This is a genomic window from Streptomyces sp. NPDC090442, assembly GCF_044769405.1.
Taxonomy (GTDB): Bacteria; Actinomycetota; Actinomycetes; order Streptomycetales; family Streptomycetaceae; genus Streptomyces.
Map to the genome: position 1 here is coordinate 1 of NZ_JBIVXW010000028.1, position 56,319 is coordinate 56,319.

General features: G+C 69.0%; 51 protein-coding genes and 4 pseudogenes. 26 read left to right on the forward strand and 29 right to left on the reverse strand.

The genetic code is table 11. The features are described from left to right. The 4 genes from ACIQU6_RS20470 to ACIQU6_RS20485 form a co-directional block, all read right to left on the reverse strand. Positions 1–359: FBP domain-containing protein (locus ACIQU6_RS20470; RefSeq protein ID WP_403483064.1), on the reverse strand; the 359-nt coding region annotated here is incomplete at its 3' end. A 290-nt stretch (positions 360–649) separates the two neighbouring features. Then, on the reverse strand, positions 650–1,384 hold the full coding sequence (locus ACIQU6_RS20475) for a YoaK family protein (RefSeq protein ID WP_403483065.1): 735 nt from the start codon (positions 1,382–1,384) through the stop codon (positions 650–652). Between the two features lie 905 nt (positions 1,385–2,289). After that, complete coding sequence (locus ACIQU6_RS20480; protein ID WP_403483066.1) at positions 2,290–3,543, reverse strand: Ig-like domain-containing protein; 1,254 nt, start codon at positions 3,541–3,543, stop codon at positions 2,290–2,292. A gap of 1,114 nt (positions 3,544–4,657) precedes the next feature. Next, a complete protein-coding gene (locus ACIQU6_RS20485) occupies positions 4,658–5,149 on the reverse strand; it encodes an FBP domain-containing protein (protein WP_403483067.1) in 492 nt (163 codons plus the stop codon). A 171-nt stretch (positions 5,150–5,320) separates the two neighbouring features. Between ACIQU6_RS20485 and ACIQU6_RS20490 the strand changes: the two are divergent. The 3 genes and pseudogenes from ACIQU6_RS20490 to ACIQU6_RS20500 all read left to right on the forward strand — a co-directional run. Then, positions 5,321–5,431, forward strand: a pseudogene (locus ACIQU6_RS20490) (carbamoyltransferase N-terminal domain-containing protein); the annotation flags it as partial. A 43-nt stretch (positions 5,432–5,474) separates the two neighbouring features. Continuing rightward, positions 5,475–5,978 (forward strand): carbamoyltransferase N-terminal domain-containing protein, encoded by a 504-nt coding sequence (locus ACIQU6_RS20495; protein WP_403483068.1) that lies wholly within the window; start codon positions 5,475–5,477, stop codon positions 5,976–5,978. Further along, positions 5,923–6,675 carry a carbamoyltransferase C-terminal domain-containing protein gene (locus tag ACIQU6_RS20500; RefSeq protein ID WP_403483069.1) on the forward strand — a complete coding sequence of 251 codons (753 nt, stop codon included), beginning with the start codon at positions 5,923–5,925 and terminating at the stop codon, positions 6,673–6,675. The genes ACIQU6_RS20495 and ACIQU6_RS20500 overlap by 56 nt, the downstream gene beginning before the upstream one ends. A gap of 119 nt (positions 6,676–6,794) precedes the next feature. Here ACIQU6_RS20500 and ACIQU6_RS20505 read toward each other — a convergent pair whose 3' ends face one another. The 7 genes from ACIQU6_RS20505 to ACIQU6_RS20535 all read right to left on the reverse strand — a co-directional run bounded on the left by ACIQU6_RS20505 (position 6,795) and on the right by ACIQU6_RS20535 (position 13,488). After that, positions 6,795–8,156: an MFS transporter gene (locus ACIQU6_RS20505; RefSeq protein ID WP_403483070.1), complete on the reverse strand. Its 1,362-nt coding sequence runs from the start codon at positions 8,154–8,156 to the stop codon at positions 6,795–6,797. Beyond that, positions 8,153–9,220, reverse strand: a complete 1,068-nt coding sequence (locus ACIQU6_RS20510) for a PLP-dependent cysteine synthase family protein (protein WP_403483071.1) — start codon at positions 9,218–9,220, stop codon at positions 8,153–8,155. The genes ACIQU6_RS20505 and ACIQU6_RS20510 overlap by 4 nt, the downstream gene beginning before the upstream one ends. Positions 9,221–10,223: 1,003 nt before the next feature. Beyond that, positions 10,224–10,700, reverse strand: a complete 477-nt coding sequence (locus ACIQU6_RS20515) for a hypothetical protein (protein ID WP_403483072.1) — start codon at positions 10,698–10,700, stop codon at positions 10,224–10,226. A 208-nt stretch (positions 10,701–10,908) separates the two neighbouring features. Continuing rightward, complete coding sequence (locus ACIQU6_RS20520; protein ID WP_403483073.1) at positions 10,909–12,255, reverse strand: NAD(P)/FAD-dependent oxidoreductase; 1,347 nt, start codon at positions 12,253–12,255, stop codon at positions 10,909–10,911. A 219-nt stretch (positions 12,256–12,474) separates the two neighbouring features. Then, entirely contained in the window at positions 12,475–12,660 is a 186-nt protein-coding gene (locus tag ACIQU6_RS20525; RefSeq protein ID WP_403483074.1) for an antitoxin, read from the reverse strand. Positions 12,661–12,920: 260 nt separating this feature from the next. Then, positions 12,921–13,088: a hypothetical protein gene (locus ACIQU6_RS20530; RefSeq protein WP_403483075.1), complete on the reverse strand. Its 168-nt coding sequence runs from the start codon at positions 13,086–13,088 to the stop codon at positions 12,921–12,923. Between the two features lie 235 nt (positions 13,089–13,323). Continuing rightward, on the reverse strand, positions 13,324–13,488 hold the full coding sequence (locus tag ACIQU6_RS20535; RefSeq protein ID WP_403483076.1) for a hypothetical protein: 165 nt from the start codon (positions 13,486–13,488) through the stop codon (positions 13,324–13,326). A gap of 458 nt (positions 13,489–13,946) precedes the next feature. Here ACIQU6_RS20535 and ACIQU6_RS20540 point away from each other — a divergent pair, with 458 nt between their 5' ends. Together ACIQU6_RS20540 and ACIQU6_RS20545 are read left to right on the forward strand one after the other, a co-directional pair. Then, positions 13,947–14,405, forward strand: a complete 459-nt coding sequence (locus ACIQU6_RS20540; RefSeq protein ID WP_403483077.1) for a hypothetical protein — start codon at positions 13,947–13,949, stop codon at positions 14,403–14,405. Next, the gene (locus ACIQU6_RS20545) at positions 14,402–15,091 is read left to right on the forward strand and encodes an alpha/beta hydrolase (RefSeq protein WP_403483078.1); all 690 of its coding nucleotides are present in this window, start codon (positions 14,402–14,404) and stop codon (positions 15,089–15,091) included. The genes ACIQU6_RS20540 and ACIQU6_RS20545 overlap by 4 nt, the downstream gene beginning before the upstream one ends. 61 nt (positions 15,092–15,152) lie before the next feature. On the opposite strand, the gene ACIQU6_RS20550 is transcribed toward ACIQU6_RS20545, so the two are convergent. Then, positions 15,153–15,701: a GNAT family N-acetyltransferase gene (locus tag ACIQU6_RS20550; protein ID WP_403483079.1), complete on the reverse strand. Its 549-nt coding sequence runs from the start codon at positions 15,699–15,701 to the stop codon at positions 15,153–15,155. Between the two features lie 286 nt (positions 15,702–15,987). Then, positions 15,988–16,365: an ArsR/SmtB family transcription factor gene (locus ACIQU6_RS20555; RefSeq protein WP_403483080.1), complete on the reverse strand. Its 378-nt coding sequence runs from the start codon at positions 16,363–16,365 to the stop codon at positions 15,988–15,990. Between the two features lie 132 nt (positions 16,366–16,497). On the opposite strand from ACIQU6_RS20555, the pseudogene ACIQU6_RS20560 reads away from it, so the two are divergent. From ACIQU6_RS20560 to ACIQU6_RS20580, 5 genes and pseudogenes are all read left to right on the forward strand, one after another. Beyond that, a pseudogene (locus ACIQU6_RS20560) lies at positions 16,498–16,968 on the forward strand (MFS transporter); the annotation flags it as partial. A gap of 136 nt (positions 16,969–17,104) precedes the next feature. Next, positions 17,105–17,710, forward strand: a complete 606-nt coding sequence (locus tag ACIQU6_RS20565; protein ID WP_403483081.1) for an MFS transporter — start codon at positions 17,105–17,107, stop codon at positions 17,708–17,710. 316 nt (positions 17,711–18,026) lie between these two features. Beyond that, positions 18,027–18,584 (forward strand): TetR/AcrR family transcriptional regulator, encoded by a 558-nt coding sequence (locus ACIQU6_RS20570; protein WP_403483082.1) that lies wholly within the window; start codon positions 18,027–18,029, stop codon positions 18,582–18,584. A gap of 667 nt (positions 18,585–19,251) precedes the next feature. Beyond that, entirely contained in the window at positions 19,252–20,346 is a 1,095-nt protein-coding gene (locus tag ACIQU6_RS20575; protein ID WP_403483083.1) for an agmatine/peptidylarginine deiminase, read from the forward strand. A gap of 124 nt (positions 20,347–20,470) precedes the next feature. Further along, positions 20,471–21,622, forward strand: a complete 1,152-nt coding sequence (locus tag ACIQU6_RS20580) for an agmatine deiminase family protein (RefSeq protein WP_403483084.1) — start codon at positions 20,471–20,473, stop codon at positions 21,620–21,622. 109 nt (positions 21,623–21,731) lie between these two features. Here ACIQU6_RS20580 and ACIQU6_RS20585 read toward each other — a convergent pair whose 3' ends face one another. Beyond that, positions 21,732–23,180: an ABC transporter permease gene (locus ACIQU6_RS20585; protein WP_403483085.1), complete on the reverse strand. Its 1,449-nt coding sequence runs from the start codon at positions 23,178–23,180 to the stop codon at positions 21,732–21,734. A gap of 273 nt (positions 23,181–23,453) precedes the next feature. Between ACIQU6_RS20585 and ACIQU6_RS20590 the strand changes: the two genes are divergently transcribed. Then, positions 23,454–24,635: a hypothetical protein gene (locus ACIQU6_RS20590; RefSeq protein WP_403483086.1), complete on the forward strand. Its 1,182-nt coding sequence runs from the start codon at positions 23,454–23,456 to the stop codon at positions 24,633–24,635. Here the strand turns inward: ACIQU6_RS20590 and ACIQU6_RS20595 are convergent. Beyond that, the gene (locus tag ACIQU6_RS20595; protein WP_403483087.1) at positions 24,622–25,746 is read right to left on the reverse strand and encodes a hypothetical protein; all 1,125 of its coding nucleotides are present in this window, start codon (positions 25,744–25,746) and stop codon (positions 24,622–24,624) included. The two genes, ACIQU6_RS20590 and ACIQU6_RS20595, sit on opposite strands and share 14 nt — an antisense overlap. Positions 25,747–26,613: 867 nt before the next feature. On the opposite strand from ACIQU6_RS20595, the gene ACIQU6_RS20600 reads away from it, so the two are divergent. Next, entirely contained in the window at positions 26,614–27,186 is a 573-nt protein-coding gene (locus ACIQU6_RS20600; protein ID WP_403483088.1) for a hypothetical protein, read from the forward strand. Between the two features lie 125 nt (positions 27,187–27,311). On the opposite strand, the gene ACIQU6_RS20605 is transcribed toward ACIQU6_RS20600, so the two are convergent. Further along, positions 27,312–27,884: a TetR/AcrR family transcriptional regulator gene (locus ACIQU6_RS20605; RefSeq protein WP_403483089.1), complete on the reverse strand. Its 573-nt coding sequence runs from the start codon at positions 27,882–27,884 to the stop codon at positions 27,312–27,314. 139 nt (positions 27,885–28,023) lie between these two features. On the opposite strand from ACIQU6_RS20605, the gene ACIQU6_RS20610 reads away from it, so the two are divergent. After that, positions 28,024–28,761 carry an SDR family oxidoreductase gene (locus tag ACIQU6_RS20610; protein ID WP_403483090.1) on the forward strand — a complete coding sequence of 246 codons (738 nt, stop codon included), beginning with the start codon at positions 28,024–28,026 and terminating at the stop codon, positions 28,759–28,761. Positions 28,762–28,973: 212 nt separating this feature from the next. On the opposite strand, the gene ACIQU6_RS20615 is transcribed toward ACIQU6_RS20610, so the two are convergent. Beyond that, a complete protein-coding gene (locus ACIQU6_RS20615; protein WP_403483091.1) occupies positions 28,974–29,228 on the reverse strand; it encodes a hypothetical protein in 255 nt (84 codons plus the stop codon). 515 nt (positions 29,229–29,743) lie between these two features. On the opposite strand from ACIQU6_RS20615, the gene ACIQU6_RS20620 reads away from it, so the two are divergent. Then, a complete protein-coding gene (locus tag ACIQU6_RS20620) occupies positions 29,744–30,124 on the forward strand; it encodes a hypothetical protein (RefSeq protein ID WP_403483092.1) in 381 nt (126 codons plus the stop codon). 156 nt (positions 30,125–30,280) lie between these two features. Here the strand turns inward: ACIQU6_RS20620 and ACIQU6_RS20625 are convergent, their stop codons facing one another. The 4 genes from ACIQU6_RS20625 to ACIQU6_RS20640 are packed head-to-tail and all read right to left on the reverse strand — an operon-like array spanning position 30,281 to position 35,176. Continuing rightward, positions 30,281–31,738 carry an ABC transporter ATP-binding protein gene (locus ACIQU6_RS20625; RefSeq protein ID WP_403483093.1) on the reverse strand — a complete coding sequence of 486 codons (1,458 nt, stop codon included), beginning with the start codon at positions 31,736–31,738 and terminating at the stop codon, positions 30,281–30,283. 44 nt (positions 31,739–31,782) lie between these two features. Then, on the reverse strand, positions 31,783–32,631 hold the full coding sequence (locus tag ACIQU6_RS20630; RefSeq protein WP_403483094.1) for an ABC transporter permease: 849 nt from the start codon (positions 32,629–32,631) through the stop codon (positions 31,783–31,785). Beyond that, a complete protein-coding gene (locus ACIQU6_RS20635) occupies positions 32,628–33,635 on the reverse strand; it encodes an ABC transporter permease (RefSeq protein WP_403483095.1) in 1,008 nt (335 codons plus the stop codon). The genes ACIQU6_RS20630 and ACIQU6_RS20635 overlap by 4 nt, the downstream gene beginning before the upstream one ends. Next, positions 33,632–35,176 (reverse strand): ABC transporter substrate-binding protein, encoded by a 1,545-nt coding sequence (locus ACIQU6_RS20640; RefSeq protein ID WP_403483096.1) that lies wholly within the window; start codon positions 35,174–35,176, stop codon positions 33,632–33,634. Before ACIQU6_RS20640 ends, ACIQU6_RS20635 begins: the two co-directional genes overlap by 4 nt. 335 nt (positions 35,177–35,511) lie before the next feature. Here ACIQU6_RS20640 and ACIQU6_RS20645 point away from each other — a divergent pair, with 335 nt between their 5' ends. The 5 genes from ACIQU6_RS20645 to ACIQU6_RS20665 are packed head-to-tail and all read left to right on the forward strand — an operon-like array spanning position 35,512 to position 41,424. Then, positions 35,512–36,507 carry a TauD/TfdA family dioxygenase gene (locus ACIQU6_RS20645; RefSeq protein WP_403483097.1) on the forward strand — a complete coding sequence of 332 codons (996 nt, stop codon included), beginning with the start codon at positions 35,512–35,514 and terminating at the stop codon, positions 36,505–36,507. 21 nt (positions 36,508–36,528) lie between these two features. Next, positions 36,529–37,554 (forward strand): ornithine cyclodeaminase family protein, encoded by a 1,026-nt coding sequence (locus ACIQU6_RS20650; protein WP_403483098.1) that lies wholly within the window; start codon positions 36,529–36,531, stop codon positions 37,552–37,554. Then, positions 37,545–38,942, forward strand: coding sequence for a Y4yA family PLP-dependent enzyme (locus ACIQU6_RS20655; RefSeq protein WP_403483099.1), 1,398 nt, complete (start codon positions 37,545–37,547; stop codon positions 38,940–38,942). The genes ACIQU6_RS20650 and ACIQU6_RS20655 overlap by 10 nt, the downstream gene beginning before the upstream one ends. Before the next feature lie 26 nt (positions 38,943–38,968). Continuing rightward, positions 38,969–39,994 (forward strand): cysteine synthase family protein, encoded by a 1,026-nt coding sequence (locus ACIQU6_RS20660; RefSeq protein ID WP_403483100.1) that lies wholly within the window; start codon positions 38,969–38,971, stop codon positions 39,992–39,994. A gap of 8 nt (positions 39,995–40,002) precedes the next feature. Further along, complete coding sequence (locus ACIQU6_RS20665) at positions 40,003–41,424, forward strand: MATE family efflux transporter (RefSeq protein WP_403483101.1); 1,422 nt, start codon at positions 40,003–40,005, stop codon at positions 41,422–41,424. Between the two features lie 100 nt (positions 41,425–41,524). On the opposite strand, the gene ACIQU6_RS20670 is transcribed toward ACIQU6_RS20665, so the two are convergent. The 3 genes from ACIQU6_RS20670 to ACIQU6_RS20680 all read right to left on the reverse strand — a co-directional run bounded on the left by ACIQU6_RS20670 (position 41,525) and on the right by ACIQU6_RS20680 (position 44,770). Then, entirely contained in the window at positions 41,525–42,655 is a 1,131-nt protein-coding gene (locus ACIQU6_RS20670) for a catalase family protein (protein WP_403483102.1), read from the reverse strand. 54 nt (positions 42,656–42,709) lie between these two features. Further along, a complete protein-coding gene (locus ACIQU6_RS20675; protein WP_403483103.1) occupies positions 42,710–44,062 on the reverse strand; it encodes a Dyp-type peroxidase in 1,353 nt (450 codons plus the stop codon). 117 nt (positions 44,063–44,179) lie between these two features. Beyond that, positions 44,180–44,770 carry a hypothetical protein gene (locus tag ACIQU6_RS20680; RefSeq protein WP_403483104.1) on the reverse strand — a complete coding sequence of 197 codons (591 nt, stop codon included), beginning with the start codon at positions 44,768–44,770 and terminating at the stop codon, positions 44,180–44,182. Positions 44,771–45,234: 464 nt separating this feature from the next. On the opposite strand from ACIQU6_RS20680, the gene ACIQU6_RS20685 reads away from it, so the two are divergent. The 4 genes from ACIQU6_RS20685 (at position 45,235) to ACIQU6_RS20700 (ending at position 47,792) form a co-directional block, all read left to right on the forward strand. Next, the gene (locus ACIQU6_RS20685) at positions 45,235–45,912 is read left to right on the forward strand and encodes a GAP family protein (RefSeq protein ID WP_403483105.1); all 678 of its coding nucleotides are present in this window, start codon (positions 45,235–45,237) and stop codon (positions 45,910–45,912) included. 285 nt (positions 45,913–46,197) lie between these two features. After that, on the forward strand, positions 46,198–46,662 hold the full coding sequence (locus ACIQU6_RS20690) for a hypothetical protein (RefSeq protein WP_403483106.1): 465 nt from the start codon (positions 46,198–46,200) through the stop codon (positions 46,660–46,662). A 92-nt stretch (positions 46,663–46,754) separates the two neighbouring features. After that, on the forward strand, positions 46,755–47,234 hold the full coding sequence (locus ACIQU6_RS20695) for a hypothetical protein (RefSeq protein WP_403483107.1): 480 nt from the start codon (positions 46,755–46,757) through the stop codon (positions 47,232–47,234). A 48-nt stretch (positions 47,235–47,282) separates the two neighbouring features. Then, positions 47,283–47,792 carry a DoxX family protein gene (locus ACIQU6_RS20700; protein WP_403483108.1) on the forward strand — a complete coding sequence of 170 codons (510 nt, stop codon included), beginning with the start codon at positions 47,283–47,285 and terminating at the stop codon, positions 47,790–47,792. Positions 47,793–47,943: 151 nt separating this feature from the next. On the opposite strand, the gene ACIQU6_RS20705 is transcribed toward ACIQU6_RS20700, so the two are convergent. Continuing rightward, positions 47,944–49,146, reverse strand: a complete 1,203-nt coding sequence (locus tag ACIQU6_RS20705) for an epoxide hydrolase family protein (RefSeq protein ID WP_403483109.1) — start codon at positions 49,144–49,146, stop codon at positions 47,944–47,946. 288 nt (positions 49,147–49,434) lie between these two features. On the opposite strand from ACIQU6_RS20705, the pseudogene xylA reads away from it, so the two are divergent. Continuing rightward, positions 49,435–50,605, forward strand: a pseudogene (xylA, locus tag ACIQU6_RS20710) (xylose isomerase). A 193-nt stretch (positions 50,606–50,798) separates the two neighbouring features. Here xylA and ACIQU6_RS20715 read toward each other — a convergent pair. Together ACIQU6_RS20715 and ACIQU6_RS20720 are read right to left on the reverse strand one after the other, a co-directional pair. Further along, entirely contained in the window at positions 50,799–52,916 is a 2,118-nt protein-coding gene (locus ACIQU6_RS20715; RefSeq protein ID WP_403483110.1) for an alkyl/aryl-sulfatase, read from the reverse strand. Between the two features lie 381 nt (positions 52,917–53,297). After that, positions 53,298–53,795: a prepilin peptidase gene (locus ACIQU6_RS20720; protein ID WP_403483111.1), complete on the reverse strand. Its 498-nt coding sequence runs from the start codon at positions 53,793–53,795 to the stop codon at positions 53,298–53,300. A gap of 497 nt (positions 53,796–54,292) precedes the next feature. Between ACIQU6_RS20720 and ACIQU6_RS20725 the strand changes: the two genes are divergently transcribed. Both ACIQU6_RS20725 and ACIQU6_RS20730 read left to right on the forward strand, forming a co-directional pair. Continuing rightward, positions 54,293–55,288, forward strand: coding sequence for a glycoside hydrolase family 16 protein (locus ACIQU6_RS20725; protein WP_403483112.1), 996 nt, complete (start codon positions 54,293–54,295; stop codon positions 55,286–55,288). Then, positions 55,264–55,380, forward strand: a pseudogene (locus ACIQU6_RS20730) (IS5/IS1182 family transposase); the annotation flags it as partial. The gene ACIQU6_RS20725 and the pseudogene ACIQU6_RS20730, both read left to right, overlap by 25 nt. On the opposite strand, the gene ACIQU6_RS20735 reads toward ACIQU6_RS20730, so the two are convergent. Then, positions 55,352–55,936, reverse strand: a complete 585-nt coding sequence (locus ACIQU6_RS20735; RefSeq protein ID WP_403483113.1) for a hypothetical protein — start codon at positions 55,934–55,936, stop codon at positions 55,352–55,354. The pseudogene ACIQU6_RS20730 and the gene ACIQU6_RS20735 overlap by 29 nt on opposite strands. A 54-nt stretch (positions 55,937–55,990) precedes the next feature. Continuing rightward, entirely contained in the window at positions 55,991–56,269 is a 279-nt protein-coding gene (locus tag ACIQU6_RS20740) for a hypothetical protein (protein ID WP_403483114.1), read from the reverse strand. Between the last annotated feature and the right edge of the window lie 50 nt (positions 56,270–56,319).

A 56,319-nucleotide genomic window follows, 5' to 3' on the forward strand; every position in this document is an offset into this window, starting at 1 on the left:
GCCAGGTCGCTGCATATGTACGCGCCCACCGAGTCGCCCTGTTTCCCGGCCTTCCCCGTCTTCGGGGCGACCATCAGGGAGACGCCTCCGGTGTGCGCCGTCAGGCAGATCGAGCACATGGTGCGCTTCGCCTGCCACGACGTCGCGTGCGACAGGCGCATCGTGACGCCGCGGAGCCCGTCCTCCGTCTCGGCCACCAGGTAGGTGCGGTCGGGGGCCTGCGGGTCGCGCCAGCCGAGGAAGTCCAGGTCGTCCCAGGGGTATTCGGCCAGGCCGCGTGGGACGTTGAGGCGCTTCGCCTCGCCCTTGGAGCAGTTCACGAACGCCCCGCGGATCTCTTGCTCAGTCAGCTCCTTCATAAAGTTGATAGTAAGTGACCTAAAGGCTTTAGGCAAATGCTTAATGGTCGTCGCCGGGTGGCTGCCGGGCGGAAGGCGGGTTCAGCGTGGTGCGCGCAGGGCTGACTGCGGAGCTCGCCGACGAGGGCCGGTCGGGCCCTCCCGGGCGCGGGCGCAGTGGATAGCGACCTCGGCGATGCGATCGTCGACAGGCGCTGCTCTCCGGCCGAGGCTCAGGCGCCCACCAGTCTGGTCGAGTTGACCCCAGGGTCGCGGCGGGGGCCATGCTTGAAGGGAGCGCGATAACGCGGCTATGTGACCGGCTGGCAAGGCGCGAGCGCGAGGGTTTTCTCCTGCCTCCGCTGATGCAGGACCGTTGCCGCAGTGATCAGGGCAACGGTCAACGCTACAGTCAACAGGGCGATACTCGTCCCCAGGCATGTGAGAGTGATAGCCCCCAGTGCCGCGCCGGCTGTGGTGGCACCGATAACACCGAGGCGTCGAAGAGTGTGAGTTGGTGTTCCTGTGCACACGTCATGCAGGGCGGCAATCAAAGCGCCGGTGAGAGCGAAGGTCGCTTCGAGCCCCGGCACCGCCAGGCGGCGTATGGCCACGCAACGCATGCCCATGGCTAATGCGAGTACGCCAATTATGGCGCTACGGGCCGCGGGAACGTCCGGCGAAACGGCCCAAGATATGAGCGCAGCGGTCAACAGCAGCATGATCTCCTGGCGAAGGACTTTCACGAACCACTGCCGTTGATGAACTGCTTGCTGTCTACGGATGGTCCAAGCGGTTGACGCCACCCCGACCATGAACCCGAGGATGGCCAGGAGCGGTGCGGGCCCGGTGAACTGAAGAGTGCCTCCGAGCGCGAGTCCGAAAACTACGACGTTACCTGTCATCATGCCGACGAATACCTGCCCCAGCTCCAAGAAGCTGATGGCGTCCAACATGCCACTAGTCATCGTCAGGAGAACGATGACGGTGGGTAAAGGGTCGCGAGCTGCATTACGGCGCTTGAGGATGTGCATGAGAAGCTGCACCTAACTCCTTCACAACATGACCTGACTGACGGTCTCGTGACTGCCGAGGTCGCTGGATGCCGTTGTCGATGATCGGCCGAAGGAAAACACTGGATCGAAGCCAAATGGCAATGCCCGTGCAAGTCGTGCTGCGCAGGGGCAGGTTCTGAAGAGTGCAAGAACTTTGCGTGTCGATCCTGTCGGCTATTTGCGCAACTTGGCGTTCGGTCAGCTCGCATCACCATCTCGCCGCCGAGCGGCTGCTGGGTTTCATTCTCCCTTGCGCCCCTCATTGCCGGAACAAAACGAATAAAAGACCCCGCGAGATGATCTTCCGATCGTGCGTGTCCGCACGCAACCAACAACCGTCATATTCGGCCGACATGCGCCGTACTTTGGGGTGTAACGAAGTAACCGGTCGCGGCGTGATCGCATCGCTACCCTTGAAGCACACTGCGGCGGAGTGGTTGCCGCAGCAGGCGATAACCGCGCGTCCAACCGGGTCAACTCCATTAAGCGGCAGGCCCGGTACGTAGTCACCCCCGACCTCGAGCGCGCTTCGCAAGGACAGCAACAGCGGCAGCTCATACCCGCCACCTAGCCCTGCCCCATGTCCGTCATGCCGCTCGTATATGTGGCCGACAGTCGACTGGTGGTTATCCGAAGCGCTGAAAGCACGCTCTCAGACCCACCGGGCGTCGGGCCCTCGCAGCGCACGCCGACGAGCCCGTCGAGATCCCGGCATCCTGGTGGTCGGGGACGGCACCGTGCCTTGGTCGGGCTGAGGAGAGGGGAATCCATTGCTGTTGACACAGTGCATTCGCCCCTCCCGCCCCCTGTTTCCTCGCGTTGTGTGGGCTGGCGGGGCGCGGTGTCTACAGGTCCCGTGGTCCGCGCGCCGCCAGCCGTGGCGTGGCGGGTCGAAGTCAGCTCAGGGCGCTGCCTTTGACCCAGTCGTTCCAGTGCATGTTCCAGGCATTGAGGCCGTTATCGGGGCGGATGGTCTCGTCGGGGGAGTCCTTGACGATCACGATGTCCCCGATGAGGGAGTTCGCGTAGAACCATGCGCCGGTTGTTTGGGGGTTGTTCGCGCCTTGCGTGTCGGCTAGGCCGATGCAGCCGTGGCTGGTGTTGCTTGTGCCGAAGACGCCTTTGCTCCAGTAGTTGCCGTGGATGAAGGTGCCGGAAGTGGACAGCCGCATGGCGTGGGGGACGTCGGGGATGTCGTATTCACCTCCGAAGCCGACGGTGGATCCGTCCATGCGGGTTTCCTTGTGCTTCTCGGATATCACCATCTGGCCGTTGTAGGTGGGGGTCTTCGTGCTCCCGGCCGAGATGGGGATGACCTTGATGGTCTTTCCGCCGCGTACCACGGTCATGGTGTGTCTGCCGACGTCGACGGTGCTGATCTGGGAGCGGCCGATGGTGAAGGACACGGTCTTGTCCTGGATGCCTTTGATGCCGGGGGCTGCTTCTATGCCGGCCAGACGGAGGCGCAGTGTGACGGTGGAGCCTGCCTCCCAGTACTCCTTGGGGCGGAAGTCGATCCGGGTGTCGCTGAACCAGTGGCCGACGACGTGCTGGCCGCTGCTGCTCGTCACTTTCAGCGCGGACTCCACGGCCCTCTTGTCCTTGACGGGTTTGTCGAAGGTGAGGGACACCGGCATGCCGACACCGACCGTCGAGGCGTCTTCAGGGGTGAAGGTGCCGATGAAACTGTTGGCGGCGGAGACAGTGGTGAACGCGGCCCGCTGCGTTAGGGCCCGCTCCTGTAGGTCTTTGGCCTTCGCTGTCACTTTGTAGGCGGTACCGCGTTCAAGCGGGGAGTCCGGCTTCCAGGTCTTCTTGTCTGCCGACAGGGAGCCCCTGACAGGAGTGGGATTGTCGACTGCGACGAGGGTGACGTCGGTGAGTTCGCCTTTGATGCAGGTCACTGAAGCGTCTGTGACACCTGCGTCGGTAGTGCCGTTCGCGGGCGTGATCTTGATGATCGCCGTCTGGGTAGACGCGGTGACTTGGGTGTCGTCCACCTTGTTCCGCGATGCCCAGGCCGCGATGCCCACTGTGCCGCCGACCGCGGCTACTGCGCCGACCAGGAATCGGCGTCGCGGGGAGGCGCTCGATGGCCGCTTCTCGATGTTCTGTTCTGGCGTGGGGGTGCCGTCTGGTCCGAGTCCCATGGAACGTCCTAGTCCCCGCCATGCCTGCCTGCTGCGGGCCATGGCGGATGCGAAGGGTGAGCGTCGTCGCGAACCAGCCGGCTCCGGGAAAGGGGAGACAGTGGTTCGCCAAGGCCAGGAAGTTGCGTTGCGGCCTACAGCCGCTGGACCCGCAATCGGTGAAGGTCGACCGAACTGACCTCCGGCCGTGACGGCCCGCACAGATCTGCCGGACCGACCGCGTCCCGGCCGGACGACATCTGCGCACTCGACGCCGGCAGCGGAGGAACAGGACTGTGCGACAGGACGGACAGCGGCCCGGACCCGCAGTGCTCGCAGGCCGCGCCGTTGCCCGACGAATCGTCCCAGGGTGTGTGCGCAGGCGTCATCTCCGCAGACAAGATGTGGGAGGAGTGCGTCGTCCGGTCAACTGCGCGAGTGAAGTCCCCGCCCGACGGCAACACCACAGCGGAAAGCACAAGCACGCACAGAGCTGCCACGACAGACGAAGCCCATCGGGAAACGAAGACGCACCGGCAGCGCTCACGCGTCTGAGATCGGATGCGACTCGCCATACCGCACATTCTACCTATTCACCTTAAACATCAACTTCTAGGGCGGCGCTGGGACTTCAGTGGCACTCCTCCGCAACCATGACCCCAACCGCAGCCTTCGCGTCTTTCAGAGACGTGGCCAGGCGGGCGGGGCCAGTCCGACTTCGGCGACGTGAACCTCCAGGCAGCCCCACGGTCCGGCTCCCTGAAGCATTTGTCGGCGTCGGGAAACCAGGGTTCGGCCGGCGCCGAGAGAGCTCATACCGGATGTGCCGCCCTCGCCGACCGTGGTGGACGAGGCGCGGCCCCGCGCGGTCGCTACGGGGGATGTGCGCGAGGCCGATGACGAACGCCGGGGCCCGCCAGCAACATCTGGCCTCTCCGCGGTGGTCGTCCACATACACACTGCCTTGCCTCGCCACTGCTGGACAGAGGCGAAAGTCCCTACCGAGCACAGCAGATGACGCGGCACCCGTTGGAACACCGGCCATAAACGACGACCACTGGCGGACGGCCGTCTTGTCGGCGTCCCGAGTTCCTGCGGTGGGGGGTCGATCATTTCGGTAGGAGGGTAGGGGCCCTCATGCCTGGACCTTGGTGAGGAACGCGGTCACGTTTCCCACGGTCCGCTCGATCTTCTCCTCCACTGTGAGCGTCTCGCGTAGCCGGGCACTGGCGTCGGTGTCCTTCTTTCCGCGTGCGTAGAGGGAGCAGGCCAGGTCGCTGCATATGTACGCGCCCACCGAGTCGCCCTGTTTCCCGGCCTTCCCCGTCTTCGGGGCGACCATCAGGGAGACGCCTCCGGTGTGTGTCGTCAGGCAGATCGAGCACATGGTGCGCTTCGTCTGCCACGACGTCGCGTGCGACAGGCGCATCGTGAGGTCGCGCAGTCCGTCCTCCGTCTCGGCGACCAGGTAGGTGCGGTCGGGGGCCTGCGGGTCGCGCCAGCCGAGGAAGTCCAGGTCGTCCCAGGGGTATTCGGCCAGGCCGCGTGGGACGTTGAGGCGCTTCGCCTCGCCCTTGGAGCAGTTCACGAACGCCCCGCGGATCTCTTGCTCAGTCAGCTCCTTCATATGGCTGCGGAGTCGCCGACGAGGGCCGATCGGGCCCTCCCGGGAACGGGTACAGCGGATGGCGACCTCCGGCTCAAGGTTGCGTCTGCGATGTCTGCGCCTGGGTAGCGGGCGCCGGTGTCGGGTATGTGGCAGGAGTTGCGCTGAGCGGCGGAAGGGCATGGTGCAGCGATGTTGATCTGCGGTATCAAGGTCACACACGACGGAGGTGTGGCCGTCATCGACGGCAACCGGCTCCTGTTCAGCGTCGAAGTGGAGAAGCTGGGCAACGGGCACCGCTACAGCTACCTGGGCGATCTGGCCCGGGTGGGGGGAGATCCTGGCGGTGGAGGGTCTGGACATCCGCGACATCGACCGGTTCGTCGTGGACGGATGGTTGGAGGACGGCGACGCCGAACACACCGTCCTCCAGGCCCGCCGCGACGGTCATCCGGCGACGCTCACCGTCGCGCCCTACCAGGATCTCCCAGGCACCCGGGACCCACTACGGCGCTACACCTTCGCCGACCACGAGTTCACTCCCCACTCGCCCGGATACGCGAGCTATCACCACGTCAGCAACCATCTCTTCGGCGCCTATTGCACCAGCCCGTTCGCGGCACGTGGCGAGGACGCGCTCGCCCTTGTCTGGGACGGGGTCACGGTCCCGCGCCTGTACCACGTCGACGCGGCCGGGCGGAGAGCGACGCTGGAGGCAGAACTGATGCCCTTCACCGGCAACAGCTTCGCCGACGATCGGGGGTGGATGCGCGCTGAACATCAAGTGGAACAGCATGCTGCGGGCCAGCGGCCTCTTCGAGGACGTCTGGATCGCGCCGTTCCCGAATGATGCGGGTGCGGCGATCGGCACGGCCGCCTGCGAGATGATCCGGGCGAGCGGTCAGATGGCGTTGGAGTGGGACGTCTACAGCGGACCGAGGGTCACGACAGGAAAGCTCCCGGACGGATGGCAGGAACAGCCCTGTGAAGAAGGGCAGTTGGCGGAGCTGTTGCACCTCGAAGGGGAACCGGTCGTCGTTCTGTCCGGCCGGGCCGAGCTCGGTCCGCGTGCCCTGGGCAACCGCAGCATCCTGGCCCCGGCCACCGACCCGGCCATGAAGGGCCGGCTCAACCTCCTCAAGGGCAGGGCCGCATACCGTCCGGTGGCGCCGATCTGCCTCGCCTCGCACGCCCGGGAGGTCTTCGCCCCAGGCACCCGCGACCCGTACATGCTCTTCGAGCACCGCCTGCGACCCGGCTGGGCCGAGCGCGTCCCCGCCATCGTCCACCTGGACGGCACCGCGCGACCCCAGACCATCGACCCGGCCCAGGACACCGCCACGGCCCGCATTTTGACCGCCTATCAGCAGCTCAGCGGGATTCCGGTGCTGTGCAACACCAGCGCCAACCACAACGGCAGGGGGTTCTTCCCGGATGTGGCCTCCGCCGCCGACTGGGGCGGCACCCGCTACATCTGGTCCGAGGGGAAGCTGTACACGCGCGCGTCGGTGGGGGACGTCCCGCCCCTTGGAACGACGTCGGACTGATACGTCCCCTGGTGCCCCTCGTGCCACTTTGACGAGGGGGCTGTTGTCGCTGTAGCTGTCGTCCCGGGAGTGGCACCGGCGAGGCTGCCGATGCCACTCCCCTTCCTAACTGACCGCCATCAGGCGGTCGTTGGCTCCGTGGCGTGCGGCTTGGTGTGCGTTCGGGGTGGTGGGGAGGTGAGACGGCCGGTGCGGTGGAGTGCGTACAGGGCGGCGGCGCAGGCCAGGCCCAAGGCGAGGAGGGCGGCCCAAGGGAGGGCGGGGACGCCGGCGTTGCGGGCGGCGTCGAGCGCGGCGCCGGTGAGGAGGTTGCCGAGGGTGATGCCGATGCCGCAGATGGTGTTGTAGAGGCCGTAGTGGGTGGCGACGAGGCGGTTGCCGGAGAGGCGGACGATGGTGTCCATCTCGAAGGGGAACGCGATCATCGTGCCGAGCGCGAGCAACAGGGCGGAGAGCGACGGCGGTACCGCTGCGAGTAGCCACAGCCCCGGTCCGCCGCGCGGTACGGGTACGGCGGTGGCCAGGAGCAGCGGCAGGAAGGCCGTGCCCAGGGCGATCAGCCCCCAGGCGAGTGCCGCGCCGGGTGCCATGCGGGTCTTGCACCAGGCGGTGACCTTGGTCTGGAAGGCGATGGTGCTCAGGCCGGAGACGGCGAAGAGGGCGGCCACGGCGGCGGTGCCGAAGGTCCCGTCACCGCCCAGGCGTCGTACCTCCAGGGGGAGGGCCAGGTAGATCTGGAAGGAGAGGACGTAGGAGCCGACCATGGTGGTGGAGAAGAGGAGAAAGGGGCGGTTGGCGAGGATGCTGCGCCAATGGGCCCGCGGGTTCTGCGGGTTGCCTGTTTGTTGGTTGCCTGGCTGTGGGGCGTCCGTGGCCTGTTCTTCCGTCTGCTGCGGGGTGGGTGTGTGCCTGCGGGCCGGTAGGGCGCGGATCTGGACGATGCTCAGCAGGGCGAAGATCCCGGCGGCCACCAGGCAGGTGACGCGGAAGTCGACGCCGGTGAGGACCATGCCGGCCAGCGGGCCGAGCAGGATGCCCGCCTGGTAGAAGACGTTGAAGAGGGCGAACGCCTCTACTCGACGCTCGCCGGCGTCGGTGGCGAGGTAGGCGCGTACGGCGGGGTTGAACAGGGCGCCGGCCAGGCCGGTCGCGGCGGAGGCGGCCAGCAGGGCGGGGAGCGAGTCGACCAGCCCGAGGGTGGCGAAGCCGACGGTGCGCAGGACGCAGCCGGTGACGATGAGTGGCTTGTAGCCGAAGCGGTCGGCGAGGGCGCCGCCGACCAGGAACATGCCTTGCTGGCTGAAGTTGCGCACGCCCAGCACCAGTCCGACGAGCCAGCCGGCCAGTCCGAGAGTGCCGGACAGGTGCGTGGCCAGGTAGGGCATGAGCATGTAGAAGCCGAGGTTGATGGTGAACTGATTGACCATCAGGAGCTGGACGCTGGTGGAGTAGGAGCGTGCTTGCGCCAGGGTGCTCTTCACCGGTCGTCCTCCGTCCTGGCTCCCGCGTCGGCGTCGGGCAGGGTGAGGGGATCGACGACGGTGGTGCAGCGCGTCCAGCGGGTGATCTCCTTCTCGTCCAGTCGCCCGACGACGTCCGGTTCCGGTGCGGGTGGTGCGTCGAGGAGGCCGTGCGCCGCGCAGTAGTCGTCGTCGTAGACCGTGCCGAGGTAGCGCTGCGGGCCGTCGGGGAAGATCGCCGCGATGCGGGTCTCGACGGGCAGGGTGCGGGCCAACCAGCCGGCGACGAGGGCGACCGCGCCGACACTCCAACCACCCGTGGCGTAGTGCGAGGCGGCCAACTGCCGGCAGGTCCACACCGCTTCGGCGGGGGCGACCCAGTGCACCTCGGCGAAGTGGTCGTAGGCGACGTTGCGCGGATAGATGCTCGATCCGAGCCCGCGCATCAGCCGGGGTCGGGCGGGCTGCCCGAAGATGGTCGAGCCGGTGGTGTCCACGCCGACGAGTTGGAGTCCGGGGAAGAGTTGGCGCAGGACGCGGGAGACGCCGGCGGAGTGGCCTCCGGTGCCGACGCTGCACACCAGGATGTCGATATGGCCGAGCTGGTGGGCGAGTTCGAGGGCGAGTGGGGTGTAGGCGCTGGTGTTGTCGGGGTTGTTGTACTGGTCCGGGCACCAGGAGCCGGGGTGCCGTTCGAGGAGCCTGGTCACCCGGTCGCGGCGTGCCTGTTGCCAGCCGCCGGTCGGGTGTGGCTCGGAGACGATGGTGACCTGGGCGCCGTAGGCGGACAGTAGTTGGGCCATGGAACGCTCCAGGCCCGGGTCGGTGACGAGGGTGACGGGGTGGCCGTGGACCATGCCGGCCAGGGCCAGGCCGAGGCCGAGGGTGCCGCTGGTGGACTCGATGATCCGCCCGCCGGGCTTGAGGTCACCACGCGCGCGGGCGCGCTCGACCATGTGGAGTCCCGGCCGGTCCTTGATGCCGCCTGGGTTGAAGCCCTCCAACTTGGCCCAGAAGCCGTGGCCGGCAGGGGCCAGCGGTTCGGAGACGCGGAGGACGGGGGTGTTCCCCACGAGGGCGGACATGCCTTGGGGACGAGGGGGCGGTGTGGGGCTCGGGATGGGGGGAGTCGTGGACTGCATGGGGTGATCACCTTCGCTGGGTGAGAGTCGCGGGAAGGGCGTGCTTGACTCGCGCTGCGTGGGCGGTTGTTGAGGTTCGCGTGTGGGCAGCGCGGTGAGGTGGCAGGCCACGGCCGGTCGCGTCTTGCGGATCGATCGCGGCAACGGCAACGGCAACGGCAGCAGCAGCGGCTGGCTGGGGCCTGCCTGATGGGCATGTCCGTTGGGGCATGGCCCATCCGGCAGGCTCTAGATCAGCCAGCGGCAGACGGCGGTGAGCAGATGTCTGCCTGATGGCTGCGCGCGTGGCCTGCGGCGAGGTATGTGTTCCTCCGCTGCCGACGGGTTGGTGCGTGCTGAGGCAGAGGCAGGGAGCAGGGGTGGCGGTGGCGGCTCAGGGGACGGGCGTCGGGGCTTGCCCGCTCGGGTAGTTGCCGCCTTGGGGGCGTCGCAGTGGTGACTCGACGGGAAATCGGGTGCGACGTACGCGACGTGGGTGGCACTGACTGCGTGGGGTTGCCGGTGCGCGGCGGGCGTAGGGCTCGGCGACTGGGCCGACGGTGAGAGGAGCGGACAGAGGAAGGCGCCGAGGAGGGCGAGGAGGAACAGGACAGTGGGCAGGCGCCGCTGGGGCAGGCGCATGTCGGCCGCCCCTGTCCTGGCCGGTCGTCGGCAGCCAGTAGATGTGGGGGTCCGTGGTCGGCGGGCCGGGGCCGACCGCCGTTCGTGCGGATACCGCATGGTTCCTCCGAGCGGTCACCGGGGCGTGTTTGAGGCCGGCCGGGCCGCAGGCAGGTTCAAGGAGGGCGACGAACAGGCACCGGTGAGCGGACGCACCAAACACGGTGGATGCGTGGGGGATTCAGCCAGCGGTGCCGGGAGGCAGGCGCGTTGACCCGGTTTCCGGTCGGCCGGGGGAGAGGCCGACGGCCAGGGGAACGGCCAGCGCAGGGAAGTCGCCCGCGGTCTAGATCCGCAGGACCGTGGAACCGCCCATGGGCGGCGAAGAGTTGGGAGCGACGCCAGACGTCGCTGCTGCGGCACCGGTCGGGATCAAGGACGCGTGGACCGTCGGTGCCGCGCCCGCGGAGCAGGCGGACGGCAGCGGGAGATCCACGCCGTGCTCCGGATTCCCGGCCAGGCAGTCGTGCGCCGCGTGACCCGCCTCGTGCCCGTCGTGGCCGTCACCGCGGCACGAACCCCCGCCCGCGGTGGCGTCGTCCAAGCCGTACTGCACCGACGCCTCGTGGCTGACCGGGCTCACCGGCGCCTGGGCCGTTGAGACGGCCAACAGCGGGGAGACGTGGCCTTCGGCGGACTCGGCGCTGATGCCATGCGAATACAACAGTCCGACCAGAAGTGCCGCCAGCCACAGCAGACGCCGCAGCCCCACTCGGCGGGAGCGGGGGTACGGCGCACGCGTGGCGGGTCGGGCCGTGACCATGTCGTGATCGTAGCGGCACTCCCGTAGGTGCCACGTCAGGACCGGCGCTTCCCGGACACCGGAACCGTGTTCCGTACCGTTGAGTTGACGCCTTGTGGTCGAACCGACGCGTCCGGTTCCGGCGTGTCGTGTCCGGCCTGACGGTTGGCTGACCCTGTCGGCACCCATCAAGCAATGCGCGACGTCCCGCGCGTGCGGTTGGTGAGTTTCAGGCCGCCGTCGTGTGCGTGCCGCCGCCTGCGGGAGGGCCGACGAGGACGCGGGACAACAGCCGTGGGTCGGCCAGCGTCAGGGGCCCGGCGGTCATATGGAAGAGGCTGGAGAAGGCCGTGAACAGCTTCGGGTCGTGGGGGACGGTGTCGATCAGGCGATTCATGAACCAGTTGCCGGCCTTGACCGGCCAGGCAAGCCGCGACTTCTCCCAGGCACGGTCGGGGATGGTCGCCATCAGCCAGGGCGAGACGGTCAGGCGTGCCAGTCGCTTCTGGAAGGCGTGTCCGTCGAGGGGGGTACGGGCGCGCTGGCCGCGGAGCGTCTGCTCCAGGAGGCGGGCTTCGAGGCCGGCGACGGTCATGCCCTGCCCGTAGGCGGGGTTGAAGGTGCACACCGCGTCCCCCACGGCGATCAGCCCTTCGGGCCAGCGGGGAAGGCGGTGGTAGGCGATCTTGCGGTTGCGCGTACGTGCGTAGCGACGCACTCCGGAGGTGGGGGTGAGGGAGGTGATGGTGTCGGCGATGGGGCCGGGCAGGGCCTTGGCGTAGGCGAGGAACTCGTCCTCGGTGTGCGGCAGTTGGCTACCGCCAGCTCCGTGCAGGGTGACGTGGAGCACGTTGTTCTCGATCTGGATCGCGTAGCAGCCCTTGTGGAAGTCGGGGGCCCGCAGGGGCTGCAGCAGACCCATCCACGGGGGTGGGGCCTGGCCTTCCGGGTAGGTGTAGATGCGTGAGGCGTACCCGATCTGGGCGTCCACGGTGGTCGTGCGGGGGTTGGGCAGACCGAGCGCGGCCAGCCATTGCGGTAGGTGGGAGGAGCGTCCCGAGGCGTCCACGACGAGATCCGCGGCGATCTCGTCCTCGCTGTCGCCGTGCTTGACACGTACTCCGGTGACCTTGCCGGGGCCGGTCGTGCGCAGGCCGGTGACGGTCGGCCCGTCGCGCAAGGTGACGGGTTCCAACGCCGTCACCCGTCCGCGGACAACGTGCTCCAGGAGGGGGCGGGAGAAGGTCTGGATCGGCATGCCCATCGGCGTAGGTGGCGGGGTGCCGTGGGGTAGCACGGCGCAGAGGCCCTCGCCCCAGTCCCACACCGGCGCACCGGCGTGTTCCAACTCGGCGCGCAGTCCTGGGAAGTACCCCTCGAACACCTTGGCGCCCAGGGCGAGAAGGGCGTGGACGTGGTGCCCCTGCGGCACCCCGGACCTCGGCCCGGACACACTCGGAAGCGTGTCGCGTTCGATGATGGTGACGGCCTCGAAACTGTCGGCCAGGACCCGTGCGGCTGCGAGCCCCGCCAGGCCCGCCCCGATCACCACGGCGTGCCGAACGTCGGTACCCATTGGCGTAGTGCTCCCTCTTCCTGCTGCGGCCCGAACCCCCGCTGTTCCAGGGCTTGCCCGCTCGGCTTCCAGATATTCCGAAGGGTGTGATCCTGCGAACACGCTCCGTGGCGTGGTGATCTCACTCCTCAACACCCTTACGCAGTGGCCCTGTTGGGCTTGTATCGAGCCGTGCTCGACGTCCCGTGCGTGAGGCCGTTGAGCACACTGCCGGGACGCTCAGCTCTGCGGCTCCTCATGGGTTTCGCCGGTGACCCCGAGTTTGTCCTCCACCGCCTCCTGTGCCGAGTCGACCTGGTCGGCGAACTTGCCACCAGTCTTCTCGTTGATCTCTTCCTCAACGGAGTCGGAAACGTCCTTGGCCTGGTCCTGGGCCTGGCCCTTGAGCCTGTCGAAGATTCCCATGGCGTTTCCTCTCCGGCGTCAGTGGTGGGGCGCGCGAGGGAACGGCCCTGGTTGCAGCATGCGCAGCGCGTAGTGGTCGCCATGCGTGCCGGGCGAAGACTGACCCGAATGGGTGACGGCTGCGTTCCGCGCCGCTGCGGGAGTGGAGCACGTGTCGGCCCCTCGTATGGGGAGGGGTCGACACGGGACGGACTATGCAGCCGCTGCGCCGGGTTGGTCAGCGGCTAAGGAGCGCAACGGAGTCCGGCGGGAGCTGAGCCTCAGTACGATTCAAACTGCTGCTTGAAGCTCTGCGGCTCATCCTGCTTGGCGTCTTTCGACGCCGTGTCGCTCTGCTTGGCGGCCGTGTCCGGGTTCTGCCTGGTGGCGTCCGCGGCCTTCTCCGGCTGCTTGCGGCCCTTCTCGGGCTTCTTCTGGTTCTTGGCCATGACAGCTCCCGTGTGTGATGGGAGTTCTTCACTTCCAACCCCCGCACGGTTGGCCGCCGCGTGCGCGCACAGTACCGCCATACGGGTGACGGGGCTCCGGTCCGCCCGGTGACCAGGAAGGGAAGCGACGCGTCCCAGCACGGCAGTGATCAAGGCTCGGGGTGCGGTGTGTGCCGCCGGTCCTGGACTTCGACCGCCCGCCGCGGGGTGAGGCGCATCGTGGCGGCTGCACACCTCAACGCCTCAAGAACCTCAAATAGAACGCCATGAACACGAGGACGATCCCGATGTTCGCCATGAGCCGCCCCCAGAAGTGGTGTCTGAAGAACAGGACGTCCACGCCAACCACGACGGCAACCAAGGCGAGCACGTACAGCACGACGACCACCTGTCTACTCATTTCTCCTTTGTACTACGTGCGGTCGCGGTACGACCGAGCCGGAACTGCACGCCCTCTGAACGCAGGCGGGGCGGTGCGCCCCCGGGTCTCGCGGTGGTAGCCGCGCGCATCGAACCGCGGCGCGAAGCCCTGGCTGCGCCGTACGGTCACGTCCCGGTCGAGCGTGGTCCGCTCGGCGGGGCCCAGCCCAGTGGCCATCCCCCTCCCTTCCCAAGGGCTGCACCGTGATTTCACCGTGGGCAGCGGCTCTCCGGTCCGGGGGTGGCGTGCTGTTGCGGGGACGCGCGCAAGGAATTGTGAACATTCCTCGCCCCCGAAGTCGGCTGCACTACCGTCGAGTTGATGAGTCGCCGTGCGGGCGCGGGAGTCCACCCGGACCTTTCGCTGGCGCCCAGGCAGCACGGCGCAGTAGTGCTGGTGCCACTGCACCTTGCCGAAAACGTCACAGGGGGATCGGTATGAACAGCCAGCCCAGGGCGGTGTTACGTAGCCGGGCCGTTCAACTCCTCGCCACGGTCGCCCTGTTCGCCGCGGTGCTCGGCCCGTCCGTCCCCGTCGCACGTGCCGCGCCCGCCGCGGGTGCGGTACCGATCGCACGTGTCGCGCCCGTCGCACGTGCGGCAACCGTCCCGCCCCACTTCGCGGACGGGTTCGGGCTCACCGTGGTCAGTCAGCCGAAGTGGGTGGGCAAGCGGACGTTCGTCCTCACGGTCAAGTCCACCGAAGTCCCGGTCTACGACGCCATGCAGGGCCAGGTCTCGGCCCAGCACGTCCTCATGGTCACCGTGCCGACCGGGTACAACGCGGCTGCGGCCGCCCGTTACCCGGTGCTGTACATGCTGCACGGCGCTCCGGAGCGCCCGAACGACCTCCGGTACCTGAACCTGCCCGAACGGGCCACCCAGGACGCCCGTTGATCACTATCATGCCGAACGGCGGCGGTCGCGGCTGGTATACCAACTGGGTGAACCCCGGCTCACGGGGCCGGCAGAACTGGGAGAGCTTCCATCTCGACCAGGTGATCCCCTTCATCGACGCCAACCTGAGGACCATCCCGTCCAGGGCGGGCCGGGCGATCGTCGGTCACTCGATGGGTGGCTTCGGCGCCCTCCGCTATGCCGAGGACCGGCCGGACCTGTTCAGCTACGCGGGCAGCTTCTCCGGCGACCTCGACCTCGATGATCCGGTGATGCGGGCTGCCGTGGTCGGCAGCGGTCTGCTCCCGTCGTTCGGTACGCCTCTTGAGAAGCCTGGCGCGATCTTCGGGCCGCCGGTGTGGCCCTTGGACGCCGGCTGGAAGAAGGCGAGCCCCGCCCAGCACGTCGGAGCGCTGCGTGGCATGGGCGTGGCGATGTACACCGGCAACGGCGGGAACCTGACGGTCGATCCGGTCCTGGCCCTGGCCGAGAAGGAGGTCGAGCGGACGACCCTGAGGGCCGCTGGCAACCTGCGTGCGGCGGGCATCCCGTACCACTTGGTTGACTACGGGAACGGCAGCGCGTGGGCTGCGGGCTGCACCGGCAAGCACAGTCAGAACGCGTGCCTGCAAGCCGACATGAACGACTATGTGTCGCTGGTCATGAAGCGCTTGCAACACCCGTGATCTTGGGCGGACTTGTGCGGCGGTGGGCGCCACCCATCGTGCTGTCCTGCCGGGCACGAGGTCATGCGGGCGGTGTGATCGGGGGCCGCACGCCCATCCACTGTTCGGCGCCCCATGCCTCGAACCGCTCTACCTCCGTGAACCCCAGCTTCGCAGCGAGGCGCATCGAGCGGTCGTTGGCGGTCTGGGTGTAGAGGACCACCGGCTCGCCGGGGAGCTCCTCGGTGAACCAGTCGAGCGCCGCCGCGCACGCCTCGGTGGCGTACCCACGTCCCCATGCCTCCGGCAGGAGCAGGTAGCCGAGCTCGGCCTCCCCGACATCCGGACGGACGTGACTGCGATGTTCCGCGTCACGCCGGTTGAGCTCGATGGTGCCGATCATCGCTCCGTCGCGCTCGATCACGAAGAGGCCGGGGCGTCGCTCCGGCGTCTGTGGCAGCTTGCGCTCGCACTCGTCACGCGGTCGAGGGCCGCCCAGGTAGGTGTTCACCTCCGGCGAGGTGAACAGCTCGATGAACGTCGCACGGTCCCGGGCCTTGGATTCGCGGAGCACGAGCCGCTCGGTCCGTATCGGAGGGGGCGGCCAGGCGATGTCTCCTAGATCAGTCACAGCGGGCAAGCTATCGCACGCCTGCCGGGCAGGTGCCTCGGACGACCGACAGTAGAACAACGGTCCGCGCCGGCTGCGGCGCCTCCCGCAGCGAGTTGGTTCATCAGGGTGTGGAAGTGCGCTTCCAGTCAGCCGTATTCGGCGCCGCGGCGAGCAACTGTTGTGATGACTACCGGAGTTGTACCTCTTCATCCGCCGGCTGAAGCCGCTACGGGAGCGCCTTGTGCCGCGAGCGGTGAGGTTTTGCAGAGGTGCCGTGGCCGATGGCCGGCGCGCCGTTGGGGGTTTACGGGCGGGCGGGTGGGGTGGTCTGGGTCCCGTCGTGTGGCAGTGCTGCCAGTACGGAGCCCAGCAGTCCGGGGAAGCGGGCGTCGAGGTCGTCGCGGCGCAGTGTGGTGAAGCGGGAGCGTCCCTGTGCCCAGGTCTGCGTGACGCCGGCTTCGCGCAGGACGCGGTAGTGGTGGGAGAGGGTGGATTTGTGGAGGTTGAGGCCGTCGCCGATCACGGTGCAGTTCTCTCCCTCAAGCGCGGCGATTCGCAGCACGATCTCCAGCCGCTGCGGGTCGGCCAGCGCCTGCAGCACCCCGACGATCGTGATCTCGTCCGTGCGCGGGCCCGGGAGCTCGCGCGCTGGTTTGCCTGCGTCTGCTGCCTGCGCCTTCATAAGCAGCCAGTTTACGAGGTGGTGGAGACGGCGGGGAGGGGGGCGGTGGCGACTCCGGGTAATTGTTGGATGAGCATCAAACTATTTGCTACCTTGATGGCCGTTTCAACAGCCCTACGAAAGTGGTGAGTTGTGTTCAAACGGCTGGTTCCGTTGGCGCTGGCGACGTTCGCCGTCGGCACCGACGGATTCGTCATCGCAGGCTTGCTGCCGGACATCTCCAAGGACTTGGGGGTGAGCACCGCGGCCGCCGGGCAACTGGTGACCGCCTTCGCCCTGACCTTCGCGGTGTGTGCCCCGGTGCTGGGTGCGGCCACCAGCGGGCTGAACCGGCGGACCGCCCTGGTGCTGGCCCTGAGCATCTTCGTCGTGGGCAACGCGGCCACGGCACTGAGCACCAGCTACGAGGTGGTGCTGCTCTCCCGCGTCGTCACCGCCGCTGGTGCGGGCATCATCACCTCGGCCGCCTCCAGCACCGCCGCGGCCGTCGCACCCGCCGAACGCCGCGGTGCCGCCCTGGCGTTCGTCATGGGCGGACTGAGCACGGCCACCGCCCTGGGCCTGCCACTGGGCACCCTGATCGGCGGTGCCGACTGGCACCTGACCCTGTGGGCCGTCGCGGCCCTCGGCCTCCTCGCCGCTCTGGGCATCGGCTTCGGGCTTCCCAGGGTCTCCCTGCCGGCCGCCACGCTGGCGCAACGGCTCGCCCCCCCTCAAGCGCCCCTGGATTCTGGGGATTTTGGGCACCACGATGCTGGCACAGTGCAGCGCCTACTTCCTCTATACCTACATCGGCCCGTTCCTGCACGGAGTCACCGGCGGCTCCGTCGTCAAGCTCACCCTTCTGCTCTTCGGCTGGGGCCTGGGCGTCCTGGCCGGCACCTTTGTCGCCGGGCGACTCACCGACCGTTTCGCGCCCCACAAGGTGCTGATCACCGTGCTCGCGGTCTCCTTGGTGTTGCTGCTACTGGGTACCTGGGCGACGGTGAGCCTGGAAACCACCGTGGTGTGGGCCCTGGCCTGGGGCTTCTGCGTCGGCGTGCCCATCATTCCGCAGCAGCACCGCCTGGTGTCCTTCTCGCCGGCGGCCTCGCCCGTTCTCCTCGGCCTCAACTCGGCCTCGGTGTACATCGGCATCGCGCTCGGCGGGGCACTGGGCGGGCTCACCCTGACCTGGCTGTCGCCGGACAAGCTCACCGTGCCCGCGGCAGGCATCGTCGCATTGGCCATCCTGTTGGCCCTGACCACCACGCGTACTCCCCAGGCAGCCGCCCCCGCGGAACCGGCGGCCGGTCAGCGCGCGGGCACACCGGAGCCGAAGGAGACTTCCACGCCCGCGACATGACGCCTCGTCGCTGACGACCGATGGTGCGCGCCTGAGATCACGGCTTGACGCCTTACGCGTGACCAAGGTCAAGGCCGGGGGAGTGGAAGTGCGCAGTGCGGTCGTCTTCGGTGGATGTGAGGAGCGGGCGAGGGTGGCGGGGCCGGACCGTTTTGAGGGCGCGGAGCCGCTTTTGTTCCCGGTCCTGTCCGCCTCTCCCGGCTGGTTTGTGCCAGTTCTTTGGATGCTAACTGAAGATTCAGTCAATATGATGCTGAGGAGAGAGTAAGAAGGGCGGCTAAGGTGAGCGACCGTGGGTGACCGTAAAACAACAATCATGGAAGCGGCCGCGCGGGTCATCGCCCGGCGCGGGGTCCGCGGGCTGCGGGTCGAGGAGCTGGCCGCCGAGGCCGGCGTGTCCACCGCGCTGATCTACTACCACTTCAAGGACCGGGCCGGCATCCTCCGCCGGACCTTGGAGTTCATCAACGACCGCGCCGGGAGTTACACCACCGATCGTGACCCGGACGCCGCCCCCCTCACCGCCAGGCAGGAGTTGGAGCAGACCCTGCTGCTGGAACTCCAGGACGACGAGGCCGTCCGGGAGAACAGCACGGCGTGGGGGGAGTTGCGCGCCAGCGCCATCTTCGAGCCCCATCTGCGAGAGGACCTGGCCAAGGCCACGCTGATCTGGGTCCAGGAGATCGCCGCGCTGCTGGGCGGGATACGTCCCATGGCCACAGCCTCCGGCCTGACCGTCGCAGCAGAGCGGCTGACAGGTCTGGTGGAAGGGCTCAGCATGCGCTGGCTCAGCGGCATCCTGCCTCTGGAGCACGCCCGTGAGCTCGTACTGGACGCCGTCGACGCGGAGTTGGAGCGGTTGGGGTGCCAGTAGGAATGGGCATTCCCAACGCCCTGTGCGCCAGCCCCCGTTGAAGAGCCACTGCCGCTCCCGGGATCGCGCGGGCCTGGCTGCCCGCGCCCTTGGGTAGGTCAACGGCCGGGTGGGAAGTCGCGTAGGCATGCATCGAGGGCGGGCGGGGCGACGGGGATATCGCCGTATCCGTCGGCTCGGGATATCCCCGTATCCGTCGGCTCGCGGGCCGCCGCGGTCCGGCTGGCCTGCCTGGTGGAAGGCTGAGCGAGCGCTGGTTTGTCGGCCTGATCGCCAACGCCGAAGCCGGCACGCATGTGGCTACCGCGCTGGAGCGCGAGCTCGTCTGGAACCCGCAGCGCTGACCTCAGGTCGGAGCTATGGGGAGACGTGTCCGACAGAGGTTGACTGAAAATTCAGTCAGTGTCAGAGTTGGGGGGTGGGGTGCGGTGATGCCGGGCCGGGCCCCGCCCGATGCACCCAGGCACCCAGGCACCCAGGCCCAGTGCTACGCCCCGTCGCGACCGCGTTGCGGAGCGTAGGCGTCGTGAGGGTCGCGCCCGATCCCCCGTACACGTCGTCGGCACGCACGTCTTCGGACGGCAGCGGCCGGACCGCTTCCCTCCTCTGGTCCGACCAGCCCCGACGGTCAACGGCCGCCCGGCCTCATGAATGCGATGTGGAGCCCATGAACGACCTCCCCGTAGGGAAGTGGCTGCGCGATGCCCTCCTCGGTCCACGTCCGTCGGAAGAGGGCCTGCCCGACAGCGCGGGAGGTTTCGGCTGGCGCGTGCCGGCCGACGACGTTCCGCACACCAGGACCTGGATGTCGTGGCCGTCACGAAGGTCCATCTGGGGCCGCCACCTCGCCGGGGTCCAACAGGACATCGCCCTGATCGCCCGCACCGTCGCGGCATTCGAGCCGGTGATCATGTGCGCGCCGGACGACACCACCGCCGAGGCCGCGCAGGCCGCTTGCGGCCCCGGTGTCACCGTCATCGACTCGATTCCCACCGACGACCTCTGGATGCGTGACACCTGTGCCGTCTTCCGGCGCGACGGTCACGGGAACCTCGACGCCGTCGGCCTCAACTTCAACGGCTGGGGACGCAAACAAGCGCATGACGACGACACCGAAGTGGCCTGGTCCGTCGCCGAATTGAACAAAATCGCGTTCACCGAGGCGGATTTCGTCGGGGAAGGCGGCGCCGTCGAGACCGATGGCGACGGCACGGTACTGGCCACCGAAAGCAGCCTGGTGAACAAGAACCGCAACCGCGGGATGAGCCGGGACGATATCGAAGAGGCTGTGCTGGCGGCATACGGTGCCGAGAAGATGATCTGGGTTCCCGGTGTGCGGGGTCGGGACATCACCGACAACCACATCGACGTCACCTCCCGCTTCGTCGGCCCCGGTGTCGTCATGGTGCAGGTGCCGCCGGGCGACCGGCGCGACGTCTGGGCCAGGGACGCCCGTGAGCAGTTCGCCGTCCTGTCCGCCGCGACCGACGCGAAGGGGCGGCGCCTCCAGGTGATCCGCGTGGACGGGCCGGACACCGTACGCTCGCGCAGCTCGACGTTCGTGGACTCGTACCTCAACTTCCATCTCGTCAACGGCGCAGTGATCACCGCGCAGTTCGGTGACGCGAGGACCGACGCCGCGGCCCGCCGGACCCTGGCCGAGGCGTTCCCCGGACGCGAGGTCGTCCAGTTGGACGTCGACCGCCTCATGGGTGGCGGCGGGGGAATTCACTGCTCGACCATGCACCAACCCATTCCGTAGCCGGGCGCCCGTCCGCACCTGCCGGAAATCGCAACGACCGTCGCATACCCTTCATCCTCAGGAACCCTGATTCAGGATCAGTTCTGCCTGAATGCGGGCTCGTTAGCTGTATTCGGAGTTCTCTGTGCCCCAGACCTCGCTGTCCCGCCGGAACGTCCTGCGCTCTTTCGCGGGCATCGGCGCCCTCGCCCTCGGAACGGCCGCCTGCGGTCCGCGCGACACCCCGAAGCCGGCCGGCTCCTCCTCCGCCTCGCCGAAGACCGAGGGCCGACGCTTTGGTGCCGAGTGGGACAGTCACACCCGTACCTTCATGTCCTGGCCGGCCCTGGAGTCGGTCTGGGGCGATCAACTCCCGTCCGTCCGGGCGGACATCGCACGCGTGGCCCGCGCGATCGGCGAGTACGAAGCCGTGGTGCTGATGGCTCGCCCCGAGCAGCAGGCCGCGGCCCAACAGGCATGCGGCTCCCAGGTCGAGGTGATCCCCCTCAAGGTCGACGACCTGTGGGCGCGGGACACCGTGTCCGTGTTCGTCGAGGACTCCGGCGGCATCCTGGGCGTTGACCTGAACTTCAGCGGCTGGGGCAACAAGCAGGAGCACCACAACGACGCCCAGGTCGGCCGCACCCTCCTCGCGAAGTACGACATCCCGCGCACCAAGGCCCCGTTGGTCGCCGAAGGCGGCTCCTTCGAGACGGACGGAGCGGGCACCCTGCTGGTCACCGAGAGTTCGGTGGTCAACAAGAACCGCAACCCGGGAAAGAGCCGCGATCAGATCGAGGCCGAAATCAAGAGCAGTCTCGGCATCGAGAAGGTGATCTGGCTGGCCGGGGTGCGCGGCAAGGACATCACCGACGCGCATGTCGACAGCATCGCCCGGTTCACCGCGCCGGGCGTCGTCCTCGTCGACCGCGCCTTCCCCGACAGCCCCCCGGACGTCTGGTCTCGCGCGGCCGACCAGGCCAGGTCGGTACTCAAGGACGCAACGGACGCCCGCGGCAAGCCCCTTGAGGTCGTCGACCTGCCCCAGCCGGACCTCGACAAGATCACCGGCCGGGGCGACGCCTTCGTCTCCACCTACGCGAACTTCTACGTCGCCAACGGCGCGGTGTTCATCCCCCGCTTCGGCGACGCCGCGGCCGACGACCGCGCGAAGGGGATCCTGCAGGACCAGTTCCCCAAGCGTGACATCGTGCAGGTGAAGATCGACACCATCGCCTCGGGCGGTGGCGGCATCCACTGCTCGACCCACGACCAGCCCGGCAAGCCCGCCAAGTAGCGGGCGCAGGGGCGCATTGGCCTGCGGGGCGGCGTTGGGATGGTGGCGTCGGTCGTGGCGGAGGCGCCCCGCGTGGTGGGGGAGTGGGGCCTCGCAGGGCGCTTGGCTGTCATTCGGTGTCTGTGGTGATGGCCTTGAGCAGGGGGATTCTCGCGGCCTGGCGCCCTGGCCAGAGGGAGGCGAGGACGCCGATAGCGGTGGTGGCGAGGAAGAAGAGGAGGGTCCTGTCCCACGGGATGACGAGGGGGACGCCTTCCTGGCCGAGGACCGCCGCCGCGCCGATCGCGCTGCCGGCGACGAGGCCGAGTGCCGAGCCGAGGAGACTGGTGGTCACCGACTCCAGGCGCAGGACGGAGCCGACGCGTCGGCGGTCCAGGCCGAGAGCCCGCAGGACGCCGATCTCCCGGACGCGTTCGAAGACGGCCATGCCCATGGTGTTGACCACCCCGAGGGCGCCGATCAGCACGGTGATGCTCAGCAACGCGTACATGATGTCGAGGAACGGGGCGTTCCTCGCGGCGGCGGCCGCCCTCGCGTAGGCGCGGTCCTGGACGAGCAGCGCCGGGTTGTCCAGGGTTTGCTGGATCTCCTTGCGGAGCCCGGCCGTTCGGCCGTGGGCGGCCTTGATCAGGATGGATTCGGTGCGGGGCCGGTGCTCGGTGCCGGAGGTGCGCGGGAGGGCCTGGTCGGAGATGAGGACGGGGGTCAGGTCGTCCGGGCCGTCGTAGATCGCGACGACGGGCAGGCTGGTCTTCGGGCCCGCGTCGCCGAGGGTGCCGGTGACCCGGGAGCCGAGTCGCCAACCATGGGCGGCGGCCGTCTTCTCGGTGACCGCGATGCCGTGGTCGAGTCGGTCGAAGGAGCCCTTCCGGACGGTGACGGGTGCCAGGCGTTGCACCGTGGCGGGGTCAACGGCCGTCGCCGGCAGGGAGCCGGCGTCAGACGGGTCGAAGGAGGTGCGGATGATCGGCGTGACCGCCTCGGCGCCCGGGAGTCGTGCCACGCGAGCGGCGGTGCCGTCGCCGATCTCGGCGAAGTCGACGGCCGTGATGCGCAGGTCCGAGGTCATGGAGCGGTCGGCGTGCTGCTCGTCCAGGCGGTTGACCGAGGTGATGACCACGGTGACGGCGGTGACCATCGCGAGGCCGACCATGAGGGTGGTCGCGGTGGCCGCCGTACGGCGGGGGTTGCGGCGCGCGTTCTCCACGGCGAGCTTGCCGCGGATGCCTGCCAGCCGGGGCAACGGGGAGCGCAGCAGCCCGGTGACCCCCAGAGCGAGCAGCGGGGTGAGGACGATCAGTCCGATCAGGAGGACGGGTACGGCGGCGAAGAGGAGGTATTGGCTGCCGACGGCGGCAGCGACCAACAGGGCTCCGAACGCGGTGATGGCCAGGCCGAGGATGTTGCGGCGGCGCAGCGAGGCGGCGGCGGTGGGAGCGGAGGGTGCGGATGGCGGAACATCGACGGCCTTGGGGAGGGGATCGAGCAGGACTGACGGGCAGGGGCCCAACCCCTCCTTCGGCCGAACCCGCCAGACCCCGGCGGAGATCGGGCGCATGCTGAACTGACGACAGGGGTGGGCCCGGAAGGAAGGGATCGAGTCACCCGGGAAGGTGAGGGAGCGGGCAATCGCCGGTTCCGGCGACGTCGGGGTTGCTACAAGTACCGGGTTCTCTCTATCCGTCCTCGGCCCGCGCAGGGATACCGCCATGTCCGTCGCACCCTCACGGGACGGTGCGGGGGTTTGGCGCGTGCCGCTGCCAGGCCCCTGCGCTTGATTGCGGAAGGTCATATGCGAGTTGTCCTGCTGGGCGAACACCGTGCGGACCGAATGGTGCCGCCGCTCCGGCGCGCCGGAGCTGACGTGGTCGTCCTGGGGTTCGTGGATCTGGACGCGTTCCTGGGCCCTGAGGCCGTCTGCGGGAAGCTACCGCCCGATCTGACCGACGCCGGTCTGTTGTCGCTTCTGCGCGAGTACGACGCGGACCTCGCCGTTGCGAACATGGGCCAGATCGGCCAGGAACGCCTGCTCCCCGTCTATGCCCGGGTAGGGGCGACTTGGCGGTCGTCGGGGCAGCGGATGCTGGCCCACTCCGAGGACTTCGCGTGGCTCGCCACCGACAAGGTGTGGCTCCACTCCGTCGCGCGACAGCGACACTGGCCGGTGCCGCGCGGGACTGTCTGCGACGACCCGGCGGCCCTGCTGGCCGCCGCTGGCACGCTCGGACTGCCCGCCCTCGTCAAGGAGGCGTGCAGCGAGCCGTTCGCCGGCCGTCATTACGTGGTGGACAGCCGGTCCCTGCAACAGGTGTGCCAGGACGTCAGGTATCCCGTCCTGGTCCAAGCCGCCGTCGAGGGTGAGGAGTTCGGCGTCGAGCTGCTCACCACACCATCGGGCACGATCGCGTGGCCTGTCGCCGCCATGGGACGACTCGACAGCGACTGCGCGCCCGGGAAGAGGGTCCGGGTCGCGCCGGCCGTGTTGCCTGACCAGGCGCACGAAGAGCTGGTGGAGGTCGTCCGGGACATCGTGGACGCCTTCGGTCCGGCGGGCCCGTGGCAACTCGACTTCGCGGTCGGTGACGACGGGCGGCCGTACCTCATCGAGATCAACGGACGGCTCAGCGGCATGACCAACCTGAGCTGGACGAGCACGGACGTGGACCCGCACGCCGCACACGTCGCCGCCGCCCTCGGGTACCCCTCGCCGCGGTGCCGGGCCGAGCGGGTGGCGCTGGAACTGCCCGTACGCAACGGGGCCGTCCTGCCGCCGGTTCCGGCCGGAGTGGAGCTGCGCCCCTTTCCGGGCAACCCCGCCAACCGCGGGCCCTTGCACCTCGGTTACCACCGGGCGGTGCTCGGCATTCCGGCCGATCGCGAGGACAGCGCTCGCGAGTGGTTGCTGTCCGTACCGGAGGAACTGCTGCTGGCGAGCCCCCGGATGGCGCTCGATCAGCTCACCCGGGGGATGCTCGCGCTGAAGCAGGGCGGTTCGGTCGTCACGTCCCACTGAGGGGGGCAAAGACCGCGGCCATCTTTCCGCCGCGGGCGACGTTCATGACGGGGTCGGTACTCAGCCGGCTTCCGTAGCCGATGACCTGCCCGTCGAGCACGGGGACGACCAAGTCCCGGAAGTAGTGCCCCTGCTCGGCGGGCACGGTCGGCACGTTGACACGCTGCTGGACCAACCAGCCCTGGTGCTGCGGCGCACGCACGGCGGACTCCCACTCCGCGGCGGTGGTGTGGGTGCCGATGACGATCTGCTGGCCCCGGCAGCCGTAGGGAGCCTTGAGCACGAGCTGTTCGCGCGCCGCGATCGCCTCCGCGCAGGTGATGCCGTCACCGAGTTTGCGGCTGTAGGGGACCAACGCGTCCAGGGCCGCGGCTTGTTCGGGGGTGAAGAGGTGTTGGAACCGGGGATCGGAGAGCACGGCCAGGCAGAGCTTGTTCTCCGCGACGAAGCGCTCGGCGAGGACGTTGGGAATCACCAGTGACCCGTTGTTGACCCGGGAGCAGAAGTCGTCCCACTTGGTGGGCTCGTCGAAGTCGTGCGGAATGTACTTGAAGTACCCCAGTCGCAGCTCGTCCGCCCGCCCCACCTCGTCGGGCCGCAGGACCAGCGGAGTCCGGCCGCGCCGCCGCAGTTGTGCGTACATGATCCCGAACTCGTTGGCAGCGCTGCGCGCGTTGTGGAAGATGCCGATGTCCCGGGTGTCCTCTTCGGGCAGGCCCTGCCGCCGGCCGTAGTCGATCAACCAGTCGGCGAACCACTCGGGGTGCTCGAACGGGGTCCGGGCTGTCCCGCCCAGCGCGGTACCCAGATCGGACTGGCGCCAGAGCCGGTTGAGCGTGCCGAAGGAGAGCGCGGCGCCGGGGCCACTCGCATTGAACTCCAGTACCTTCGTGGTGCCCAGGGTGTCGCCCAGGAGGTCCAGGCGGCAGAAGTCGACGCGCAGCCGGTGCGGTTCGGGACACTCCATGATCCATCGGTGCAGCGGTGCCGGGACCGCGAGCAGGTCCTGCACCTGTGCGTCGTTGGAGTAGCTCCGCACCACCTGCTGCAGGCACTCCACCACTGTGGTCGCCCACTGCCGAAGGACGGGCTCGGCCTCCTTGTGCAGCACGGTGATCGATGGGCAGACAGGCCAGGCCCGTCGGTTGATTTCCAAGGACGTTGACGCGAGCGAGGCACGCTCGGCGTCGAAAACCGCCTGGGCCGATTCGATGGTAGCGATCAGTCGGGAATCCGGCAGCCCGGACCCCGAGGTCAACCCGAACTCGGCGTCCACAAGCGGAAGATCAGTGTCACAAGCGTCGATCATGCCGCCCATCCTCGCCTCGTTCCGGAACCCGCAGGACCGCACTCATCGAGAGATCACCCGGCCGGGTGACACGTCTCGGGCTGCAGTTATGCGGCGGCGTAACAGGCCGGCGCTCGCGTAGTGGTTGGTGGCGGACGGCTACCTATGAGGTGTGGAACCGTCGATTTGGTTAGCCGGCGATCCCACGCTGCGTTCCGGCCCGTTTGTGCTGACCGATCGCGTCAACGCATGCCGCGATTCCGGCAGATGGCTTGGCCCCACATCGATTCGGCGTTCTTCCCGCAGCGAGGGAAAAGTTCCTTTCGCGATCTCCGGCAGCCGTCCGTCAGCCGGGAGCGGCGTTGACGCATTCGAGGCGGGTGGTGGTGGCCGGAGTTCGCTATCGCGGTGCATTACTTGCTGCGATCTCGATGATGTGCTGAGTAGGGTGCCGCGGGTGATTTCCAAGGGACGGCACCAAGACGGGGATGTTGCGGCGGCCCTTGACCGGGCCAGGAGCGCTGGCTGCCAGGTAGTGCCTGACAAGAATGGGCATCGATGGGGGTGGGTGGTGTGTTGTTCCTGCGGAGCACGCCATGTTGTCTCGGGCACTCCGAAGAATCCTGGTAATGAGGCGAAGCGTATTGATCGCTTCGTCAGGGATCACCGGCACTGAAAGGACATCGCGCTGTGTCTGAGTGGAGCTTCACCCTCCTGATCAACCAGCCCCTCACCCGCGGGCAGGCCGATGCCTTCGACCACTGCGACGCCTTCGCCGACGGCTCGGTCTCCTACGCCCTGGGCCCCGACGATCCCGAGGTGTATGCACACGCTCCGGACCCGGAGGCGCTGAGGGAGCTGTCGTGCGACATCGAATCGCCGACGCTGCTGGACGCCGTCGCGCAGGTGGCGCGCGACATCCGGCTCATCCCAGGGCTCCGCGCCGTTGGCGTGCGGTACGGCGACACCATCACCCTTGAGGAGGCCGCACAACGCTGCGGGCGCGGCCATGATGAGCTCGTTGAACTCGCCAAGAGCCAGCGTGGATCCGGCGGGTTTCCTGATCCGGTGTCGGGAACGGACGGCACGGAGTTCTACTCCTGGCGTGCGATCGCCGCATACCTGGCGCGTGCGGGCGGTGCGGTTCCCGAGGCTCCCCGCGACCTCGTCATCGCGGACCGCGCGTTGCGGCTTGCCGACGCGCTCGAAGGCGCTGACGTTTCACCAGGCACGCTGCGTTCTCTGGGCCTGCCGCTCAACTGACCCTGCGCCGGCACGGGGAGAGGTTTTGCTCCCGATGGCGCCACAGCCCGGGTGAACCGCACGAGGCGCTGTCGCACTGGGACGCGGTGGTGTGTCCCGTCGGCCGGTCATGTCCTGCGGATCGATCACGGACGGGTCGTCAGGCCGTCCAGGGTGAGGTCGAGCAGGCGCTCTGCCTGCTTGCGGTGTTCGGGGCTCGCTGAGGTGTAGGCGATGCCTTCGAGGGCGACGCCGATGTCGGTGGGGCTGATGTCGGTGCGGATCGTACCGGCGGCCACGCAGGCTTCCATGAGGGTGCTCAGGGCGGCCCGGATCATCTCCCGGCTGTGACCGTACGGGTTGCTCCCTGTCGCGGCGATGGCGCGCAGGGCGTCGATCATGCCGTACTTGGTGGTCACGTAGTCCAAGAAGAGGCGGGCCCAGGCGCGCAGGGCGTCCAGGGGCGGCTTCGCTGCCAGCAGCGTGGGGGCTGCGTCGCACAGTTGGGCCACCTCGTTGCGGTAGACGGCCTCGACCAGTGATTCGCGGGTGGGGAAGTTGCGGTACAGCGTGGCGCTGCCCACCCCCGCCTCCTTGGCGATGCGTTCCAGGTGGGCGCCGAGCCCCTCCGTCGCGAAGACGCGCGCTGCCACCGCGAGGATCTTCTCCCGGTTACGCCGCGCGTCGGCTCGCAACGGCCGTTGCGCTCCCTCGGTCATTGTGCTGATCGTCCCTTCTCGGTCGCTCCGGTCTTGCTAACCGGAGGCGCCCCCGTTTAATCTGACGTTAACTGGGGGCACCCCCAGTTCCACTGTAGGTCACCGCATCGGCCTCCATACACCTCGCTAAGGACTGAACATGACAGGCATCACGGGCAAGGTGGTCGCGATCACGGGCGCCAGCAGCGGCATCGGAGAGGCGACGGCGACCTATCTCGCCGCGCGCGGGGCTCGCCTGGTGCTTGGGGCCCGGCGGGAGGATCGGTTGAGCGCGGTGGTGGATCGGATCACGGCGCAGGGCGGTTCGGCCGTCGGGGTCGTCGTCGATGTCACGCGCCGCGAGGACCTCAAGCGCCTGACCGACGCGGGTGTCGAGCGCTTCGGCCGGCTCGATGTCCTGGTCTCCAACGCGGGCACCATGGCGGTCTCGCCGTTCGACGAGTTGCGCCAGGACGACTGGGACGCCATGGTCGCCACCCACATCACGGGCCTGCTGAACGGTATCGGGGCGGCGCTGCCCATCTTCCGGCAGCAGCACTCCGGACAGTTCGTCAATGTCGCCTCCACCGCGGCCTACGTCGTCAAATCCCCCCAGGCGGTGTACGCGGCCACCAAAACGGCGGTGAAGGTGCTTACCGAGGGCCTGCGCCAGGAAGCGGGACCCGACCTGCGCGTCACCCTCGTCTCACCCGGCTTCACCCATACCGAAGGCGTCGGCAAGGGTGCCAGTCCTGAGGTCGCGGCCGCGATGACCCGGCAGCGGGACGAGATCGCCATGCCGCCCTCGGCGATTGCCTCCGCCATCGGCTACGCCATCGAACAGCCCGACGGCGTCGATGTCAGCGAGATCGTCGTCCGCCCCACCGCGCAAGCCTGACCCCGGCGAACCGGCCCACACGAAGCCGCCACGCCCGCCGGCGACGACCGTGTGACGACATGCGGCCCGAGCGACCAACGAGCCTGCGCAGTGGGGGAGTTGGCGGCGGAACCCGGCTGCACGGTGCCCTTCCGGAGGCAGGTCCAAGGCAAGGTGGTAGCCCCTACCGAGCGGGGCCGGTGAGGGGCTTGTGCGTCGATGGCCGGAAACAGTCAGTCCTGCGTGTTGTCGTCGGGGTCCGGGATCTTGTGTGTCGGCGTCACGCGTTGGTGAGCGCCGAGGCCGAGCCATACGGATGCGAGGGCGACCCCGACGCCGACCACGGTTTCGTTGACGGCTATGTCGGCCAAGGCGGGAACGGCGGTCGCGAGGAGGGATAACAGGGCAACGACGATGGAGCGAACCATCACCGGGTTGTTGCGGAGAAAATCGCGCATGTCGGCTCCGTGGGTGAGTGTCGACTTCACCAGTGTCGACTCCACGAGTGCGGTCAGGGAAGGGCGCGTAGGAGTTCGGCGACTGTTGTGCCGAGCGCAGTGAGTAAGTCCAGGGGCAGGGCGTACTTCCCGTGCTCCAGGGCAGGGCACGGTCTTGGCGATCGGTGAGGGTGCCGCGGGCGCTTTCGGAGTTCGCGGCCGGTGCCGGCCATCTCCCCCTCTGCCGCCCGCGTTGCCCATGCCCGCGATCGCGGTTGCCGCGCCCGCCATGCCGGCCGCGTAGTTGCCGTTGTTGGCGCGGACGAAGGCGGCGAGGGTTGGGCTCCGCCATCTGGCGTTCCACCTTCCTTACAAGGTCCCCTCAATTGGCCGGCCTGCGGCCGTAGATGGCTGCCGTCCGACGCCAGGCACGCGTGGCCGCTCGTCCGCGACGGTTAAGCGAACGGCGCGCCGCTCGGCAGCTGCGGCATATTCCGCATTGACCCTGTTATGACTGTGATACGGCGCTATAACACGAATTGCCTCGTTCAACCACTGGAGAAGAAATGCACAAGCTTCAGAAGGCGGCCGTCATGGCCGTCGTCGTCAGCAGCTTCGGCTTCCTCGGTGCGGGCACTGCCTACGCCGACGGTGGAAGGGGCGGCACCGACCTGGACATCAGGCAGAGCGCCTCGTGCCGGTCGCACGACCTGAACCTCGACGTCCTCGGCGAGGTCGGGATTCTCAACGGCCTGCTGGGCAACGCTCTCAACGGCGAGGGCGCACCGGGTGCGCAGAGCAGCAGGGTCGGCTCGACCATGGGCTGCAGCAACACCGTCGGCTCCATGGGAGAGAAGCGGGGCGGCGAGGACAAGGGCAGAGGTTCGGAAGGCAGAGAAGGCAGAGACGGTAAGGAAGACGGGGGCGAAGGGGGCGACGGAATGTAACACCGAGGCCCGGCCTCCGGGCCGGGCCTCGTTGGCCTTCTCAGGGCCAAGCCAAGGGTTTCCGCTCAACCCACAGCGTCACAACTGGCCGCTGGCCGGGCTTCTTCTCCGGGAAGTCTGGCCGGCGGTCAGTGTTTTGGCGTCGGTCCATGTTGATCAGCCGGGTCGCGCGCCGATCTGTTGGAGGGGTGCGGAGTCGGACAGGCGTCCTCGGGCCAGCACGTGCACGTTGTCGGTGTGGGTGTTGACGAGGTCGAGGTCGTGGCTGACGAGGATGAGGGTGAGGCGGCGCTCTGCTCGGAGGTGGGTGAGGAGCTCCAGGATCGCGGTGGCGGTGGGCGGGTCGAGCGCTGAGGTGACCTCGTCGCAGAGGAGGAGGTCGGGTTCGGCGGCCAGGGCGCGGGCTATGGAGGCGCGTTGGCGTTGTCCGCCGGAGAGTTCGTGGGGGTAGCGGTCCTCGAACTCGGTGGGGAGGCCGACGTCGTTGAGGAGTTCGCGGACTCGGGCGGGCAGGTGGGGTTTGGTTGCGGTGTGGTGCAGTTGCATGGGGCGGGCGAGGGAAGCGCCGATGGTGCGGGTGGGGTTGAGAGTGCCGAGCGGGTTCTGTGGGACGAGTTGGATGCGTTTTTGCTGCTCGCGGCTGCGCTTGCGGACGTGGACGGGGAGTTGGTCTCCACGCCAGGTGAGGGTGCCGGAGTCGGGTTTCTGGAGGCCGGCGAGGGTGCGCAGGAGGGTGCTCTTGCCGGAGCCGGAGGGGCCGGTGATGCCGGTGGCGGAGCCGAGGGGGGCGTGGAAGTGGACGGAGTCCAGGGCCTGGTGGGTGTGGCCGCGGTGGGTGAAGGCAACGCGTAGGTGTGTGGCGCGCAGTCCGTCGGTGGTGGCGGTGGGCGGTGAGGAGGTGGCGGTGGGCTTGCGGGGGGTGGTGGGGAGTGGGGGAGTCGAGGTGGTGCTGAGGGTGGTGACGGTGTTGGCGCAGGCGCGGACCACGTGGGGGTCGTGGCAGGTGAGGACGATGGTGATGCCGCGGGCGGTGGCGAGGTGGCGTAGCAGGTCGGTGATGTCGGCGCGCAGGGTGTGGTCGAGTCCGGCGGTGGGCTCGTCGAGCAGCAGGATGTCGGGTTGTCGGGCGAGGGCGCGGGCCAGGGCGAGTCGGCGTTGTTGTCCGCCGGACAGTGCGCCGGGGCGGTGGTGGGCGAGGTCGTCGGGGAGCCGGCATTCGTGCATCAGCTCCGCGACCGCGGTGGGTGCGCGATCGGTGGCGACTTCGGCGATCAACTGCCGGCCGGTCATGCGGGGGTTGAGGGCGGAACCGGGGTCCTGTCCGACGTAGGCGACGCGGTGGCGGCGCAGGGTGCGCAGGGCGGTGGGGGAGAGGGCGAAGACGTCCTGTCCGAGGATCCGGGCGGTGCCTGAGGTGACGTGGGCGCCGTGCGGGAGGTCTGCGATGAGGGCGCGGAGGAGGGTTGTCTTGCCGGAGCCGGAGGGGCCGGTGAGGGCCGCGATGGTGCCTGTCTGTGGGCTCAGGCTGAGGGGGTGCAGCAGGGTGGTGCCGTCGGTCAGGCGGATTTCGAGGTCGGTGACCGAGACGGGGGGTGTTGTGGGTGCGGCGTCCACGTGCGTGTCCTGGGATGTGGGTGCGGGTGTGCGGCGGCTGGTGCTCATCGCAGGGCGGCCTTGCGGGCGGTGGCCGGTGCCAGGGTGTTGGCGGCGAGGTTGACGCTGATCGCGAGCAGGCCGATGGCGAGGCCGGGGGCGACGACGGCCCACGGGTTGAGCATGATGCCGGGTGCGTTCTCACGGACCATCAGTGCCCAGTCGGCTTCGGGTGGTTGGGGTCCGAGTTGGAGGAAGCCGGCCATGGAGATGACGTAGACGGCGTCGACGAAGCGGAGTCCGAACAGGGCCAGGATCGTGGCGCGGAGGTTGGGCAGGATCTCCCGCAGGGCCAGGTATGCGGTGCTCTCGCCGTTGGCGATCGCGGTTTCGACGAAGCCGGCGGTGGCCAGGGGGGCGGCGGCGCTGGCCATGATGCGCACGGCGTAGGGGGTGCCGAGGGCGATGGCGGCGACGGTGATGGTGAGCCGGCCGCCGCCGGGCCAGGCAAGGGCGAGGAGCATGATGCCCAGCAGGGGCGGCAGGAGGATGGCGGTGTCCGCGGTGCGTTCGATGAGGCGGCCGAGGCGGGGGTTGAGGACGGCGAGGCAGCCGAGGAGGGTGGCCAGGAGGGTGACGGTGGCCGCTACGGTCAGGGCGCTGCCGATGAGGGCGGTGCCGCCGTGCAGGAGTCGGCTCAGGACGTCGCGCCCGAGTTGGTCGCCGCCGAGCGCGGCGTCGGTGCCGGGTTCGCTGTAGGGGGCGGTGACGGGCTTGTCGAGGGGGTGCGGAGCCAGCAGCGGCCCGAGGGCGGCCAGGAGGACGAGCAGGACGCCGGGGGCGAGGGGGAGGAGCAGTCGTGGCCAGGGACGGCGGCGCGCCGCCCGTTGGTTGAGGACCGCGATGTGGGTCATGGGCGGTCTCCCAGGGTGCGGGCGCGGACGAGGTCGGCCAGGAGGAGGACGACGGTGATCAGGGCGGCTGTGCAGGCGACGACGGCGGCGATGACGGGGGTGTCGCGGTCGGCGACGGCACCGGCCAACACGGTGCCGATGCCTGGGTAGTTGAAGAGGGTTTCCACCACCACCGTTCCGCTGAGCAGCATGCCGGTGGAGGTGGCGATGCCGGTGGCGATGGCCGGCCAGGCACCGGGCAGGGCGTGGCGCAGCAGTACGCGTCGGGCGGACAGGCCGTCGAGGTGGGCGGCTTCGACGTGGGGGGTGGCGGCCTGGTCGGCGAGGGCGGCGCGGACGATGCGGGTGTTCCATCCGGTCTGCGGGACGGTGAGGGCGAGCACCGGCATGATCAGCATGGTCCAGGTGGCGGGGGCGCCGTCGGGGCCGGTGACGGTGGCGGCGGGCAGCCAGTCGGTCCACAGGGACAGCAGGAGCAACAGGCCGATGGAGACGACGAATTCGGGTAGTGCGAAGGCCGCCGTGGAGGTCAGGTCGACCACTCGGTCGACGAGGCCCTTGGGGCGGGCGGCGGACCAGGTGCCGAGGGCCAGTGCCGCGACGACGGTGAGGGCGAAGGCGGTGGTGGCCAGCGTGATGGTGTTGGGCAGGGGGGCGGCCAGCAGGTCGTTGATGCGTTCGCCGCGGGCGGAGGTGCCGAGGTCGCCGGTGGGCAGGGCGCCGATCCAGTGCCAGAAGCGTTCCCATACCGGTTGGTCCAGGCCCAGTTGGTGGCGTCGGGCGGCGATGCTCGCCGCGGACTCGCCGCGGTCGGAGGTGGCCGAGGCCGCGTCGCCGGGGAGCAGGTCGACCGCCGCGAACACCACCGCGAGCAGGATCACCAGCATCGCGAGGCGTTTGCCCAGTGCGGCGCCGACGCGTAGGGCCAGGGTGGCTGTGCGGCGGGCGGCGGAGTGCGCCACGGGGTGTGTCGTGGAGGGGGTGGGTGTGGCGGTGTCGGTCACTGTGCGAGCCAGACCTTTTCGAGCTGGACGCGTCCGTAGCCGGGGAGCTTGGGCAGGTTGTGGACCTTGGGTGCGGCCAGGTCGATGCCGTCGGCCATGCCCCACAACAGGTAGCCGGAGTCGTCGTGTTCGATCTGTTGGAGGTTGCGCAGTGCGGTGGCGCGGGCCTTGGGGGCGGCGGTGGCGATGACCTCGTGGTAGGCGGCGTCGAAGTCCTTGTCGGACCAGTCGGCTTCGTTCTGTCCGGCTCCGGTGGTCATGGTCTTGGAGGCGAAGAAGACCACGGAGTCGTTGGTGCCCCAGTAGTTGGTGTAGAGGTCGCCCTTGAGCCAGGTCTTGGCGTAGAAGGTGCCGGACTCCTGCTTGGTGACGTTGATTCTGATGCCGGCCTCACGTGCCTGGGAGGCGAACAGGGTCGCGGACTCGGCGAGGCCGGCGATGTCTTCGGTGGTGACCAGCTCGTAGGTCCTGGAGAGGTCGAACTTGGCCTCGGTCAGGAGCTGTTTGGCCTTGGTCAGGTCGCGGGGGCGTTGTGGAATGCTCTTGGCGTAGTCGGGGTCGGCGGTGCCCAGGATGTCGTTGGCGACGGCTCCGTATCCGGACAGGACCTGCTTGACCATGGCTTCGCGGTCCACGACGAGTTTCATCGCCGCGCGGACCCTGGGGTCGGCGAACGGGCCGCTGGAGGTGCGCATCACGATCGGCATCGCCATGTCGTTGGGGCGCCGGATGACGTGAATGTCCTTGCGGGTGGCGGCGGTTCGGGCGGCGACGGCGCCGGCGTTGGAGGCCACGTCGATCTGGCCGGAGAGCATGGCGTTCGCCATTGCCTGGGGGCTTTCGAACATGGTCACCTCGACGGCGTCGAGGTAGACCTGTCCGCCGTGCCAGTGGTCGTTGCGTAGCAGGCGGGCGTTGCCGCCGCGGTACCAGTCGAGGGTGAAGGGGCCGGTGCCCGGTGCCTTGGCGATGTCCTTGTCGGGGGTGTTCTTCTTGAGGATGAATGTGGTCAGCCGGGTGAGCATGGGGAGTTCGGCGTTGGCGTAGTCGGAGACGAGGGCGACGGTGTCCCTGCCTTCGGCGGTGATGTGCTCGGCCTTGATGCCGGGGAGCCTGGCCGGGCCGGCGGGGGTGTTGCGCAGGCGGCGCAGTGACCACACCACGTCGTCGGCGGTGACCGGGGTGCCGTCGTGGAAGGTGGCGCCCTTGGCGAGGGTGAAGCGCCAGGTTCTGAGGTCCTTGGACGGTTTCCAGGAGGTGGCGAGTCGGCCGACGGTGTTCTTCTTGAGGCCGGGTGCGGTGAGGGTGTCGTAGACGAGGGCGATGATGAGGTAGTCGCTCTCGTTGCCCTGGTTGCCGTGTGGGTCGCGGGTGATGGCCGAGGCGCGGCCGAGTGCGCCGATGCGCAGGGTGCCGCCCTTTCTCGGTGTGCCGCCGGAGTCGGAGGAGGCCGTGTTGTTGCCGCCGTTGCAGGCGGCCAGCAGCGCGGCCGCGCCTATGCCGCCGCCGGCCCAGAGCACCTGTCGCCTGTTGAAGTTCACGTTGCCTCGCTCTGCTCAGGTGTCAGTTGCTTAGGTTTGCCTACCCTAATGACAACCGTTCCCGCAAGACGCGTGACGCGGATTGCCGCGATCCGTTTGTTGTCAACCAGCCCTTTGTAGTGCGGAGTTCCGCAAACTCGGGCACTGAGCCGGAAAATGAAGTTAGGTTTGCCTTACCTAAGGGTCGACGGTACTTTCGTCACCGTCTGCAGGGCACCGGCGCGGGGCACACCCCCAGACCGCCCCTTCGCCGATCCGTTCGACGTGCCGCGCCGCCGACGCGCGGCCTCCGCCCCGGACCTCACCCGCCGCCAACGGAAACGGATGACACCGCCATGAGCACGGGAGCCGCCCCCGTCCGCCAGCTCGACGCCACCAGCGTCGGGGAACTGCGTCAGGCCGCCGAGAAGATCCTCACCGAGTTCGGCACCTCCGCCACCTCGCCCGAACTCCTCGCCCACGTCGCCGAATTCGCCGACAGCCTGAGCGAACCGATCCGCCACGCACTGCGCCCCGTCGACACCGACGACGGCCTGTTCGTCCTGCGCGGACTGCCGGTCGACGACACCGCAATAGGCCCCACGCCCGCCAGTTGGGCCACCGCCGGCGACAGCGGCGCCGCCCACGACATCGCGATGCTGCTGCTCGCCACGCTCATGGGCAACCCCCTCGCCTGGGAAGGCCAGCAGGACGGCCGCTTCGTCCACAACATCGTCCCCGCCCCCGGCCACGAGACCGAACAGACCGGCGCGTCCAGCAGCGTGCTGCTCAGCCCGCACACCGAGGACGCCTTCCACCCCGGACGCGCCCACCTGCTGATGCTCGGCTGCCTGCGCAACCACGACCACATCGCCACCACCGCCGCCAGCATCCGCCACGTCCAACTCTCCGAGGCCGAAACGGCGTTGCTCACCCGACCCAAGCTGTCTATCCTGCCGGACGACGCCTACACCCAGGCGCAGGGCTTCGTGGGAGGCGAACCGGCCCCCGTCCCGACCCTCTTCCACGCCAGGGACGGGCTGACCCTCCGCTTCGACCCCGCCTACACCCCGCTCGACGACGCCACCCCCGCACACCGGGCCGCCTACCAGCGGCTGGAGGCCGAACTCGCCCGCGTCTCGGTCGCGGTGAGCCTGCGCCCCGGCGAGGTCCTGGTCGTCGACAACGACCTCGTCGTCCACGGCCGCGTCCCCTTCCGGGCCCGCTACGACGGCACCGACCGGTGGCTCAAGCGGGCCTCCGTCCGCGTGCCGGGACGCCGCACACGCCCCCTGGCCGAAGCCGACGAGCACGGATACGGTCAGGCAGCCATCGAAGCTCACGCAGCCTGACCACCCGCACCGAGCAGAGAGGTGACCGACACCACCGTGGCCAACGAACCCCGTCCCACAGCCACCGACGACACGACCCTGCGGGTACTGTCCACCAGCGACCTCGCCGGGATCGACATCTCCCTGGCCGACGTCGTCGCCACCGTCGAAGGCGCCTACCGCACCCTCCACGCAGGCGGGTCCGACAACCCCCGCAAACTGACCGTCAAGCCCGCCGACGGGCACTCGGTCTCCTACGCCATGCTCGGCCGGGACGGATCCCGCGACGTCGTGGCGATCAAGACCTCGTACAAGCACGGACTCGACAAGGGCCGCGAGGACCAGCACTACTACACCGCGCTCACCCTCTACGACGACGTCACCGGACTGCCCCTCGCCATGATGGACTGCGGCCGCATCGGCGCCCTGCGCACCCCGGCCGTCTCCGCCCTCCTCGCCCGCGCGTGCGCCCGCCCCGACGCCCGTAGCGCCCTGGTCATCGGCACCGGAACCCAAGGGCGGCTCGCTCTGCCGTTCCTGCTGACGACCCTGCCCGACCTGGACCGGCTCATGCTGTTCGGCACCCACCCCGACGGCATCGCCGCCGTACGACAGGAACTGCGCAGCCACTTCCCCGAACGGGACGTGGAGATCGTCACGGACCTGCGGGCCGCCGCGTGCGACGCCGACATCGTCCTCGCCACCGCGGGCAGCCACACCCCGGCCGCCGTCGAGGCCGACTGGCTCACGGCGGGCGCGTTGTCGATCCTCGTGGGCCACGGACTGGCGCCCTCGACCCTCCACCGCGCCGACCGCGTCGTGGCCACCAGCGAGGCCCAAATGAAGGTCACCGGCACGGACATGGCCGACGACAACGGTGAACTCCGCGCCGTCGACGCCGAGTTCCCGCCCGTCCTCGCCGGCGCCGTCGCCGGTCGCCGCTCGGCGGACGAACGCATCTTCGCCTACAACAGCGGACTCGTCGTCACCGACATCGCCCTCGGCCACCGCTTCGCCCAACTCGCCCTCGACCAGGGGCTGGGAGTGCAGGTGCCGCTGTGGCAGTGACCGACACCGCGACCACGACCACGACCACGCCGACCCTCCCCGCCCACCCGGACCCGGACACCGACCGGATCCTGGACAGCGGCCTGCTGCACGAGCTGTCCCACGCCTTCGACGGCCCCTTCCACTTCCTGCTGCCGCACCGCTTCGACGCCAACCTCGCCGCCTTCCGCACCACACTCACCGACGCCGGCGTGGAGGGGCGGGTGTACTACGCGAAGAAGGCCAACAAGGCCGCGGTGTGGACCGAACGCTGCGCCACCCACCAGGCAGGCGTCGACGTGGCCAGCGCGGGCGAACTACGCGAGGCCCTCGGACACGGGGTACGCGGCGAGAACATCGTCGTCACCGGCCCGGCCAAGAGCGACGAACTGCTGCGCCTGGCCCTCCTCCAGGGGTGCCTGGTCGCCGTCGACGCGCTCGACGAACTCGATCTGCTCCTCACCCTCGCCCTGACCGGCACGGTCCGCCCGGCCCGCCTGCTGCTGCGCCGACTGCCCTCCGTACAGCCCCACAGCCGCTTCGGCATGAACGACGCCGAACTGGAAACCGCACTGGACCGGTGCCTACGTGCCGGGGACGCGGTGCGGATGGAGGGCTTCAGCTTCCACCTGTCCGGCTACGCCACCCAGCCCCGCGCCGACCTCGCCGACGAACTCATCGACCTGTGCCTCCAGGCCAGGCTGCTGGGTCTGCAGGCCGACCGGATCAGCATCGGCGGCGGATTCGCCGTCGACTACAGCGCGGCCGACCACTGGCACACCTTCCTCACCGAGCAGCAGCCCGCGCACTTCCACGCCCAAAAGGCGTTCCGGGCAAGGGACTTCTACCCCTACCACTCTCCCGTCGCCGGAGCCGACGCCCTGCGCACCATCCTGGCCAGCACCCCCGAAGGCGGACGGCACACCCTTGCGGAGCGTCTCAGGGACACCGGCACGATGCTGATGCTGGAGCCCGGCCGGGCCCTCCTGGCGGGAGCGGGCTCGACCGTCTTCCGCGTCCAAGGCGTCAAGGAACGCGCCGGCTACCGCATCGTCACGGTCGACGGGACCAGCCTGAGCCTGTCCGAGCAGTGGTTCAACAGCGAATACCTCCCCGACCCCCAACTGGTCACGCCCGCCGGCCGCGTCCACGGCACACCGGACGCCGAGGTGCACCCCGCCTGTGTGGGCGGCGCGTCCTGCCTGGAGTCGGACCTGGTCACCTGGCGCAAGGTGCCCTTCCCCGCCCGCCCCCGCGTCGGCGACCTGCTGGTCTACCCCAACACGGCCGGCTACCAGATGGACTCCAACGAGTCCCCCTTCCACGACCTGCCACTGCCGCCCAAGGTCGTCATGGACCGCCTGGGCGAACGTCCGCGCTGGCGACTCGACCGCCGCCCCCCATGCTGACCCCCGAACCGCCCAGGAGCCATCCCGTGAACGAGGCACTCGCGCGCCCCGCCGTGGTCTCCCGCATCTCCGAACTCATCGGATACACCCCGCTGCTGGAGCTGTGCCGCACCGAGACCGGCAGCCGCCTGCTGCTCAAGCTGGAGATGTACAACCCCACCGGCACCGCCAAGATCCGGATGGCCCGCGCCATGGTCGACGCCGCCGAGGAGGCCGGCGAACTGCGCCCCGGCGGCCGCATCATCGAATCGACCTCCGGCAACACCGGCCTGGGCCTGGCCGTCATCGCGGCCGAGCGCGGCTACGCCTTCACCGCCGTCGTCGACAACCACGCCGCCGCCGACAAACTCCGCGGCATGCAGGCCCTGGGCACCGAACTCGTCTACGTCGTCGACGACGGCACCGAGGAACTGGCCACCGCCGCCCGCGAGGAACTCGCCGAGAAGATGGCCCACGGCCAGGACAACACCGTCTTCACCGAACAGCACAACAACCCCGCCAACGGCGTCGGTTACTTCCCCGTCGCCCACGAACTCCACCAGGCGCTCGGCTGCCGGCTCGACGTCCTCGTCGGGGCGGTCGGCACCGGCGGCGCGCTCTGCGGCACCACCCGTGAACTACGCACCCTCATACCGGACTTCACCACCATCGGCGTGGAACCCAAGGGCTCCATCGCCTTCGGCGGCCCCGCCCACGACTACTACCAGTCCGGCACCGGCACCCCCGAAGGCGCCGAGGTCGGTGCCCTGGTGGACTTCTCCCTCATCGACGAGGGCGTCAAGGTCGGTGACGTCGAAGCCTTCGCCACCGCCCGCGCCGTGGCCCGCACCGGCCTGCTCATCGGCGGCTCGGCAGGCGGAGTCGTCCACGAGGCCCTCACCCGCCTGCCCGCCCTCCCGCCCGGCAGCACCATGGTCGCCCTGATCAACGACGGCGGCGAGAAATACCTGGACACCGTCTTCAACGACGCCTGGATGAACGCCCGTAACCTCATCGACCACGCCATGGAACGCGAGATCGACGAGCAACTCACCAAACTCCGCAGGATTTGATACCCACCATGCCGCTGACCACCCTCCTCCGCGACAGTCGCGCCCTGGCCACCCTCGCCGTGCCCCTGATCCTCACGCAACTGGCACAAGTGGCGCTGACCACCACCGACACCGTGATGATGGGCGCACTCGGCCCCGCCGACCTCGCGGCAGGAGGACTGGCCATCGTCATCTTCAACCAACTGCGCACCATGGGCGTCGGCCTGGTCACCTCCGTCGGCAACCAGATCGCCGGCGCCTCCGCCCGCGCCGAAACGGCCCAGGACACCAACGCGTCGGCCCGCGCCGAGCAGGACGGCCAGCACGAGGTGCGCAGGATCGTCCGCGCGAGCCTGGCCGTCGCCACCCTCGCCGGCGTCGCCGGAGCCGCGCTCATGCTGCTGATCGGGCAGGCCCTGACCTTCCTGGGCCAGGAAGCCGACGTCGTCAGCCGCGCCCAGGCCATGCTGCTGGCCCTCGCCCCCGGCCTGCTGCCCTGCCTGTGGTTCCAGGCGATCCGCCAGTTCACCGTCGGCATGCGACGCCCGCAGGCGCTCCTCCAGATCACCATCGCCTCGGTCGCCGTCAACGCCGGCATCAACTGGGCGCTGATCCACGGCACTTGGGGCCTACCGAAACTGGGACTGCCCGGCATCGGCGTGGCCACCTCCCTCGTCTACCTGCTCTCCTTCCTCGCCCTCTACCTCGCGGCGAAGAAGGACACCGTCCTCGGCCCCCTCCTGACCCTCAACATCACCAAGGCCGACCGCGCCACCGTCCGCCGACTGCTCCAACTCGGCGTCCCCATCGCCGCGACCTACGGCTCCGAGGCCGGCTTCTTCTCCGTCACCGCCCTGATGGCCGGCACGTTCGGCAGCGCCGCGCTCGCCGCCCACACCGCCATCAACCAACTCGTCGCCATCGTCTTCCAGGTCGCCGTCGGCCTCTCCCACGCCGCGTCCATCAACGTCAGCCGCGAACTCGCCCTCGAACGGCCACAAACCGCCCTGCGCATCAAGAACACCGCACTCGCCTGCGCCGGCGCCGTCATGCTCATCGTCGGCATCGTCTACGCCACGCTGCCCCGCCTCGTGCTCAGCCCGTTCTTCGACACCAGCAACGCCCGTGACGCACAGGCCGTGTCGATCGCCACCCACCTGCTCCTGGTGATCATGGTCCTGCAGTTCTTCGACTGCGCCCAGAACATCGGCGTCGGACTCCTCCGCGGCCTCGACGACACCAAGAGCGGATTCCGCATCACCCTCATCGGCTACTGGCTCATCGGCCTCCCCGCCGCCTGGCTCCTCGGCTACGCCGCCGGCCTCCACACCCTCGGCATCTGGCTCGGCCTGCTCACCGGCCTCGCCACCACCGCCGTCCTGCTGCTGCGGCGCTACACCGTGGCGCTCCGCGCAAGGTTCCACACGCCGGAGGCGGTGCCTGCTACCTGACGCGCTGAGCGGTCCTGCTCTTTGACGGGCCCGGCGGCCACCTGGCGGTCGAGCCATCTGACCAGCGTCTTCACGTGCGGCGGATACCCACTGCTGACGTTCATCGGGGTGGGTCAAGCACCTCGTCGATGCTGCGGGGCTCTGTGCGCGGTTGCCGGTTGAGCTGATGGCGGGCGATGGAGGAGTGCCGGTAGACCTCCTTGCGGGCCCGCATGATGTTGCCCAGAGGCGCGTGCTCGGCGGTGACCCGCCAGGGCGTGAAGGACAGCGCGTCCATCTTCGCCAGGTTCCCGGGGCCGGAGATGTCCTGCCGCGGCAGCCTCAGTTTCGCCACGGTGACGGACGGCGAGAGCCGTTCGGGCCACTCCACGGTGGTGTCCTGCACCGGCATCTGCCCCAGGTCGGTGCAGAGTTGGACCTGGACGTCGAAGGTGTAGGGCCGCTCCTGCAGCTCGGCTGCCAAGGCCGGTCGGAAGACCTCCCGCGCGGAGGTCGGGTCGATGTCGCGCCGGACCACCGCGGCAGCGGAGGACGGGTCGGGGGTGATGCGCACCTTGGCGATGTAGTCCCCGTGCCGGACCGCGCCCATGGTCCAGTAGCTGGACAGCAGGACGTTCGTCAGAGGGGTCTTCGACAGGCGCAAGAAGGCCAGGAACTCGTCCCACGCCCAGTCGTCCTGTTCCAGCGTTCCCTTTCCGGTCACGAACTCGGTGAAGAAGCGATGTGCTCCGCGTCGGCCCTGGGAGAAGTAGGCCGGCGCGTTCAGGAACAGCTCCTGGATGAACAGGTAGTGCTCGATGGTGTTGCAGAAGAAGATCGGTCCGTTGATGTTGGCGTAGTCGAACGTGCCTGTGTCCGGTTCGTCTTCCAGCAGGGTCGGGCCGGGAACGTCGAACATCTTCAGCGCCAGTCCGGTGGCGCTGCCCAGCCGTGCGTCGGCTCCGGCGTGCGGCGATCCGTTGGAGAAGCGGATGAGCGCGTCGTGGGTTCCGGGCGTCGCGTAGATGCCCTGGGCGTACTCGGGGGCAAGTCCGTCCAGGATTTCCACTTCTCCTCGGACCAGCCCGTAGCCCTTGGCATGGGCGTCGCGAAGGGCCTGTCCGGTGCCGCCGGCCGTGACCGACTCGGCGATGAAGCTCTCGGTCCTGTCGATCACCTTCTGCAGGTACCAGTCGAAGTCCGGGTCGTCGTCTTCGACGTCAGGCGTGTAGCGGACGAATTGTGTTGCCATGGCTTCGGCCTCTCCTCGGAGGGCGCGATCGGATCCTCGGGCGGAGGCTCGCCGTCAGTCCTCCAGTTCGGCGAGCCAACGCAGAGCACGCAGTCCCGGCAGGAAGCAGTACTCGCCGCCGCGGGTGATCACGAAGCTGGGCAGGTTCCGCAGGCGCCGGCGGACCGGCTTCTCCGGGATAGTGACGCTGCCGGTTCCGCCGTGGTGTCCGGCCACGGGGTCCTGCTCGCCGGGATAGCCGATGAAGTTTCCGTCATTGATCCACTCGGCCTTGATGAACTCGAACTGCCTTTCCAGATGGGCCCCGATGAACACCCCGACCAGCCCGCGGTCGGCGCTGTCGTCCTCCAGCACGCCCTCCGGCAGGGGCGGCCCGTAGGTGGTGCCACGGCGGATGAGGCGGTGCATCCGTGTGTTGCCGATGATGGTGGAGTCGCGGGGATTGGTGCGTCGGATGTGCGCACCGGCGGGGCACCGGAAGCCGCCGTCGTCGTTCTCCCGGTACAGGAAGTTGTTGACGCGCTGCGGATCGGCCGCCAGCTCCGGATCATCGTGCTCCGGCGCCAGTGCCAGCGGCGCCCCGCTGGGCCAGCGCCCGACCATCTTCGCCGCCAACAGCGCCTCCTCCTCGGCGCTGGTGCTGTTCGCACGCAGGTACCGACGCCAGGCCGCCACGTTGGTGTGGATCTTGCGGACGGCCACGAAGGTCCCGTTACGTCCCAGCACGGCGGGGCTGGGCATGGGCGGCAGATTTCCGGTCTCGTCGGGGTAGCCGAGGATGAACTCGCCTGCCTTGACGGGCTCTTCCCGCGGGTTGGAGCCGGGCAGGCCGACGCCCTCGATGTTCGGATGGCTGATGCCGTCACGAAAGCCGAAGGTGGTGCGCCCGGTCGGGAGCTGGCGGACCTCCTGTTGCCAGATCACACGGACACCGGCAGTGCCCTCGTAGGCGACACGGGCCTGCTCCAGTTCCTGGTCCAGATGCGCCGCATCGGAGGCGAGGGCGCTCAACGCGATGTGGACATCGCCCGTCCCGAAAGGCGCCTCCCAGTGGGACGGCGCGTTCTCACCCACGTCGCCGATCAGCTCCGCGCGAGCGGCCATGCCCTCACGAAACGCCCGCGGAAAGCTGTCCAGCGACTCCTGGGGCACCCCCAGGGCCCTCAGTCCCTGATAGGTGAACGCCACGGCCATCCAGGCGTCTCGGCTCCGGTCCGCGCTGGGCAGACCTCCCGAGGTCACCGGGAGCAGCCGCCGCAACAGGGCGCGCCCGGCGTGGCGGTCGTCGACGCGCAGGAAGACGAACCTTCCCTCGTAGGGAACGGGCCGTGGGCGCAGTGCCCCGCTCTGAACGTCATCGATCTCGACGCGCACGCTCGCGGCGCTGCTGCTGTCCGCGGTGTCCATGATCGCTTGTGCCTCCACATCGGCTTCTGTCTGGGCGGCCCTCCGGCGGCCGGCTTCGCGGTCGCCGGCGCGGTCACCCACGTCGGGTCGGCTCCGAGGTTGGTCTGTGTCCGGTTTCTAGGCCGCGGCTTCCTCCAGCAGCTTCTGGAAGGCCGGCGTGGCAACCAACTCGGCGTTCGCCGGGCTCTTCAACGCGGCCCGGAATTCCGGGGTGTCCAACACCTCCTGGAACGCGTCGTCCACCCGCTTGTCCTTGTAGATCTGCTGAACGGTCAGTTCGGGGTAGGCGCTGACGAAGACTCCCGCGGGTGCCTGGTGGGCGACGAACCAGTCCTTGACCCCCGGATCGTGGATGCCGGGGAAGCCCTCGCTGTGCGAGAAGACCCTCTCGAAGCGGGCGCCGACCACCGTCTGGGCGAAGTCGTCGATATAGGTGTCCCAGGAACCGTCGAAGACGCTGGCGAACATGAACCGGGTGTCGTCGTCGAAGATCACGTGCCGTGCGTCATGCAGGGTGCCGATCTGCCGCACCGCTGCATGGACCTTCTCGTCATCCGCCGCGTCGGCCATCGCGGCGAGGTCCTCACGCAACGCGTCGGCCTCGCCGGGCTTGATCGTGGTGAAGACGGTGAACTCGCTGCAGACCCCGTCCGACCTGCCCGGGCGCTCAGGGTGAGCCGATGGGGTTGCACCTGTCGTCGCAGCCATCGTGGACCCTCCTGACTACGGTCGGTGCGAGGGTCTCCAAGCGCACGACATGGGGCGCTGTCGCCCTCACGCTTTCATCCTCACCGCAGCCACGCTGCCTCGCACTTTCACCCCTGAGCGAGGCGGCCACACAGGGCAGCCGCCAGATCGCATCGCGTTAAATCCACCAGAGTCGATGGCCTCCACGCCGGCTTCGGGAAGGCAGGAACACGGCGCGGAGGCTCATGCCGGGGCCTTGCCCAGGGAGAGGGCCCCGGAGACAGATCCGGCCAGGCGCAGGAAAATGGAATGACGACGTGCCGGGTACGTCGTCGTCACCCTCTCGGGCAATCACCGCCGCGCGGCGCTGAAAACAACGGCGCAGCCGACCACAGGTCAGCCCGTCGCGCCCGGACGAGGGAGCACCGACTTCCGTCACGCCCACCCAACTGGATCGCTGCCTCGGCTCCTACCCGGAGGCAACCATGGGCAAAGTTCTCGGTGATCTGCTGGGCCTTGCAGCCGGCGTCGCGGTCAGCCCGCTTCCGATCATCGCAGTCATCCTCATCCTCGCCACACCTCGCGGACGTCTCAACGGACTTCTCTTCACGGGCGGTTGGATCCTGGGACTCTCGGCGCTGGGCGCGGTGATGCTGGCGATCGCCTCCCCCGCGGGTGCTTCCGCACACAACCAGCCGGCCACCTGGGTGGGAGCCCTCAAACTCACCCTCGGCGTGCTCCTCGTCCTCTTCGGCATCCGACAATGGCACCGACGGCCGAAGGACCCCTCGCAAGCGCGGTTGCCGAAGTGGATGAGCGCAATCGACCAGCTCGCGCCGGTCAAGGTCCTCACGCTCGGACTGGCCCTGGCCGCGCTCAACGCCAAGAACGCCCCACTGACCATCGCCGCCGGCGCCGCGATCGGCTCGGCCGGACTGCCGGTCGGGCAGCAGATCGCCTCGCTCGCGATCTTCATTGTGATCGCCAGCCTCGGCCTGCTGGCCCCGCTGGGAGTCTTCCTGCTCACCGGAGAGCGGGCCAAGAGCACGCTCGGCAACTGGAAAGACTGGGCAGCACGGCACAACGTCGCCGTCATGGGCGTCCTGTTCTTCGTCCTTGGACTGAAACTGCTCGGCGACGGCATCGCCATCCTCACCACCTGACAGCGTCACCCGCGCATGGCGGTGCGGTCCGATCACGGACACGCGACGACGGGGGTCGGGGGAGTGGCTTTTGCGCGAGTGATCACGGCCTCGTGGTGGCATGTCGCGCGCTGGATCGGTACGGAGCCTGGTGAGGCTCCGCCAGTTCCCGAGATGGACGAAGCCGTGCTCGACCGCCGCGCGTTTGACGGCAACGACTCGGTGGGCGGTCTTCCGGCCGGGGGTGAGCTTATGGGTAGGCTCGGTGTCACGTGCGAGGGCTTGCGGAAACGGAAGGCGTATCCAGTGGTGATCGGCAGTCGGGAGCGGCGGCATGTTGTCGTGCTGCTTCTCGGGCTGCTGCTGGCCGTGGCGAGCGGGGCGTTGTGCGGACGGGCAGCGGGCGCCGTAGCCGCACGGTCGGTGGCCTCCGCCGCTGGCTCGGTACACGGTGCGCAGGTCGCGTCGTCCGCCGTCCACGCCGTCGCGCAGGCCGACGACCAAGCCGCCGTGCACGGTGACGCACGTTCCCACGTGCATGTCGCGGCGGGCGCGGCTCCCAGCTGCGGCAAGGGACATGGGGATCTCCCCGGAACCCTCCCCGTCGTCTCGGCTGCCTCGCAGCAGGATCTCGTGCCGAGCGTCCTCCCGGCCTGCCTCACCCCCGAGTCGCAGGCATGGTCCGACGCCGCCTACGCACGGCCGCCCGTGCGCGGTCCAACACCTCTCGGGCCGCCGACTCCGGCCGAACTCTCCGTCCTGCGCGTGTAGATGCGACGGGCGGTGCGCACGCCTGCGCGCGTGCGTGCCGTTCCAGCAATCCACGTCGTATCCAGGAGTATCAGGACAGGAGACATCTCCGCATGCTTCATTCCTCCCGCACGTTCATCGTGCGCGCGCTGCGCGCCGTCGCGGTCTGGCCCCTTTCCCGGTGGGGCATCGCGGCAGGAGGGGCCGTACTGACCGCGCTCGTGGTCGGTTTGCCTACGGCCGTGATTCCCAACCCGCTGTTCACCCGGACCGTTCCCACCCCGTTCTGGGGCTATCCGTCGCTCGCCCTCACCGCCGTACTCGCCGGGCTGTTGCTGGCCACGTACGTGCGCACCGGCGCACGTGCACGTGATCGGCGTCCCAGCCGGCTGGGCACGGTGGGTGGCCTGTTGGGCTTCTTCGCGGTCGGCTGCCCGGTCTGCAACAAGCTCGTGTTGCTCGCGCTCGGCACTTCGGGCGCGCTGAGCATCTGGCAGCCGTTGCAACCGCTGTTGGCCGTCGTTTCCCTGGCGCTGTTGACGGTGGCCACCGTGCGACGACTGGCGGGCGAGATCGCCTGCCCCGCCGCGTGACGGCCTTCCCCTTCCTCTCATCCCCCTTTCCTGTTCCGGGAGACCTGCATGTCCTTGATCAAGAAGTTCTGCCTGCAACCGGTAGAGGACCTGGGCAAGTTTGCCCATCTGCCGCAGTTGGTGCTGCGAGTCAGCGTCGGGTTCATGTTCCTGAGTGGCGCGGTGGGCAAGCTCGCCGATCTCGATAGGTTCGCCGGCGCGCTGCGGGAGGCGGCGATTCCCCTTCCGCTGGCGGGCGTGGTGGCGCCCGTGCTGGCCGCGGTCGAACTGGTGGGAGGCGTCGCGCTCATGGTGGGCATCGGCACCCGCCTGGCCTCGCTGGTGCTGGGCGTCACGATGGTCGGGGCGCTGATCACCACCGTTGCGCCCCCGCTCCTGGACCGGTACCCGAACCCGTGGACGTGGCTGAGCAACCTCTTCTACCAGCCGGAATGGCTGCTGTTGGGGCTGCTGGCCTGGTGGGTCTGCGCCGGTGGTGGCCGACTCGGCGTCGACGCGTGGGTGCAACACCGACGGGCCGCCGAGTCCGAGTCCGCGTCCATGTCCGACACTGATTGATCCGCCGTCGGGCTTTGTGCCTCGGGCTTCGGCCTCGGGAGGAATCCTCCGGGCGTCCGCCATGTATGGCCGCCCGGAGGGTCTCGGTCGGCGGGCCCGAGGCACCAGCCGTCACCTGAGGGCTTTGGCCGAACGTGCGGTGCTCGTCCCCTCAGGAGGCGGTGGAATCGCGCAGGCTGCGGAAGAAGGCTCGGATGTCGTCGATGAGCAGGTCCGGCTCTTCCATCGCGGCGAAGTGGCCTCCCCGGTCGAACTCCGTCCAGCGGACGATGTTGTTGGTGCGTTCGGCGATGTGGCGCAGGACGATGAAGTTCTCCTGCGGGAAGGAGGCGAACGCGGTGGGGGTCGCGGAGGGCTCCGGCGGTTTTCCCTGGTAGGCGGCGTGCGCGCGCTCGTAGTAGATGCGTGCGGAGGAGCCGGCGGTCCCGGTCAGCCAGTACAGCATCACGTTGGTGAGGAGATGGTCGCGGTCGACGGCGTCCTCCGGTCGGTCGACGGAGTCGGTCCATTCCTTGAACTTCTCGGCGATCCAGGCGAGTTGGCCGATCGGCGAGTCGGTGAGTGCGTAGGCGAGGGTCTGCGGACGCGTGGACTGGATGTCCGCGTAGCCCTGCCGGTCGCGGGTCCACGCCTGCATGCGCTCCCAGGAGGCTCGGGTGCGCTCTTGTTCCGCGGGGCTGAGGGCGGCGAGTTCGTCCTGCGACGGTTCGGTCGTCGCTCCGGCGCCGGGGATCAGGTTCAGGTGGACGCCGATGACGTGGTCGGGGGCAAGGCGTCCCAGTTCGCGGGAGATGGCCGATCCCCAGTCGCCGCCCTGGGCTCCGTAACGGTGATAGCCCAGACGACGCATCAACTCGGCGAAGGCGGCCGCGACACGTTGGTACTCCCAGCCCTTGTCGCGGGTGGGGCCGGAGAACCCGAAGCCGGGGATGCTCGGCAGGACCAGGTGGAAGGCGTTCGAGGGGTCGGCGCCGTGCGCCCGGGGGTCGGTGAGCGGGCCGGCGATCCGCTCGAACTCGACGATGGATCCGGGCCAGCCGTGCGTGATGATCAGTGGGGTGGCGTCTGGTTCGGGGGAGCGGATGTGGGCGAAGTGGATGTTCGCGCCGTCGATCGTGGTGGTGAACTGCGGCCACTGGTTGAGGCGGGCCTCGGCCGCTCGCCAGTCGTACTCGTGCTGCCAGTAGTGCGCGAGTTCCCGCAGGTAGTCGCGCGGAACGCCGTAGTCCCAGCCGACGTCGGGCAGTTCGTCCGGCCAGCGGGTGCGGTCGAGGCGGTTCCGCAGGTCGTCCAGATCGCTGTCCGGGATCGCGACTCGGAACGGTCGGACGCTGTCGTCCGGTGATGTCGTCATGGTGGTGCAGCTTAGGTGGACCTGCCGCTTTCAAGATCGATATTTTGTGTCGGCCGCAGCGCCGCTTTGTTGAGGTGGTGTCGGGCCGTTGGTGCTGGTGGTGGTGATCGATGGATCTCCCGACGCTCCCTTTGGGCTGAGGCGCAGAACACAGGTACCGGAGTCATGGAGTCCGTGCCGGGAGATGTGGGGACTTCTGCGGTGGAGCCTTCGCGGGCACGATGAGTCGAGTCGGAAAACTCAAGGGGCCGGCGCCCGCCGGACCCGACGGAGACAAGGCGGCCGCACATGACGGACCGATACACCCCCACTCCCGGCGACAAGTTCAGTTTCGGCCTGTGGACGGTCGGTTGGCGGGGTCGGGACCCGTTCGGGGACGCCACGCGCCGCGCCCTCGACCCGGTCGAGTCGGTCCAGCGGCTCGCCGAACTCGGGGCGTACGGCGTCACCGTTCCACGACGACGACCTGATCCCCTTCGGCGCGAGCGAGGCGGAGCGCGACGCACACGTCAAGCGGTTCCGACAGGCGCTGGAGGCCGCCGGGCTGACCGTCCCGATGGCCACCACCAACCTCTTCACCCACCCGGTCTTCAAGGACGGTGCGTTCACCGCCAACGACCGAGACGTGCGGCGTTACGCACTGCGCAAGACGATCCGCAACATCGACCTGGCGACCGAACTGGGCGCCGGGACCTATGTCGCCTGGGGCGGCCGCGAGGGGGCCGAGTCCGGCGCCGCCAAGGACGTTCGCGCCGCCCTCGACCGGCTCAAGGAGGCGTTCGACCTGCTGGGCCAGTACGTCCTGGAGCAGGGCTACGACCTCCGCTTCGCGATCGAGCCCAAACCCAACGAGCCGCGCGGTGACATCCTGCTGCCCACCGTCGGCCACGCCCTCGCCTTCATCGAGCGGCTGGACCGCCCGGAGCTGTACGGCGTCAATCCGGAGGTGGGGCACGAGCAGATGGCGGGCCTCAACTTCCCGCACGGCGTGGCCCAGGCACTGTGGACGGACAAGCTCTTCCACATCGACCTCAACGGCCAGTCCGGCATCAAGTACGACCAGGACCTCCGGTTCGGTGCGGGTGACCTGCGCGCCGCGTTCTGGCTCGTCGACCTCCTGGAGAACGCCGGCTACCAGGGCCCTCGCCACTTCGACTTCAAGCCGCCGCGGACCGAGGACTTCGACGGGGTGTGGGCCTCCGCCGCGGGCTGCATGCGCACCTATCTGATCCTCAAGGAGCGGGCCGCCGCCTTCCGCGCCGATCCGCGCGTTCGGGAGGCGTTGCGCGCCGCCCGCCTGGACGACCTCGCCCGGCCGACTGCGAAGGACGGTCTCGCCGCCCTGCTCGCCGACCGCGCCGCCTTCGAGGAGTTCGACGTCACCGCCGCCGGCGAACGCGGCATGGCCTTCGAGCAGTTGGACCAGTTGGCCATGGAGCATCTGTTGGGCGCGCGGTGACTTGAGAGGCTCGGTCCGCCAGGTTGGTGCGGGTATCGGTCGACTGCTCCGTGTGGCGTCCGGGCGGGAGGTGCGTTCGGTCCTGCTGGGGCGATAGGCGGCCTGTCCCGCACACCGTCCCTGGTAGGGGCAACGGGGCCGAGTGGACGGTGCATTCGTCCGCTCGGCCCCGTGTCCGGCTATGCCGTCGATGTCAGCCGGTCACCGGCCCGGGCGCCTGGTAGTTGGGACGCGCCGGGCGGGGGGTGACGATGGGGAACACCGGGTCGGGGAAGCGCAGGTAGTCCCAGACCGTGTCGGCGGCTGCCTGGTTGTCGGTCTGGATGGTGCCCTTCGCGACCTCGTCGTCGAAGTTCTCCTTGAAGCGGTGCCCGGCCAGTGCCAGGCGTTCGAGGGCTTCGCGGCTCAGGGTGATGGTGGCGTCGGTGGTGCGGGCGAGCGGGTCGCCGCCCTCGACGTACACCAGCACACCGTTGCGCAGGGTGGTGACGCACATCTGGTTGTCGGTGGTGACGATCCAACGCAGGACGATCGGCTTGGACTGCTCGGTCGCGGCCTGCGGGCCGTCGATGCTCTTCGCCAGGGCGGAGAAGAACTGCTCCAGGGTCATGCTCTTGACGAGGTCGGCGGCGCCCTTGCTGATGGGCGCCACGGGGAGGTTCTGCAGCTCGTGGGCGCCGGTGAGGTAGAAGTTGCGCCAGGTGCCGTTCTCCGAGCCGTACCCGAGCTGGGTGAAGACCTGGGCCTGGAGGTCCTTGGCCTGTTGGAGGATGTCGGAGGGGACCTCGTAGGCGTCGGTCTGTCCGGAGGGCAGCGGATCGCCGGCCGCGAAGATGATGTGGTTGAGCACCTCGGCCGCCCAGCGGTACTGCGGCGGCTCGGCCTCCGCCGCCTGTTGGGCGACGGTCAGCGCCCCCTTCGGGCCGCCCATGGCCTTGACGTACTGCACGCCCGCCTCGACGGGCGGCAGGCTCCACAGGTTGGCCGGGTTGCCGTCGAACCAACCGATGTAACGCTGGTAGATGGCCTTGGTGTTGTGGCTCATCGAGCCGTAGTAGCCGCGGTTGTACCACTGGTCGGCGAGGCTGGACGGGAGCTGTTGGAGCTGCTCGGCGATCTCGATGCCGGTGTAACCGGCGTCGACCAGGCGCAGCGTCTGGTCGTTGAGGTAGCCGTACATGTCGCGCTGGTTGGCGAGGAAGGTGAGGATGTTCTCCTTGCCCCAGCGCGGCCAGTGGTGGGAGGCGAAGACGACGTCGGTGTGCTCGCCGAAGGTCTGGATCGCCTCGGTGAGGTACTTGGACCAGGCGTGCGGGTCGCGGACCTGGGCGCCGCGCAGACTGAGGATGTTGTGCATGGTGTGCGTGGCGTTCTCGGCCGCCAGCAGGGCGCGGAGCTCGGGGAGGTAGATGTTCATCTCCGCCGGGGCCTCGGTGTTCGGCGTGAGCTGGAAGACCAGTTGGACGCCGTCGATCGTTGCCTGGTAGAGCTCGGGGCGCCAGGAGATGACGTTCGAGGCGGGCCAGAGTTCGGCGGACACGGGCTGGTGCTGCGGGCCGCCGATGTAGTCGGTCGGGGTGACGAGGGTGAGTTCGCCGGTGGAGATGGTGAGGCCCAGGCCGGCGCCGACCTGCCCGGTGGGAGTCTTGTCCAGCCGCGGGGCGTACATGTAGTCGGCGCGGCGGCTCATCGCCGGGCCGGCGAAGACGTTCTCGCTGATCGCGTGGTCGAGGAAGTCCTGTGGCGCGTAGACCTTCAGGCCGAGGGGCGGGTTGCCGTTGCGGTCGGCGAACAGGCCGCGGGAGCCGCCGAAGTGGTCCACGTGGGGGTGGGTATAGAGGAGGCCGGTGATCGGGCGGGAGTCCTCGGTGGCGGAGCGGTAGAGCTGGAGGGCGGCCTGGGCGGTCTCGAAGGAGGTGAGCGGGTCGACGATCACCAGGCCGGTGTCACCGGTGATGATGGTCATGTTGGACAGGTCGTAGCCGCGCACCTGGTAGACGGCGCGCGGGCCGCGCGCCGTGACTTGGTACAGGCCGGCCTGTGCGGTGAGCGAGCCCTGGCGCCACAGGCTGGCGTTGACCGACGACGGGGCCGCTTCGTCCCCCGCTTCCCGAAGGAAGTCGTACTGGACGAAGTCCCACACGGTCTGCTTGCCGTCACGCGACAGGATCACGGGGACGTCGGGCACGGCGAGCAGTCCACGGCTCGCGTCCTGGAAGTCCTCCGAGGACGGCGGGATGGTCTCGATGGTGCGGCGGTTCGCCTCCGCGACGGACGGGGTCGGCTGGATCGGCTCGGACTCGGCGGTCATCCGGGGTGTCCTCCTGAATTCGGGCACGGCAGGGCCACGTTGAACGGAAGAGATGTAGGTGCCAGACAGGCACCCGTGTCACGCTAAGGAGTCGCACAACTACGGACAAGGATGGGAACAGGCCACTCAAGGTCATCCCGGGCGCCTGCGCTGCAACAACTCGTAGATGTTCCCGGCAACTTGGCTTGTCGCCGACGTCGGGTAGTTGAGGGGCGAGGGGCGGCTCCATCGGTCGTTGACGGTCACCCCTCGACGTCCTGCGCAAGGGCACCGGCCCGCCGGGGCGCTCATGGATCCCCGGCAGCCGTTTCCGCAGCAGGAGCCGCATGTCTGCGCTCGACCTGTGGGTATCTCCGGCGAGGCGAGCGCTGGGCGATCCGGTCAGACGCTGGTGACGAGCCCGGCGACCAGGGTGCCGATGACGAGGCACGGACCGAACGCCAACGTGCTTTTGCGGTGCCTGCGTTGTGTGACCAGGAGCATGGTCGCTACGGCGCCGCCGAGCAGGAGACTGGTCACGAGTGCCAGCCATGCGGCATGCCAGCTCCGCCAGCCCAGCAGTGCGCCGAGGGAGACCGCCAGCTTCGCATCGCCCATTCCCATGCCGCCCAGGGTGAAGGCGGTGAACAGGGCGCCGGCCGTGGCCGCGACGGCCACCGCGCGCAGCGGACTGCCCGGTTCACCCGCGGCTGTGGCAACGGTGAGCAGCGCGAGTGTGCCGAGGGCGGCCCGAAGCGTCAACGCATCCGGCAGTCGCTCCACGGCACTGTCGACCAGCAGCAGGCCGGCGCCAAGAAGAGCGATCCAGTACTGGGCGACGGCATACCAGCCACTGGAGCCGCCGGCCGCGACCGCGGTGAAGGCCGCTGCGGTCGTCACCTCCGTCAGCCATGGCGGACACCGTCGGATGCGGCAGGTAGGGCAGCAGCAACCGGGCGGCGGCAGCGGCCACAGGAGGCACGGTCCCCACACCGCTGGGGGCGTTGGTGGTGAGTCGTGGGAGCAGGTGATGTCGGCCGGCTGCCCGACAGGTGCTGCGAGTGCCACCACGACCGGCCGCAGGGCAACTCCGGCCATGAGGCCCGCCAGCGGGGCCAGGAGGTGGCTGAGCATGGAGCACCTTTCTTGGACTGTGCGGTCCGACGGTAACCATGGCCCGTGTTGTGGGATCGCGATCACGTTCAGCTGCCTTCCGTCGTCATGCCTGCACAACACCCCTTCCCACGCGGACTACTTGACGTCCCGTCGCCCAATCGGCAGGGTTCACCGAACCCGAGGCGACAGCGAGACCACGCTCCTCCCGAACACCGCGACCCCGAGCACAGCGAACACGCCGAACTCCTCACCCCCCACACCACGCCGAGGAGAAAATGGACATGGGCCCGAAGCGAAGGGCGCTGCTCTGCGCCGCGAGTGCCACGATCCTCACCACCTACGCCCTCGCCCTACCCGCGACCTCCGCCGGAGCGGTGACCGCTCCGGCCAGCCGTACCCCCGCCTTCGAGGAAGTCTGGAGCACGAGCTTCGACGGCGCCGCCGGTTCGCCCCCGTCCGCCGCCGACTGGATCACCGACACCGGCACCAGCTACCCGGGAGGCGCGCCCAACTGGGGTACCGGGGAACGGGAGACGTACACCGACCGCCCGGAGAACCTCCAGCTCGACGGCGCGGGTCACCTCAAGATCACCGCCCAACGGGACGGCGCCACCTGGACCTCGGGCCGGATCGAGACCCGCCGCACCGACTTCGCGGCCCCGGCCGGGGGAAAGCTCCGGATCGAGGCGAGCATCCGGGTTCCCGACGTCTCCGGTGCCGCCGCGCTCGGCTACTGGCCGGCGTTCTGGACGCTGGGCGCCGACTTCCGTGGCAACTACCAAAACTGGCCGGGCATCGGCGAGTTCGACGTCATGGAGAACGTCAACGGCCTCAACAAGGTCTGGGGCACCCTGCACTGCGGCGTCAGCCCCGGGGGACCGTGCAACGAGACCCAGGGCAAGGGCAGCTCCCGAGACTGCCCCGGCAGCCCCTGCCAGGCCGGCTTCCACACCTACGCGCTGGAGCTCGACCGCACCAACCCGGCCGCCGAATCGCTGCACTGGTACGTCGACGGCCAGCAGTTCCACACCGTGAACGCCTCCGAGATGGACGCCGACACCTGGGCCAAGGCCACCCACCACGGTCACTTCCTGCTGCTCAACCTCGCCATGGGCGGAGGCTTTCCGGACGGCGTGGCCGGCTCACCCACCCCTACCGACGCGACCAGGCCCGGCGCTTCGATGCTCGTCGATCACGTCGCGGTCTCCGTACAGAAGCCGGCTGCCTCGGGCGCAGGGGCGGCCGGCCCAGCCCACGTCTGCACGCCGTCCTGCTGACCGAACCGCGCCGCGCGGACTCGCTGGACCTGGACGACTGCGTCGTACTCAAGGGCAGTCGTCTCATGGGCAGTTCGCGACCGGACGCAGCCGGGTGACGGCCTGGAGAGCCACGGCGATATCGCCTTGGCCGGTGCGCAGGTTGACGGCGTCGGCTGGGCCGGCCGCGAGAGGGCCGCACCAGGTCTGCCCGGTCTTGGCACTGGCCGTCACCGCTGTCGCTTTCGCCGGGGCGCCCGGTGCAGTGTCCGCGTGGTGTGGCCACCAGCCCGTCAGTGCGGCGGTCACGATCAGGACGAGGGCGAGGATCGTGAGCCGGATGCCGGTGTGCAGCCGTCCGCGGGCTTGAGCGAGCGCGTGTGGGGTGACGCCGGCGCTGCCGCCGGCGCTGATCGGATAGGCGACCCGGCCGACAGTGAAGAGCGCCAGGCAGGCGATGACGAGCGCGAGCACGGCCAGCGCCGCGGCGAGCCACTGGACCGGGGCGGGTACCGCGCCGTCGGTGGGGCGCAGAACGCCGCAGATGCCGACGAAGCCCAGGACGGTGAGCTGGATGGTGTGCCAGCCGCGCGCCGAAGCGGCAAGCCCCTCCAACGTGTCTGTGCTCGGCGCCGGTTGGGGATCGGTGGAACCCGTTGGTTGTGTCATCGGACCCTTTCTCCGTCACGCTCTTGGGAAGACCTACAGGGTGTCCGCCCGCGCTCACACCGGGGTGAGCAGCGCGCGGCGGACACGCTCGACGGGTCGATCGAGGACGTCACTCGCGGCTGTGTACGCGTCGTGGGATCTCCGCACCTTCCACAGCACCTGAACGCTCTTCCCCGCGGCGTCGATGCTCCAGAGGTCGATGAGGTGCTGAAGCGTACGGGCGGCCGTGTCGAACACCGCGACGCCGTCATCCGGATCCAGCTTGCTCTGCAACTTCTCCAGCTCGGCGACTGCCTGATCGATCGACATGACATTGCCAGCCCGCTGTGCCATCGCGTTTCTCTCTCCGCCGCCCGGCCGGGCGCCTGCATGCTCTTCCCATG

Bases quoted from the DNA above. Each gene is read 5' to 3' on its own strand.
- ACIQU6_RS20480 (WP_403483066.1), bottom strand. From the start codon at position 3,543: ATGGGACTCGGACCAGACGGCACCCCCACGCCAGAACAGAACATCGAG.
- ACIQU6_RS20485 (WP_403483067.1), bottom strand. From the start codon at position 5,149: ATGAAGGAGCTGACTGAGCAAGAGATCCGCGGGGCGTTCGTGAACTGC.
- ACIQU6_RS20500 (WP_403483069.1), top strand. From the start codon at position 5,923: ATGCTGCGGGCCAGCGGCCTCTTCGAGGACGTCTGGATCGCGCCGTTC.
- ACIQU6_RS20510 (WP_403483071.1), bottom strand. From the start codon at position 9,220: ATGTCCGCCCTCGTGGGGAACACCCCCGTCCTCCGCGTCTCCGAACCG.
- ACIQU6_RS20515 (WP_403483072.1), bottom strand. From the start codon at position 10,700: ATGGTCACGGCCCGACCCGCCACGCGTGCGCCGTACCCCCGCTCCCGC.
- ACIQU6_RS20520 (WP_403483073.1), bottom strand. From the start codon at position 12,255: ATGGGTACCGACGTTCGGCACGCCGTGGTGATCGGGGCGGGCCTGGCG.
- ACIQU6_RS20525 (WP_403483074.1), bottom strand. From the start codon at position 12,660: ATGGGAATCTTCGACAGGCTCAAGGGCCAGGCCCAGGACCAGGCCAAG.
- ACIQU6_RS20530 (WP_403483075.1), bottom strand. From the start codon at position 13,088: ATGGCCAAGAACCAGAAGAAGCCCGAGAAGGGCCGCAAGCAGCCGGAG.
- ACIQU6_RS20535 (WP_403483076.1), bottom strand. From the start codon at position 13,488: ATGAGTAGACAGGTGGTCGTCGTGCTGTACGTGCTCGCCTTGGTTGCC.
- ACIQU6_RS20540 (WP_403483077.1), top strand. From the start codon at position 13,947: ATGAACAGCCAGCCCAGGGCGGTGTTACGTAGCCGGGCCGTTCAACTC.
- ACIQU6_RS20555 (WP_403483080.1), bottom strand. From the start codon at position 16,365: ATGAAGGCGCAGGCAGCAGACGCAGGCAAACCAGCGCGCGAGCTCCCG.
- ACIQU6_RS20570 (WP_403483082.1), top strand. From the start codon at position 18,027: ATGGAAGCGGCCGCGCGGGTCATCGCCCGGCGCGGGGTCCGCGGGCTG.
- ACIQU6_RS20575 (WP_403483083.1), top strand. From the start codon at position 19,252: ATGAACGACCTCCCCGTAGGGAAGTGGCTGCGCGATGCCCTCCTCGGT.
- ACIQU6_RS20585 (WP_403483085.1), bottom strand. From the start codon at position 23,180: ATGCGCCCGATCTCCGCCGGGGTCTGGCGGGTTCGGCCGAAGGAGGGG.
- ACIQU6_RS20590 (WP_403483086.1), top strand. From the start codon at position 23,454: ATGGTGCCGCCGCTCCGGCGCGCCGGAGCTGACGTGGTCGTCCTGGGG.
- ACIQU6_RS20605 (WP_403483089.1), bottom strand. From the start codon at position 27,884: ATGACCGAGGGAGCGCAACGGCCGTTGCGAGCCGACGCGCGGCGTAAC.
- ACIQU6_RS20610 (WP_403483090.1), top strand. From the start codon at position 28,024: ATGACAGGCATCACGGGCAAGGTGGTCGCGATCACGGGCGCCAGCAGC.
- ACIQU6_RS20620 (WP_403483092.1), top strand. From the start codon at position 29,744: ATGCACAAGCTTCAGAAGGCGGCCGTCATGGCCGTCGTCGTCAGCAGC.
- ACIQU6_RS20630 (WP_403483094.1), bottom strand. From the start codon at position 32,631: ATGACCCACATCGCGGTCCTCAACCAACGGGCGGCGCGCCGCCGTCCC.
- ACIQU6_RS20645 (WP_403483097.1), top strand. From the start codon at position 35,512: ATGAGCACGGGAGCCGCCCCCGTCCGCCAGCTCGACGCCACCAGCGTC.
- ACIQU6_RS20665 (WP_403483101.1), top strand. From the start codon at position 40,003: ATGCCGCTGACCACCCTCCTCCGCGACAGTCGCGCCCTGGCCACCCTC.
- ACIQU6_RS20670 (WP_403483102.1), bottom strand. From the start codon at position 42,655: ATGGCAACACAATTCGTCCGCTACACGCCTGACGTCGAAGACGACGAC.
- ACIQU6_RS20675 (WP_403483103.1), bottom strand. From the start codon at position 44,062: ATGGACACCGCGGACAGCAGCAGCGCCGCGAGCGTGCGCGTCGAGATC.
- ACIQU6_RS20680 (WP_403483104.1), bottom strand. From the start codon at position 44,770: ATGGCTGCGACGACAGGTGCAACCCCATCGGCTCACCCTGAGCGCCCG.
- ACIQU6_RS20685 (WP_403483105.1), top strand. From the start codon at position 45,235: ATGGGCAAAGTTCTCGGTGATCTGCTGGGCCTTGCAGCCGGCGTCGCG.
- ACIQU6_RS20695 (WP_403483107.1), top strand. From the start codon at position 46,755: ATGCTTCATTCCTCCCGCACGTTCATCGTGCGCGCGCTGCGCGCCGTC.
- ACIQU6_RS20700 (WP_403483108.1), top strand. From the start codon at position 47,283: ATGTCCTTGATCAAGAAGTTCTGCCTGCAACCGGTAGAGGACCTGGGC.
- ACIQU6_RS20705 (WP_403483109.1), bottom strand. From the start codon at position 49,146: ATGACGACATCACCGGACGACAGCGTCCGACCGTTCCGAGTCGCGATC.
- ACIQU6_RS20715 (WP_403483110.1), bottom strand. From the start codon at position 52,916: ATGACCGCCGAGTCCGAGCCGATCCAGCCGACCCCGTCCGTCGCGGAG.
- ACIQU6_RS20725 (WP_403483112.1), top strand. From the start codon at position 54,293: ATGGGCCCGAAGCGAAGGGCGCTGCTCTGCGCCGCGAGTGCCACGATC.
- ACIQU6_RS20735 (WP_403483113.1), bottom strand. From the start codon at position 55,936: ATGACACAACCAACGGGTTCCACCGATCCCCAACCGGCGCCGAGCACA.
- ACIQU6_RS20740 (WP_403483114.1), bottom strand. From the start codon at position 56,269: ATGGCACAGCGGGCTGGCAATGTCATGTCGATCGATCAGGCAGTCGCC.